We start from the raw sequence: 57,671 nt of genomic DNA on the forward strand, positions 1-57,671 counted from the left end.
TAATTATAATATTTTATACATTTAATAGGTCAAGCCAATCTAAAAATGACAATATGAAATTAGAATTTATTATCTTGATCTTTATTATTTTTAATATAAAGATTAGTGCCCAAGTTGGTATTTCCAAAACCGCGGGCTTCCAGCCAGACGTTCGAGCTCAATTGCACGTAAAGCAAGATGATTACGCCACCAGATTACCAAGAGCCAATACCACCTCAGTATTGCCTGCTTCATTAACTGGTACAACGGGAGATGGGACTCAAAGTTCCATTATCTTTAACCGTGAAACAGGAAGTGTTGTTCAGAATGACGGAACAAGTTGGAAGATTTCAGATCCTATTGTAACCACCATGAAGAATAACAAAATGGCCCGTTTTATAAGAAATGGTACTGTAACTACTACTTGTGATCCCTGTGTGCTGTTACCATTCCCCAATTGTATTATAGGATCTAATCAGCAATGCGCAGCAGTAGATGTACCATTTACTACAGGAATACCTGCTCTGAATGAAATATCAACTGATGTAGATTTACTAAGTACCACAAGTAATGTGATTAATTTTAAAACAAGAGGTTTATATAAAATATCATTTAAAAGTGGTACTCTTAACGTGGGGACACCTACATGTATAGGTGCATCAACCAACCTGTATTCCAGATTGAACTTAGAAATCAGTTCTGATAATGGTACATCTTGGAAGCCTGTTAATAATACAGTAAGTAATACCACAGGCGGATTACTTTCATTGGGTTCAATACCTATTGGATCTATAGACGTAGGTCAGTCGCTTGCATTTACCTATGTAGGTGTTTTTAATGCTAATGACAGAGCTAGATTAAGATTTTATGGTAACCAGGCAATGCTGGTAGGTGGTTGTCTGGGAAGTAATATGTTTTTTTCGATGAACACTACAGGAAACTCTATATCGGATATTATTGTTGAAAAAATAAATATGCAATAAGATGAAAAAGGTTACACTTATTATAGCACTTTTTAGCCAATACTTTCTACAGGCGCAGGTAGGTATTGGTGGTGATATTTATAGCACAAAAAATATAGTAAAAGTTCTGGACGGAACTAAAGGAGTAATACTTCCTTATTCTAATAGCTTTACTTCATTTCCACAATATAACGCTGGAGTGACAGATGTATTTAATGACTATCCTAACCTTATAGGAGGGCTTATCTACAATAAGACAGATGATCAATATTACAAATATGACGGCTATGCCTGGAATCCTGCAAGACAGATCCAGGGGATATACCAGCCTAAAGGATCAAGACTGGGAATCTCTTCAGGGATTTCAATTCCTTGTATTGCTTTCGGTTTAGGAATATGTCTTTCAACAGGGTCTGCCGTTTATTTAGCTCCGGATAATAAAAGCGAAGTTCTTGTTGATAATCTTACATTAAAGAATGCAAGTAATGTAACAATAAAACAGGCTGGAGTCTATGATGTAGGAGCTGCTTTAGGGTTTACTGGTGGATCGCTTGGAGCCCAGATTGGAGTTACAGAGTTTAAACTGACATTACAGGTTAGGTATGTACCTACAGGAAATTGGGAAACTATCGTTACCAAGTCAAACTATTCACTCATATTTGTTATTGATACTAATGGAAATAAAACATGCAGTTTTGCCCAGACGCTTTCATTGCCGGTAGGTGCTGAATTAAGGGTTATTCCTACAATCAGAACTATTGGTGGATCAGGAGGGTCTCTATCTGCTTATGGGACAGATGCCAACTCAATCAACTCTTACCTTGCAGCACGTTTAATTAAAGCTTATTAAGATGAAAAAATATTTATTCGGACTGTCTTTATTGGCGATCAATATTTACAGTGCACAGGTGAATTTCACCAATATCTCTAATCCCGATTCTAACGCGAATGGAAATGACAGGGTAATGATGTATGTTACCAATACCAGTGAAGCAACTGGTGTAAAAGGTCTTGGACTTCCAGCTGTAAATGCAGCAACAGATCTTCCATATACAGGAGCAAGTGCTCCGGCAACCAGGATAGAGGAATTAAGAGGAATGCTCTTGTTTGTTAAAGCTACAGGACAGGTAATGGTTTTTGACGGTCTCGTATGGAGCAAGGCTTTTGAAATAGAATCTGATAATATCTCAAGATTCCGGTTAAATTCTGTATCAACTACCAATGGTACAGCTTTACTACCGATAAATAATACCATCGATAAACCCAATTTTCTTGCCGATCCTTTAAAGCTTAAAACAAACGTTCCTACAACAGGAGCAAACCTGAATAGACTGTACATTAGGCAAACAGGATTATATCGAGTTAATCTCAATCTTAATTTTACAGGTCCTGCCGGATCATTTAGTAACAGATTAGGAGCCAGTTTATACCTGAATGATGTCAAAAGATTTCAATTGCTTGAAGATACAGTTAATTTTGATGGTACCAACCGGAAGATTAGTTTGGATATTTCAGTGTATGCGGTTCAGGGACAGTATATTACTTTAGAGTCCATTACGGAAGTAAGTGGTACAACCAATTATACAGTTACCAATGACAGTTATGTAACAGTAGAGAAGGTGTTATAAGATAAAACGAATCTTAATATTTCAATGAAAAGTCACATTTACATTAGTAAGCGTGGCTTTTTTTATTCCCTATCAATAATTTCGGCGTTTGCTGAATCTTTTATAGCTTTGCTGAAATTTTTTGAGACAATGGAAATGCACAAAGATTTTTTTATATATCAGGCGCAAACCACAAAATTTGCAGCAGGTTTTGAAGTTGAAAAAGCGGTAGGAAACTATATTTATGGTACAGATGGGAAAAAATATCTTGATTTTGTAGCGGGAGTATCAGCCAATACTCTGGGACATTCACATCCAAAAGTTGTGAATGCCATCAAGGAACAGGCAGATAAATACCTTCACGTAATGGTATACGGAGAATATGCGCAGGAAAAACCAATTGCATTATGTAAGTTACTGGCGGAGGCTACTCCAGAGCCTTTGGAGGTGACATATCTTGTAAATAGTGGTGCTGAAGCCATTGATGGGAGTTTGAAGCTTGCTAAAAGATATACCGGGAGAGAAGAAATTGTTTCCTTTAAAAATTCTTACCATGGAAATACTCATGGAGCACTAAGTGTTTCAGGAAATGAAAATCATAAAAGGGAATTCCGTCCATTGTTGCCAATGGTGTCTTTTATCGAATTCAATAATGAAAGCGAATTTGAAAAGATCACAGAAAAAACGGCTTGTGTTATTCTGGAAACCATTCAAGGAGCTGCCGGATTCCTGGTTCCTGATAATAACTATCTGATTAGACTGAAAAAAAGATGTGAAGAAGTAGGTGCACTTTTGATTCTGGATGAAATTCAACCTGGATTTGGAAGAACAGGAAAACTGTTTTCATTTGAGCATTTCGGAATCGTTCCTGATATTTTGGTCATGGGGAAAGGAATGGGAGGTGGAGTTCCTGTAGGAGCTTTTATGAGTTCCAGAAAAATTATGGAAACCCTGTCTCATTCTCCAAAACTGGGACACGTGACGACTTTTGGAGGAAATCCACTGATTGCAGCAGCCAGCTATGCCACCTTGAAAGAAGTTCTGGAAAGTGGTCTGATGGAAGAAATTGAAGAAAAAGAAAATCTCTTCAGGGAGCTTTTGGTACATCCGAAGATTAAAAATATTAATGGTAAAGGATTGATGCTTGCCGTTAACCTTGGGGAACCTGAATATACTTTAAATGTTGCTAAAAAATGTATGGAAAACGGGCTTATTGTTTTCTGGCAGTTGTACAGAAATGAATATTTGAGAATATCTCCACCGTTAACCATTTCAAAAGAAGAGATCAGAGAAGGCTGTGAAATTATTTTACAGATTCTGGATGAAGAATAAGACTCTTTTTATAAAACTTTGAACATATAGAAAAAATCTTTACTTTCGCGGCGTAAAAAAATAACCATGAAAAAAATTATTTTATTCACTGGGATAGGACTTGCTGCTATCCTGGGAATTCAGGCCTGCGGGAGCTCAGATGATTCTATTACTGAAAATCGTACCACAACAGTAGCACAGGACAAAGAAAATATCAAGAAAACAATTAACGGTTTTTATGATAAGCTGAATGTATTGGATGATGGCGATCTGTCCAAATATATATTGTACACCATGTTCAATAATACTGCTCAGGAGTACGATGATAGCCACCTAAATAATGTTATCGAAAGTTTCGAAAACCAATATGGAGAAGTTCTGATCAATAACAAGCTGCAGTTTGCTACAAAACTGGGTGAATATACTTTTAATAATGCTACAGGGCAATGGGCTAAGACAGGAAATTCTACAGGAGTTGTTCTTAAATTTCCATCAGTTAAGAATCAGGCAGCTGTTGACGGAGAATTAACACTTACTTCCTATACTGATGTTCAGACAAGCTACAATTCTGAAACAATCTGGCTTCCGAAAACTTTTGATCTTACATTAAAGAAAAGTAATAATACAGTTTTTAGCATGAACTTATCAAATGTAACTTTTGATAACAGTACTAACTTCAGTATGCCGATCAGTGCCAATATCAAGATCTTTGCTTCCCCTTGGACACAGACGATTACATGGCAGAGAAATTCAAGTAAAGAATTCCAGTTCAAATATAATGCTACTACACCTCAGGGAGCAAACAGTGAAGTTATTGCCAATGTTACATTAAAACATGCGGACTATGCTAATATATCTTCTAAAGATGATTTTAAAGCAATCACAGCATCTGTAACAGAAGGGAATCTTAAAATTAACTGCAGCATGAATGTAGAAGCATTAGCTGCCATTAATGATCCAACAGATAGCCAGATTAATGCAAACTCTAAAGCTGTAGTATCCTATTCCGGACAAAAGGTTGGGGAGATCATTTATAAAACAGTAAATGGAAAAGGAGAATTCTTTATTGTATATGCTGATGGAACTACTGAAAATACAGATGTGTATATTGGTGATTTTGAGCAGAAGATCAAAGCTATATTCGCAAATTATATAAAATAACATAACTAAAAAAGATACACATCTCAAAGGCTTATAAGTCTTTGAGATGTTTTTATTATGAAACGTATTATTACAGCATTTTTCTTTCTTTTCTTTTCATGCCTGTGCCTGGCCCAGACTCAGAAAGATACTTTATTTACGATCCCGAAACATCAGATAGGTATTGGGATTAATAAGTTTATTAAATCCATTTTTGCATCCGATGATAATGCAATGGTGATCAATTACCGGTATTCTCCGAAAGGGAAATGGTCTTATAGAACAGGATTTGATTATAAGAAGGATGATAGTGAAGGAGGGTTTACACAGTTTGCCATGAAGCTTGGGGTTGACAGAAACCTTAAAAGATACCGTAACTGGAACTTTTATTATGGGGCAGATGCTTTTATGAGATATTCTAATTACAAGAATATTAATAAACCCCAGTATGATAACGGAATAGGGGCCTTTATAGGCGTTCAGTACTTCATTTCTCCGCATTTTTCCATTTCTACAGAACCTATGTTTTATTATAAATACATTTATATTGTAGACCGCGATACTTTCCAAAAGGATAAGAAGACCGGGTGGAGTGAAACAGGATTCGGAAAAGTAGGTTTTGTAGAATTAAATTTTCACTTTTAAACAAACTAAAAATAACTCGAAACAGTTGATATAAATCTCTCAGAATTGAGAGATTTTTTTTATGCTTAACATGGTAATTTTAACGGTTTATATGCAATAGAATAGGTATTTATAATCTCTGATAAATATCATGCAGATTCTTTAAAAAAGTAACTGCAATTTTGTGTAATAAAAAAATTAATTTATATATTGCGGGACGATAAAAACAAAGATTATATGGCGAAACATAAAGTCCATTACGAATTTCCAATGCACTGTTTATCAGAGATTTTATACGAGTATCTGGCTACTGCGGAGGGATTGTCTGAATGGTTTGCGGATGAGGTAACAGAGAAAGGCGATGATTTCTTTTTTAGCTGGGGTGGAGGACCTGCAGAGAAGGCCACTTTGATCAGATATAAGCCTGAAGGTTTCGTACGTTTCAGATGGGAAGAAGATGAGGGAACTAAAAACTTCTTTGAAATGACTATCACAATAGATGATATTACAGAAGATCTTGCACTGAATATTACAGATTTTTGTGAAGAAGGTGACGAAGAGGAAAACGCAATGTATTGGGAAAATCTTATTGAGAATCTCAGAATAAAATTAGGTGCTGCGTAATGCAGAGCTTTATTAAATGATAAAACTGATGAACGATTTATCGTTCATTATTTTTTTGTAAATAAATCACATCAAAAATTGGAAAATCAATATTTTACATCAGACGCATTAAATGTAAAGAACAGAGCCTTTCTTTGGGGCGACGCAGTGAAGGTTTCTTTCTTTGTAAGAAACGGCGGATTGATCATGGATGAAGAATGTTACTTCTTCCTGATGGCTTCCATGAGAAAGATGAGAATGAATATTCCTTTAACCTATACACTGGAGTTTTTCCAGTTACTATTCCAAAAGGATATCATAGACGGTAAAGGAATCAAAAACGGAATTATCAATTTTCAGGTATTCAGAAATCAGGATGCTGTGATATTGGCAAAATCTTCAATTTCTTACTTTTATGAAGTTGAAGAAATGGATGATGTACTGGCTGTTCACCAAAGACCTTTGGACCTGGATCTGATCAAGGAAATTAATGTAAATAATAATCTCTTAAGTAACATTAGAGTACATTGTCCGGAAAATATCTATGGTGAAATTTATGCTCAGGAAAATGACCTTGATGACGTAATCCTTTTGAACCCTAATAAAAGAATTGCCCGTACCACGTCCGGAAACCTTTTATTCATGGAAGGTAATATTATTAAAGTTCCAAAGCAGACAGAAGGTGCTTACATTTCTCCTTTGATGGAAAATTTTGTTACTTTCTTACATAAAAATAATCTGGCTGATATTCAGGAACACGAAATTATTGCTTTTGAATCTCAGAAAGCAGAAGAGATTTTGATGATTTCTGATGAGAAAGGCATATTTTCTGTAGGTAAAATAAGAAATAAGACCTTTGAAATTTCCCGATTCACAGAATTGGTAGAAAGCTGGAAAAAGAGTTTTAATTCATAAAAATTGACAAACCCGGTAAACAACAAGTTATAAAGTCCTTTACCGGGTTTTATTCTGAGTAAATCAGAAATTGTTTTTTTTTATTTAGTTTCCGTTGATAATGTCAACGAATTTCTGTGCAATTTCCTTTTGTCCTTTTTCACTGGTGACATAATTCCTGTCTGTGGAATTATTGATGAATCCAAGTTCTACCAATACCGTAGGAGCTTTGGTTTCTCTCAAAATATGAAGATTACGCTCTTCAATTTTACGGACATCAAATTTTTTATAAATTTTTCCCGCCAGTTTCTTTGAGTCTTCAGCATTCTGAACATATATTTCAGTACCATGCTTTGAGGTTTCTTTCTGAGAAGAGGTATTGACATGGAGTGAAAATACCATTTCAGGATTCAGTTTATTGATCTGATCAGTTCTTTCGGAAAGGCTGGGGTAAGTATCTTCATCTCTTACTAAAATGACCTCGTATAGCTCTTGCTTTCCGCTAAGTTTTTGAATTTCTTTCGCAATACTTAGTGTGATATCTTTTTCATTGAAGCTGCCATACACCGCGCCATAATCATCTCCGCCATGACCGGCATCTATGACAATGTATTTCTTGCTGAGAGGAGTGAATGATAAAAAGACAGTCGAAAAGATTGATAAAGCAAGTAATGGAATACCTTTCATTTCAGTAATTTTGGTTTTTCAAAGAACGGGAAAACTTTCTTTAAAATTGGTTAACAAAATCCTAAAATTTGTTAATTATTTTATTGATCTGAAAAGGATATAGTTAATTTAATGAGATATCTTCAGGAGAGTTGGCCCAAAGTAAAAATTCACCCCCAAGATTCTGCATGATTGATTTCCATAATGTCTGGTCATTTGGAAGGGTATAATCAAGGTTATAAACATCTACCACAGTCCACATCTTTCTCTGAACTTCACTGTCCAGCTGGTTAGGAGCCCATCCGGAATATCCGGAAAAGATTTTTATATTGTGAATATCCAGTTCATTGGCTAATACAGCATTGATGATGCGCTCGATATCTTCGGTAAGGTAGTATTCATCGTTGATATCAGTATAGATTTCAGTTACTTTTTCATCACTCTTTACAATAAAGAATACCTTGTCATTTTCCACAGGGCCACCATCGTATACCTCGATCTTAAAATCAAAGAAATCTTTGAATTTACTGCTCATCTGACTATTCTTTTTATTCAGTATCAAACCAAAAGCTCCGCTTTCGTTATGTTCAATAACCAATACTACCGATCTGGAAAAAATATCGCCGGAAATGTCAGGTGTCGAGATTAATATTTTACCTTTGTATGAGTGATTCATACTCAAATTTAATAAAAAATATTTATGGAAAACCTGCACGACAAAAGAAAAGTGTATGACAAATCCCAACTTATTGAAAGTGAGATAAAACAAAATCCAATTGAGCAGTTTAGAGACTGGTTTTTGGAGGCAACTGAAAGTCCTGAGATCTCAGAAGTCAATGCTATGGCGGTTTCTACGGTAGAGGAAGACGGTTGTCCAAGAACAAGAATGGTATTGCTGAAGGCTTATACTCACGAAGGATTTATTTTCTATACCAATTATAACAGTAAAAAAGGGAAAGCAATAGAGCACAATCATAAAGCCTGTCTGCATTTTTTCTGGCCTAATCTGGAGAGGCAGATCATCATCAAAGCCAATCTTGAGAAAGTGGCAGAAAATCTAAGTGAGGGTTATTTTCATTCAAGGCCCAAAGGAAGTCAGTTGGGTGCTGTGGTTTCTCCTCAAAGTCAGGAAATTCCGAACAGAGAGTTTTTAGAAGAAAAATTAAAGGATCTGGAAAAAGAATACGAAAACACTGAAGTTCCAAGACCCGCTCATTGGGGGGGGTATCTTGCAAAGCCTTACGAAATTGAATTCTGGCAGGGAAGACCTAATCGCCTTCACGATAGAATTGTATATCAGCTGGACGGGCTGGACTGGAAGGTTTCTCGATTGGCTCCATAGGTAAGTATGAAAAGCGAAAAAGAGTAGGTAGAGGGTTTGTTACACCTATTTTCAGTAAATTATAAAAAGGATTTAAAACCATCCATAGAAGCGGGCTTTAGTCCGCTTATTTATTATATATATTCTAAAGGCTTTGGCCAAGACTAAATAATCTTAATACCTTCATTCTTCTTTATGGTTCCTTCTATCTTAATCACTCAATTTTTGAATATAATTCTCAGTTTAGGAATTCGAAGCCATAATTAATAATCCATCCAATGTCAGTAATATTGAGTATAAAAAAGACCGCTTCGGAGAAGCGGTCTTGAATTTTCGTAATCTGAATGATTATTTTTTCTTAGCACCAGAAACTGCATTTGATAAATCAGCTCCAGCCTTGAACTTAGCAACTTTTTTAGCAGCAATTTTGATTGGTTTTTTAGTTGCAGGGTTGATCCCTTGTCTAGCTGCTCTCTCAGCTACTGAGAAAGTACCGAAACCTACTAAAGAAACTTTTCCGTCTTTTTTCTTTAAAGTAGAAGTTACGTTACCAATGAAAGATTCTAAAGCAGCCTTTGCTGCAACTTTAGTGATACCTGCATCTTTTGCGATTGCGTCGATTAATTCAGACTTGTTCATAATTTTTAATATTAAAGTTAGTTCGTAATTATAGCAAATATAATACTATTTTCTAATTGTGCAATTTTTTTATAAAAACTTACATAATTTTTTTACTTTTCAGTGAAAACAGTTAAAATATGATAATTCGTGTTTTAACGAAAAATCTACGTTACGGGTTACTAAAATCATGCCAAATGCTTATGTTTATTGACTTTAGCAAAAAGTTAATATTATTTCCTGTATTTATTAAATCCTAAATTGCGTATAAAGTATTGATGTTTTTAAGAATATAATTGACAATAATATAAGTAATGGTCTCTTTTTTTGTGTTTTATAAAATTAAACCCCGTTGTTTATGGGAGTTTTTTAATGGTAGTGTACGTCTGTTTTATTAATTTTTATTAATAAATTTGCAGCATGTTAATAGAAGTTTTTAAGTCCAAGATCCATAGGGTAAGAGTGACAGCCTCAGACCTTAATTATATAGGAAGTATAACGATAGACGAAGATCTTATAGAAGCTGCCGGCCTGGTAGTGGGAGAAAGGGTCTATATCGTTAATGTGAACAACGGTGAGCGTTTTGATACGTATGTTATCAAAGGGAAAAGAAAATCCGGAGAAGTATGTCTGAATGGGCCTGCTGCAAGAAAAGTACAGAAGGATGATATCATCATCGTTATTGCTTATGCACAGATGACTCCTGAAGAAGCAAAAGATTTCCAGCCGAAGATCGTTTTCCCGGATGAAAAAACAAACCTTCTTACATAATTCATGGAGAAAACATCAAAAAATCCTTTAAAATCAGTACTTACAATAGTAATATCGCTTGCTTTTGCAGGCTTTTTTTTATGGCTTGCTTTAAAAGGGCTTGATTTTAAAGTGATTCAGCAATCATTAGCTAAGGCCAATTATCTTTGGGTATTGTTTGCCTCTGTATTTGGTCTTCTTGCTTATTGGTTCAGGGCAATCCGTTGGAATCTGATGCTGGAGCCGATGGGGCATAGTATTTCCAATTCCAATTCGCTTTGGTCTATTTCATTTGGATATTTAATGAACCTTACTATTCCCAGAAGTGGAGAACTGGCAAGAGCTACCGCACTATATGGAGTAGAAAAAGTTCCTGTGGACAAATCCTTTGGAACGATCATCCTGGAAAGGGTAGTGGATCTTATATGTATGCTTGGTTTTTTAGGGCTGACATTATTATTTAAATATGACGCAATTCTGTCATTTTATGAAAACTCAGGAGTACATATTAATCCAAATAAGATACTGCTTGTTCTTTCTGTATTAATCGGAGGTACAGTTGTGTTTTTTGCCTTTAAAAAGAGACTGGCGAATGTTCCGTTTCTGGGTAAGATCGTTAATTTTATTGACGGTATTTTTCAGGGACTGATGACCATTTTTAAATTAAAACAAAAAGGAAAGTTTGTTTTATATACTCTGGGAATCTGGATCTCCTATTATTTCGCCGCTTACCTGGTATGTTTTGCATTGCCCGAAACTTCAGCGTTTACCTTTGCAGACGGTTTCTTTATTATTGTTGTGGGAACAATGGGAATGATTATTCCTGCCAGTGGTGGGATCGGAGCCTATAATCTGGCTATGAAATATGGTTTTATGGCTCTTTTTATCTCAGTAGGGAAGAGTGCAGATCTTGGAGGTGAAATGGGACTTACCTATTCCTTTATTTCTTTGCCGCTTCAGATTGTGATCATGCTTGTAATGGGACTTATTTCTATTCCTATGCTGGCAAAAGCCAGAAATAAAGCAGCTTCAGAGAAGGAGTTTTAAAAAATAATTCAATAATTATACGATATAAAGGTTCAGTTTTTTAATTGAACCTTTTTTGTTGCCGTTAATTTAATCGGGAAAATTAGACTTAATTGCTTTATATCCATTATTTTTAGTAAATAAATTTGGTCAATTCGTAAATCAAATCTATCTTAATGGAAAAAATAATTCATAATATAAAATACTATGGCAATTAATCTACAGAAAGGACAGAAGATCGAGATCGGGCTGACAAAAATGACGATAGGACTTGGTTGGGATCCTAATGAAGGGACAGGCTATGACTTCGATCTTGATGCATCCGCAATCATGATTGATTCTGACAGAAAATTAGTAAGCGAGGAATATTTTGTTTTTTATAATAATCTGACTTCGCCGGATGGAGCTCTTACCCACACCGGAGATGATCCAAGCGGAAAAAACAGTGATGGAGATGATGATGAGGCTATTGTTATTGACCTTGATAAAGTAGATTCAAGAGTAGAAGAGATCCTCTTTGTTGTTACTATTGAAGATTTTGAAAGAAGAAAACAGAACTTCGGACAGGTAAGAAATTCATACATCAGAGTGGTAGACAACAGCTCCAATCAGGAGATTGCAAAATATGAGCTGGATGAAGACTTCTCTATTGAAACGGGTGTTGAATTCGGAAGACTGTATAAGAGAAACGGAAGCTGGAAATTCGAAGCTTCAGGAATAGGATACAGAGCAGATCTTGGATTCTTCCTTGAAAAATATTATAAGGGACAGATCATCAAATAAACATTAAATACACAAAACGATAGCTATGGCAATTAATTTACAGAAAGGTCAAACGATTGATTTAAGAAAAAACGACCGTGGAGAAAGTGTTTATGACCTTTCAAAGGTAACGATCGGTTTAGGATGGGATGTAAGGAAGCAAGGAGGATTCTTTGGAAAACTTTTTAATAAAGAAGCGGAATATGATCTTGATGCAGTAGCATTTCTTTTAGATGGTAACGGAAAGGTTGCTAATCTGGGGAGAACGGTTCAGACGAATGACGGAAGACAAATGGGAATGTATCAGGGAGACGTGATCTTCTTTAATTCTATGCAGCATCCAAGCGGAAATGTATGGTTGACAGGAGATAACAGAACCGGTGCCGGAGATGGGGATGATGAGCAGATCATTGTGAAGTTGGACCAGCTGGATCAAAGTTACCAAAAAATTGTATTTCTGGTTACCATTTATCAGGGAAGAACCAATAACCAGCATTTCGGAATGATTGAAAATGCATTTATCCGTGCTGTGGATGCTACAGGGAAAGAAATTACGAAATACAGCCTTTCCGGAGATTCGAGTATGAACGGAATGTGTGCGATGGTTTTTGCTGAAGCATACCGTCATAATGGAGACTGGAAGTTCCGTGCCGTGGGAGAACCTCACAATACGGATAACTTTATTGATATTCTGAGACAGCAGTATTCGTATTCAAACTAGATTGTAAATTTCTATTCAACATAAAAGCCGGCTGGGAAGTCTTCGACTTCCTCCGCCGGCTTCAGAATTAATAACCGCCTTATGAACAGAAGATTATTAGCCTATTTTTTACTGGATACTTCCGGTTCCATGAATGGAGAGCCTATCCAGGCACTGAATAACGGTTTCAACGGCCTTATCAGTATGCTCCGCACAGATCCGCAAGCGATGGACAGCCTTCATTTAAGTGTTATTACCTTTGATAGAGAGGTTAAAAATATCATTCCCTTAACTGCTTTATCCAATTTTTATCCCATGGAGATTACCTGTCCGGATAGTGGGCCAACGCATACAGGAGCAGCTTTAGAAATGGTTGCAGAACTTGTTCAGAAGGATCTGGTAAAAGGATCTGGTGATGAAAAAGGAGACTGGCAGCCGTTACTTTTTATATTTACGGATGGAAAACCTTCTGACATTCAGAAATACAGACAGATGATTCCTGTACTTAGAGGGCTGGAATTTGGAGCCATTGTAGGATGTGCAGCTGGTCCTAAAGCGGATGAACAGTATCTTAAGGAGCTTACAGATCATGTTGTAAAGCTGGATACTACAGATGCCATAACGCTCTCTTCCTTTTTCAGATGGGTGAGTTCTTCTATTACTCAGAGCGGACATTCGCAGAATACAACAGATCACATAACATTGCCTCCGCCACCATCGGAGCTTACTATTATTATTTAAAAAATTGTCTTTACAGGTATGAGAAGGCTACCCATTTATTTTTTGATCGATGTCTCCGAATCTATGATAGGAGACCCGATTGAACAGGTGCAGGAAGGAATTTCCAATATCGTCAGGGAACTGAAGAAGGATCCGTATTCATTGGAAACGGTTTATATTTCAGTGGTAGGCTTTGCCGGAGAGGCTGAAGTGATTACACCGCTTCAGGATATAATCAGTTTTTATCCACCCAAAATTCCGATTGGAAGCGGAACTTCATTATCCCAGGGTTTAATAAAAATCATGGATTGTATTGATAAGGAGGTTATAAAAACGACGTATGACCGTAAAGGAGACTGGAAACCTATTGTTTTTCTGTTTACAGACGGTGTTCCTACGGATGATGCTACCAAGGCCATCGAAAGATGGAAGAGTAAGTATAACGGAAAGGCTAATACCATTGCGGTTTCCATAGGAGAGAATACCAATTATAAACTTCTGGGCTCGCTGGCAGATAATGTTTTACTGTTCAATAATACAGATGAAAATTCCTATAAAGAATTTTTCAAATGGGTAACTGATTCTATTAAAACTACAAGCCAAAGTGTTACTGAGGCAAAGAAAGAGGGAATTAACCTGTCTAAAATAGACTCTGTCATCCTTGAAAAGGTAGATCCACAGATGGAACAGCGTTTTCCGGATAATAATTTTGTGGTTCTGAATGGCAAATGTTCAGAGACGGATAAACTCTATCTGATGAAATTTAAAAAAACATTCGGGGAATCAAGTATTCCAGGGATGTCAACCAGATATTATAAACTGGAAGGAGCCTACAAAATTGATGAAAAATCTTATTACAGGCTGTCTTCTGCCCAAAGGAGTAATCTGAAAATTTCAATAGAAGAACTTCAGGGGGGAACTTCCTGTCCTCAATGTGCTAATCCTATTGCTCTGGCAACTTGCTCATGTGGTGGAATTCATTGCCTGCAGGGAGAAGGGTATAATAAATGTCCTTGGTGCGGAACTTCCGATTATTACGGATATTCCGGAGGAGGATTTGATATCAACAGAACTTTAGGTTAAATTATTTAGGCCATGAAAATACCTTCATTTTATTTTGGGATTGGGAAAAAACCTATGGAAAAAGGAATTATCTATAAAGAAAAAGAAGAATTTAAAGAAGTTCACTGGGTATTAAAAAATGCTAATGTAGGAAAGTTTTATGAATTCAGTTTTGAAATAGAAGATTTTCCGAATATAAAGATTAAAACCATCACGAATTTAGAAGTAACCGGGCTTATGTTTGAAAATAACAGGATTTCAGGAACTCCGATGGCCAATAATCTTTATCATCTGGATATTGAATTTTTCCATATTGAGGATAAAGAGAATACTGAGATTAAAAGAGTTCAGCTACTGGTTAATATTGATCCCAAAGACTTATGGAAAAATATTCCTGCTGACAAGGAAGCTGATTTTTATAAAGAAGATGAGGCTTCATTTCAGGGAAGATTTTCAGATAAAAAAATTGTTGTGGTTTCTAAAAGAGGCCGTTCTCATGCCCATGAAGGGAAATTCAGAGAGGATGATTTTGCTGTGAATGAGCTTCCTTCAGACTGGAATATTGTTTCCGTTTCTGATGGTGCCGGCTCTGCTACCATGGCAAGAGAAGGTTCAAGGCTGGCAACAATTTCTGTCAATGAGTTTTTCAGTTCTCCGGAAGTTTTAAATGAAATTGAAAATAATATCGAGATCATTTATACCTCAGATAATTCAGAAAAAGAGCAGGATGGAGCCAAAGAACATGTAATAAGACGTCTTTATGAAGGTGTTTTATATGTACATCATGCTTTGGAGAAAACAGCTTCTGAAAATAATCTTTCCATTAATGATCTGCATACCACTCTTATTTTTGCTTTGGTTAAGAAGTTCAGTTTTGGATATGTTATTTTGAATTTTGGAGTAGGAGACTGTCCCATCAGTCTTGTCAATACTGATTTTTCAGAGATAAAGCTTTTAAATACCATGGATGTCGGTGAGTTCAGTGGGGGTACCCGTTTTATGACCATGAAGGAAATTTTCAACGATCATATTGTTTCCCGTTTCAGGATAAGCTGTGTGGAGGATTTTTCATATCTGGTACTTATGACAGACGGGATTTATGATCCTAAATTCCTTACCGAAAATAAGCTGGAAGATACAGAAAGCTGGAAAACATTTTTTAACGATCTTAATGGGGTTAACGATGATCTTGCTAAAGTAAACTTTATCAATGATACCGAAATTGCACAACAACTTCTCCACTGGACTGATTTCTGGAGCCGCGGAAACCATGACGACCGTACACTGGCCATAATTTATTAAATTCAATATGAAAAAGACCATCAGGGTTGTCTCCATTCTGGATGCAGCCAAATCCTATGAATATGTAGATGAAAAACCGATTCAGGGAGGAGTAAAAGATGTTTACTTTTCGCCGGACAGAGAATATGTAGTTGCATTTTACAGAAATCCACTGGATGAGGGGCAGAAAGAAAGAATTATGAGAATTGTTTCTACCTATCTGCAAAACATTCAGAACGGTAATTCTGCAGAATACTTTTTAAACGAAATATTCAGATGGCCATATGATATTGTGGAAAAAGACAGGCTTACAGGAATTGTTGTTCCTGTTTATCATCAAAAATTCTTTTTTGCTAAAGGGTATGTAGGTTCTGATACTATTCAGAGTGAAGATAAAGTCGGAAAGTGGTTTACGGCTCCGATGTTCAGAAACCCACAGTATCCATTAAGGCTTGATCAGTCTGAATTAGGGGATTGGCTGAGTTATTTTCAGATTGCTATTAACATCAGTAGGGGAGTGAAAAAACTTCATCAGATGGGACTGGCACATTCAGACCTTTCCTATAATAATATTCTGGTAGATCCGGTGACGAAATCTGCATGTATTATTGATATTGATGGCCTTGTTGTTCCCAAATTATTTCCACCGGAAGTCATTGGAACAGCTGATTTTATAGCGCCTGAAGTTTTAAAAACCCAACATCTTAGCCTTAAGGACCCCAATAGGTACCTGCCCAATCAAAAAACTGATCTTCATGCTCTTGCAGTGCTGATCTATATGTACCTGTTGAGAAGACACCCTCTCCGTGGTGGGAAGATCTGGGATCTGGATTCTGAAAAGGATGAAATGATCTCTATGGGTGAAAAAGCCCTGTTTGTGGAACATCCTAATGATCCTTCCAATCATGTAAGAACTGACCATCTTAGAAAATGGGATGCCTTTTGGGGTGATCCGCAAAAAATTCCCTATACTATAACAGGTCCGTACCTTGCGGATTTATTCAGAAAAACTTTTATTGAGGGATTACATGATCCAATCAGACGTCCCACTGCTAATGAATGGGAAACTGCTTTACTGAAAACAGTAGACCTGATACAGCCTTGCCGGAATTCCGACTGTACGGAGAAATGGTATGTCTTTGATAATACCAGCAATCCGAAATGCCCTTTCTGTGGAACTCCACACCAGGGAACGCTTCCGGTTCTGGATCTGTATTTTAAGTTTGATGATGAGGTTTGGAAACCTGAAAACCACAGATTGATGGTATATCACAACCAATATTTATTTAAATGGCATGTGTCCAGAAAGGTGATCAGAAATGAAAACCTCACCATGCAGGACAAAATGCCTGTAGGATATTTTACCTTTCATCAGGGAAAATGGGTATTGGTAAATCAAAGTTTACCAGGAATGAAGGATATTACAGAACAGAAAGAAATTCTGCCTGGATCTATGGTAGAACTCACTGATGGAAAAAAAATACTGTTGTCTGCAGAAGAGGGAGGAAGGCTGATTTATGTGACAATGGCGAATCATTAGATAGAGATAGGTTGGAAGCTGGAAGAGTGAAGTTGGAAGTATAGCAGTAAAAAAAATAGAATGAAAGTATTTAAATTCAATAGAAATGTACTTTAGCCTGATTTTTTATATTCTATCCAAATCCAATGGCTTTAACCAAAACTTATATTGTTTTATACTTTCGCTGATTAAGCAGACTTTTACTTAAACATTTGCTTAATCAACGAGGGTAAAATATTTTTACACATTATATGCACAATCATCTGTGAAAATCCGTGCAATCTGTGGGAAATAAGATTAATCATAAAAGCCATAAAAGTTTTTAGCGATTAAGTGATTTCTAGTTAGATGCTTTCTACATAAGAAGTACAGAAAAATTTTGAAAATCTTTGATTTTCTTTTTCGCAATCATCAATATCCTGTGATCAAAAAAACTGCCCAATCTGCCTAATCAATGAGAGGTTATTTTTGTGATTATTCGTGTTTAATCCGGTGTAAACTCCATGAAGAAAGAATATTCATCTTCACTTACTGTTTTGAATCCCATGCTTAAATAAAGGTTTTGAGCCTTATTGGTTTTTAAAACACTTAAAGAAGCTGTTTTTCCAGTTGCAGAAGCTTCCTCCAGAATATCATTCAGGATCATTCTTCCTAGTCCTTTGCCTTGTTGGCTGGGATCAATCTGAAGCTGTAGGATATCGATATTTGTATTTTTTCGGTCTATTTTTAAAAGCCCAATGGGTTGATGATCCAGAAAAATAATATTTGCTTTATCAAACTGATCAAGAATCCGGTTGAGAGTCGTTTCGCGGTCTGTAGGAAGATTGGATTCTGCATAATGCGGAACCATGGTTTTCGTCCTTAGATCAAGAAGATAATCAATATCGTTTTCTGTTGCTTTTTGGTAGGTAAGTGAAGTTTTCATAGTTTTTTTTGAATTCGAATTTCAGGCCATATTTCCCCTGTTGAGAGAAAAGAATTAATAAATATCTACAATAATAACCCTTGGATTTTTTTGTAGATCAATCATTGATCTTATTTTGATGGCTTGTTTTAAGAAGGTACAGGCATGATAAACGGCCTGGATAAAATCTTGTCTGTCATCAGGAAAAAATACATTTATAAGAAATTTCATCTGATCTTCAATTGCTTCAGATAAAAGTAAGTTTTGCTGGTTTTCTAATCGTATTGTTTCAATGATGCTTTCTTCCTCTCCTGTTAACACATCATCATAATCATATAATTTACTTTCAATAATTCTTTTGGTCATCAGAATCAGAAAATCATTGAAGTGTAAAAAATCTTCGGATTGTATATTGGCACTGAAATACTTTCCCCTTATTCTGGCAATAGGAAAATAATCAACATAATTTTCATAGAGATAAGCATAAGCTTTGCCCGCATTAAGTGTATCAAGCTCATAGAGTCGAGTGATTCCTAAATAATCGTACAGGGTTTTAAGATATTCTTCTCTTGCTTCTAAAGAATCATGGGCGAATAGCGGATATATTTGACTTCTAAAGAAATGGATGATTTCATAAAAGTCATTGGGAGGCATCATATTAATATCATTTCTGATATATTCCAGAATCCTGTTGAAGGTTATGCTACCATTTTCTTTCTCTTCAATATAATTTTTAAATGTAATGGTATGATAGATTCTATGCTGTAGGTCCTCATAAAGATTCCTTGAAGCTTTTATACCGTCAAACATATAGATCGAAATATTTCTTTTCATATACAAGTTTGTTGTACTATTAATTCCTGACTTTAATGATAAATAAACCTGTTTGCTGACAGTTGTTTTATTTAATCAAATGTAATCTTTCTTTGCTGAAGATAGGCTTCATTAATATTTTCTTTTTCAAGATGATCCGGATACATTGTGATTTTTATAAACTCTTCATCCTGGTAAAGACCTCCTAAAAATAACTCATTTCCTATTATTTTAACCTGAATGGTAAGGGCATTGATAAGAATTTCTTCATTCTTTAAGGTTCGGATGTTAAAAATAAAAAGCCTTTGGTAATGAGTGTCCTTATACTTAATGATCAGATAGTTTTCATGAAAATACAAAATACCATCCCGAAATGTTGGTTGTCCCAGAGTATTGATGGGTGGTTTCCAGGTAATGACTTTCTTTTCTCTTAGTCTGATATGAACCTTTTCTTTTCCTGCTTCATTACATTGCCACCATGCAATAATTCCTTCATTATTGATAGCTGTCTGATGTGGGGATACCGAATTTTCCGTACCTGAAGGATCTGTCCATACAATTTTGTGCTCACTGAGCTCCGTTTTAATGTTGTCAGTGAACAATTCTTCATCAATCAGGGTAAGGATTTCAGCCTGCGTCATTTTTTTGTTTCTTGGGGCGAAGATATTGATTTAATTGGATTTGGAAATAAAAGTTGACCTTAAGCAGGAAAGGAATACCGGAAATTGTATAGTATTCCGGCTTCCAATCCATATTTTTAAGCCAGTTCAAAAAAACTTCTTCTGCCGATCTTTATTTTAGTTTCTTTTACAAGTTCAATTTCTTCATCTGGTTCTATCATTTTAACTGTGTTGATCTGAACTCCGCCACTTTGTATCAGTCTTCGGACGGCAGATTTGCTGAGGTCATTTTTTAACTGATGACAAAGCTCAAGGACAGTCGTTTTATGCTGAATATGAGTTAACGTATTGATAGGAACAGGTTCAAAACTTTTCTCTTCAAAATTCTTATTCTGAAACTGGTTATTGAAGAACAATTCAGCGTTTTCGGCAGATTCATCATCATGGTATTGACTGATAATATTTTTGGCAACCCGTTTTTTGATGTTCATTGGGTTTTCCCCATTTTCCATTTTTAATTTCAAGTTGGTCTTCTCTTCCATTGAAAAATCGGTGGTAAGATCAAGAAATTCTTCAATGAGAGCATCCGGAATAGACATGGTTTTTCCAAACATTTCATTCGGTTCATCAGTCAGGCCGATGATATTGTTTAAAGACTTGCTCATTTTTTCCTTTCCGTCAAGACCTTTCAATAAAGGCATGCACATTACGATTTGGGCTGGCATCTGATGAACTTCCTGCAGTTGTCTTCCCATTGTACAGTTGAAAAGCTGATCTGTTCCACCCATTTCAATGTCACATTCAATTTTTACAGAATCAAACCCCTGTAGAATGGGGTATACCAGTTCATGCATGGCAATAGGTGTATTTTCTGTAAACCTTTTGTTAAAGTCATTTCTGTGCATCAGCTGTGCAACTGTTACTTTTGATAACAGCTGAATAACCTCTGAAAAATTTAATGCATCAAGCCAGTCAGAATTGAAAACAATCTTTGTTTTTTCAACATCAATAATTTTAGATAACTGGTTGATATAAGTTTGTGCATTATGCTGAACATCTTCAGCGCTTAAAGGTTTTCTTGCCTTATTTTTTCCGGTTGGATCACCAATTCTAGCTGTAAAACTACCAACCACAATAATAATCTGGTGACCCATATCCTGGAACTGCTTCAGTTTTTTTAGAACAACGGCATGCCCGAGATGCAAATCAGGAGCAGTAGGATCAAAGCCCAGTTTAATGGAAAGTTTTCTGTTTTCTTCTTTTGCCTGTTTTAATTTCTCTTCCAATCCGTTTTCCGGGAGGATGATAGAGACATTTTCTTGTAATGTATTGATCATGTTGAAATATTTTAAATGAAAAAAGCCCGGACAGTACTGTCCGGGCTCTATATGTTAATTAGATTATTTAATTTAGATTACAGATATAGAAAGTCTTCCCGAACGATAGCTCGGAGTGTAATATTCACTGAAGAATGGAAGACGTAATATGCTGTTTAAGTGTTTCACTTTACAAATATAATATTTTTACCGGAATAATTATTTAGTTTAGCCGTTCTAAAAGTTGTTTGCGATAAGTTGTGCCGATAGGAATAACAGTGTCATTCATTAAATAAAGCCTGTTCCCGGTAATTTTTTTTATTTGATCTAATGCTACTATATAAGATTTATGGATACGGATGAATTTTAAAATATCCAGCTTTTGCTCAATCTCATTGGTTGTTATTGGAGATAAAAGAAAATGTCCATCGGTAAATACTTTTACATAATTTCCCCAGCTTTGTATATATTCAATCTTATCAGTAGTAATCCGTATATAATCTCCATCAACTTTTAAAGTTAACCATTCAATGGGAGAAAGTGGTTGCTCTTGGGTAGGAAGGAAACCAATTGGTTTGAATCTGGAAATAGCTTTGTCTATCGCGGATAAAAAATTGGATAGAGAGATTGGTTTGATCAGATAGTCTACCACTTGATATTTATAGCTTTCAAGGGCAAATTCACTATATGCAGTTGTAAGGATTACTAATGGCGGATGATTCATGGCAGCCAGCATTTCCATCCCTGTAAGACCCGGCATATTGATATCCAAAAATATCAGATCTATAGGATTTTTGTATAAGTAATCCATGGCGTCTTTTGCATTAAAAAAACTACCACAAAGGTTCAGACTTTGTAATCCGTTCAGGTGATGTTCAATAACAAGATGGGCTCCGTCTTCATCATCTACAATAATACAGTTTAGAGGATTCATGAGATTCATAAGGCATTTAATTGAATAGTTAAAATGGTTCTGTATTCTGAATCTAGCTGATAGATTTCAAAAGTATAATGTTCAGAGTATAAAAGGTCCAGACGTTTACGGATATTGCTGAGCCCCATTCCCAGTGATTCTTTTTTTATAGGTGTTTCCGGGAGAGAATTTGAAATATCAACCTTGAACTCATTGGCGTTAACTTCAAAATGAAGTTTGACAAACCATTCGTTAAGGGAGCCTGCACTATGTTTAAAGGCATTTTCAACCAGTGTTATTAATAGCAAAGGTGCTATTTGATAATGGGAAATAGATTCTTTATCATTGGGGAGATTCAGTGTTATTTTACAGCGCTTACCACTTCTTTCTTTTTCTATATTAACGTAAGTTTTAATGTATTCCAGTTCTTCTTTTATGCTTACAGCAGCATTGTTTCCCTTTTCAAGAGGATAACGCATGAGATTGGAAAGTTGAAGAATTAATTCCGGAATTCTTTCTGGATGAGTTAAACTAACCCCATACAGATTGTTAAACATATTAAAAAAGAAATGGGGATTTAATTGATAGTGAAGAAGCTTAGTATTCATTTCATTAAGAAGTAGCTGATCTCGGGTTCTTTTTTCCAATGCTTGATAATATTGCCTGATCAAAGCCAGAAAAATGATGAAAATACTGCTGATAACACAGGTTGATACATAGTATATAATGAACTTGATTGTTTTCCGTTCGCCATGATGATAAGTTTGATTAGGCCAATATCTGTTCAGGCCTGAGAATACCAATACTAAAAGCAATAGATAAACAATAGTTATGGACCCAAACTGAACATATTTTTTATTGATAAGTGACGGTAACGCGATATATTGATATAGCTGGGCCTGCAAATAAACGACGATAAAAAATAGGACAGGACTAAAGAAATATCCGAAAGTATTTGAAGCAATCCATTGATGAAGAACTGTCAGGAATAATACTGTCACAAAGAAAACGACCTCGAAGGATATTTTTTCTATGGGCCAGTTTGCATTTTTTTTCATCATTTTTTATTTACAAAGCTCTTCATTTTACTCATGATTGTCAAAAATAGATGACAAACTAAGTTGATCATGGAAATAGAAATGTTGATCATTTATATTTTACCTGCAAAAGGTAAGCCGCTATGTTTGTGTTATTAAAATATAAACTGATGAATTACCAACCAAAATATAATGCAGCTTTTCTGTTCATATTCACATTTATTTTTTCAGGGTTTTGTATGGCGCAATCAAACTGGAGTGTTAAAGGAACTGTAACGGATGGTATTTCCGGTTCGGCATTGCACCGTTCCACTATTACAGCTTTGAAGGCAAAAGATTCTACTTTAGTCAAATTTACCAGGGCTTCCGAAAACGGAAATTTTAATATGTCCGGAAATCAAAGTGAAAAAATATTTTTTTTGATCACCTATCATGATTATGCTGACCATGTGTTGTCATTTAGCCCGGATCAGACAAAAAATGATATTGATTTTGGTGCAATAAAACTGTTCCGGAAAGAAAAGTTGCTTGAAGAGGTTATTTTAAAAGGAAAGACAGCAGCAGTAAGGATAAAAAAAGATACCACAGAATTTAATGCATCATCCTATATCATTAAACCTAATGCTAAGGTAGAAGATTTACTGAAGCAGCTGCCGGGAATACAGGTTGACCAGGAGGGTAAGATTACGGCACAGGGGAAAAGAGTAAATAAAGTACTGGTGGATGGTGAAGAATTCTTTGGAGATGATCCTACGCTGGTTACTAAAAATATTAGGGGAGATATGGTCTCTAAAGTTCAGCTATACGACAAAAAAAGTGATCAGGCTGCCTTTACGGGAATTGATGATGGAGTGAAAGAGAAAACCATTAATATAAAATTGAAGGAAGATGCTAAAAACGGATATTTCGGGCAAGCCGATGTGGGTGGAGGTACAAGAAACTTTTACAATATTAAAGGAATGATCAATTATTTTAAAAGAAAGCAAAAACTTTCTGCCTATGGAATTTTTGGGAATACCGGAAAAATAAGTCTCGGATGGGAAGATAATCAAAAGTATGGATCAGCAGATGATATTCAATTCGATGAAGCAGGACGGGGATCTATGACTACAGATGATGAAAACGGACTTGATGCACAATCCGGACAATATAATGGGGAAGGGATTCCTATAGTGAAATCGGGAGGAATACATTATGATACCAAGTGGAATAATAATAAAGAAGCAGTTAATGTTAATTATAAGAATGGATCTATTTCAGTTGACGGTTCTAAAAATACATTAAATCAAAATAACCTGTTAGCAGGAATTATTTCCTCAAATTCGGACCAGTCTTTTTCCAACAGTACATCCAGACAAAAGTTGGATATCAGTTATCAGATAAAGCCGGATTCCACTTCTAGTGTAAAGGTATCTGTCGCCGGAAATCATAAAAGAATCAGTAATGAGCAATTCTTCAGCGGGAAAAGTTTTTCTCAGGAGCGATTGCTAAATACAAGTTTGAGGACAATAACAAACAAAGGCTATGATCAGTCTTTGAATGCAAATGTATTTCTGACAAAAAAACTAAAAAAAGCAGGAAGAACATTATCTGCCAATCTTAAACAAAATTTGGGAGATTCTAAAACAGACGGATATTTACGAACTCATAACGAATTTTTAGGAATTAATGGTAGTCCAGATAACGTACAGGTCATTGATCAATTTAAAACCAATTCAATTAAAAGTTCTGAATTTATAGGTAACCTAGCCTATACGGAACCTTTAACGGGTTCATTAAGTCTTGTATTGAGCTATGCTTATGGAATAAATAAGAACAGGGCAGACAGAAAGACGTTTAATCTTTCTGCCGATGGTAATTATACTATTCCCGATGAGAAGTATAGCAATAATTATACGCTGACTCAGCGTATGAACGTTGGAGGTGCAATTTTTAATCTAAAGAAAGATAAAGCAACGATTAATTTCGGAACAAAAATAATCAGTATGGATCTTGACCAGTCTGACTGGGTTCAGCAATCTTCCTTTAAAAGAAATTTTACCAACTGGAATCCACAAGCTAATCTGTCATATGAGGTTGGACCTCAGAAACAGCTTGAAGTGGGTTACTCAGGAAACACTATAAGACCAACTTTTGATCAGCTTCAACCTGTAAGGGTTAATAATGATCCGTTGAATATTATAACCGGCAACCCATTATTGAAACCTTCTTTCAATCAAGAAATAAAAGCAAGCTATAATGCTTACCGAACATTGAACGAACAAAGCATTTATCTGGGAGCAAATTTTGGGATAACTTCAAGTCCTGTCATCAACAGTATTGAAATAGATGATGTAGGGAAAAGTATCTACAGGTGGGTAAATCTGGAGGACAATAAAACACATAGTTATAGTTTGAGAGCCAGTTATCAGCAAAAATTAAAATTTATTGGAATGACAGGAGGACTGTATTTTAATTCCAGCGGAAATACTTATTACAGTTACGTCAATAATGTACTTAATAAAATGCAGTCTAATACCTATTTAGGAAACTTTATGCTATCAAGCTATGATCATACCTCTTATCAGGGTTCTATAAGTTTCGGACCTACTTATACAACGAATGAATCTTCTCTGCAGAAAGAGGCGAATAATAATGGTTGGGGGTTAAACGGAAATACTAATATAGTTGTGCAGCTACCTGGGAAAATTGAGCTGAGTTCAGATGCCCGTTATGAGTATAAAGCAAAAACAGCATCATTTAATACCAGTTTCAGCATGTTGATCTTAAATGCTCAGATCAGTAGAAAATTTCTGAAGTCAGAGAGTTTAAAACTTAGCTTATCAGCGAATGATCTTTTGAATCAAAATACCGGTTTTACCAGAAATATCAATGGGAATATGTTAAGCCAAACCAGCTTTACCACAATAAAAAGGTACTTTATGCTTTCGCTTATCTGGGATTTTAATAAAATGGGTGGAGATCAAAACCTTTAAAAACTGTTTTTATGAAAAAAAATAATATTACAAAGATTTGTATTCTGTTAATAATCAGTATACAATCATATTATGCACAGGAAACAAAATTTATAACCGAAGGAATAATAGAATATGAACGGAGCAATAATATGTACGCATTAATTCAAAGAGGAATCACGAATGATGATGTTGTTTCAAACATGCGTTTTGAAGAGTATAAAAAGACTTTTCCTCAATTTAAACGCACGAAAAGTACATTGCAGTTTTCAGAAAAAAAGAGTCTGTTCACTCCGATAAAAAATGATTCGGCTTCAGATATTTTTTTTGAAAATAATCCAGCTGTTAATCAAATAAATACAACCTACACAGATTATGATAATCACAAGCAAATTACAGAAAAACAAGTGTTTGAAGACAGATTTCTGATACAGGACTCTATTCAGTCTGTAAAATGGAAAATAACTGATGAATTCAGAGAAATTGCGGGATTCAACTGCCGGAGAGCTAACGGATTGATCATGGATTCTATCTATGTAGTCGCTTTTTATACAGATCAGATACCGGTATCTGGTGGCCCCGAATCTTTCAACGGTTTACCAGGAATGATTCTCGGAGTAGCTTTGCCGCACGAAAACGTTACATGGTTTGCAAAGAAGATTAATGATATTAGAATTGAGCCCGGGAAGCTTACGCCTCCAAATAAAGGGAAAATTATAAACAGGAAAGACCTGAAGCAAACTGTTACTGATATTTTTAAAAGTTTTGGAAGCAGTTTTCAATCATCTTCCTGGCCCTTCGAATTATGATGATAGGGCTTGATCAATTACGTTTGTCATTAAAATCCATAAGTTGATCATTCATATTTTTATTGCAAAATCCAGGTATCTATGTTTGTATCATAAATTATGATCAAAAAAACACAAATGAAAAATAATATAAAAATACAATTAGGGTTCCTATTCTTATTTCTTATTGCTCTGTTTTCTTTTTCTGGTAAAAGCAAGACCGGAAAACTGACACAACAGCTGGATGCAGTTTGTGAAAGAAATAATTTTAACGGTAGTGTTGCTGTTTTTGATGGCACTGTTCAAGTGTATAGAAAAAATAAAGGGTTTTCTGATTTCAGTAATAAAACCAAAATTAATAAAAACACCATGTTTGCGATTGGTTCCATAAGCAAGCAGTTTACAGCTGTTCTTATTTTACTTCAGATGGAGCAGAACAGATTGAATTTAGATGATAAAGTTTCAGAATATGTAAAGGAATTTCAAACAAAAGAATATGAAAATATTACAATCCGGCAGCTTTTAAATCATACTTCAGGGCTTAACACTTTGGGAGGGAAACTTATGTTTAAAAGTGGTACAGGGTTTTATTATTCTAATGATGGGTATAACACTTTAGGGAGGATTATCGAAAAAACTTCAGGAAAATCATATAATGAAAATCTGTTGAAGGTATTCAAAAAAGCAGGTATGGCTAATTCTTCAACCGGAAGCTCATTCAATGGAGGGGATTTTGGATTAGTATATGTAGGCAGCTTGAATCGTTATGAAAAAGTACGGAATATGCCTGAGAGACTGAATAGCTCTAAAGTTGGGATTCCTGCCGGAGGAATCCTCTCAACTGTTGATGATTTATTGAATTGGAACCAGGCTCTTTATGGAGGGAGAATTATAAAGCCTAAGACTCTTGAACTTCTCACTACACAAAGTTCTGTAAGAGAACATTCTGTTTTTGGTAAAACAGGATATGGCCTTGGAATCATGCGGAATACGCAGGCTCCTGTTGCTTATTTCCATAGTGGTTATGTAAAGGGGGCTCCATCTTTGCTTGTTTATTATCCCAAAACAAAAATATCAGTTATCATCTTATCTAATATTGCAGACGAATCAAAACAACAGGAAGTTATTTTCAGGCCACATATTGAAATAAAGGAAATTACTGATGGAGGATAAGTAAGGTATTTATCTTTAAAAGATTTCTCTTACCAGGATCTTGTTATTTAAGTAATGTAAAGAATTGTTGCAGTTGTCCAATATTTAAACCATTAAGATGTAGTGTAAGTGATTATAACAAGATTTGTTTTTTTAGAAAAAACTTAACCATTTACGTATCTTAATGGTCTAAAATAATGGTTCAAAACAATTTTACTTGCAATTTCTTAAGCTAATTCTGTGCCAGAAACTGTTAAAATGAATTTATATGTTTTTTATCATGCTATAAGCTCTTTTCCATCTTATAATTGACGAGATCAACTCCTTTTACACTCACAATTTGTTCCTGAATAATCTTAAAATTCATCCTTTCAAAAAAAGGTTTTGCTGTTTTGCTGACATCGGCAGTCAGGAACTTTTGATTTTGCTGTAAGGCTTCTTTTTCAATCAGTCTGTAAAGCTTCGAAGCAATTCCCTGATGTTGATAATCTTTATGAACAAACAGAAGGTCAATATAATTTCCCTGGTCAAGAGTACAAAAGCCTGCCATTTTATTTTCAGACTCCGCAATTAAAATATATTGCTTACTGATCACCTTTTCCCATCTTTCCTGATTGTCAGCACCGGATTTCCAGGCCTCAAGCTGATCTGTATTGTAATCTTTATTACATACTGTTGTAATGGTGTCTTTAAAAAGCTGAAGCATTTCCGGAAGATCATACTGATTTCCTTCCCTGAGGATGATCTTCAGGTTATCGGATGTATTGTTGTTCATAGAGTGTTTGCTGTTCCTTATTGAGTAAAGGGTAGAAGAGATTCATCAGTAAGAGTGTGTACGACTGAATAGCTGCTTTTTTATTAAGCTTTGAAATCAGTCTGTTGTGGGTAAGCCAGTTATCTGCAATAATGAAGATCTGCTCTGTAAGACTGTTCATGATAAAGTCCGGAATATCTTTTTTAAAAATATTATTCTTTTGAAGATCAGAAAAAATCAATTGAAATTCTTCTCTTCTGCTGAAATTGATCCCTTCATATTTTGCCTCAACCTCCGGTATTTTTTTTAATACATCTACAAGGTTGATAAAGATAAACCGGTAATGATAAAATATTTCGCAGGTAGAAAAAGTCAGTAGGTAAAGATCTTCCAGAGTTTTGTTCTCTTTTTTCTTTATTTTATTCAGTAATTCATCCATTTTAAGGATAAGTTCTGTAAAAAGGATCTTAATAATATCTTCCGAATGTTTGAAATGATAATGCAAATTTCCAGGGCTTATGGAAAGATCAGCCGCAATATGCCTTGTGGTAATATTGTTGTAACCCTTTTCATTAAAGAGTTCCAGTGCTTTGGCCAAAATTTTTTCCTTGGTACTCATCTTTCAAATATAAGAATAATCAGAATGTGAAAAATCATATTTTCAAAATTAGAACATTTGTTCTAATTTGAATATATTTGCAATATCAAATCTTATTACAATGGAAGGAAAACAAAAGTTTGATTATGAGACTGCCGGAAACCGTGAAAAGAAAAATGAAACCGATATTCAGGATATTATGGCAAAAGTCCTGCAGGTGATCATTGGATTCATTATGGCAGTGCTTCACATGTAATGAAAACACAGATTTCGTATTGGTTTTTGTTGGGACTGGCAGCCTGGGCAGTCATGATCCTGCTAAGAAAGAATGGTATTTTTATTCCTGTTATCAATAATCATTTCACTGATTTTATTACCGTTCCGATGTACTGCTATCTGATAGAATATATCATGAATTCTCTGTTGGGTTTTCATTGGAAACCGGATTTTAAGTTTATTCTCACTTCACTTCTATATCTGTCTTTTTTGTTTGAAGTTCTTTGTCCGAAAATATCACCTTTATTTACCGGAGATATTTTGGATGTGCTGGCTTATTTTCTTGGAGGAATGGTGTACTGCTTTTTCAAGATCAGATCATTTTCTGCCTTAAAAAAAGAGGCCGACTAAATTGGATCAATAAATTTGACGCAAAGTTTATTTAAAATACGCCTTATTTTTAAGTTAGCTAAGATGGAATCGATTTACAATCGATTTGGATGAAGCCGATGGATAAACCTTCTTTATCTTAAAAGTATGAAGTAAGAAAATAAAAACATTTGCGGAAAGAGAAATTATAACCTACTTCAAAAAGAGTAAAAGATTAATCATTTTTCGTTTAATTTTTATATCTGATCCATATTTGTCACATAAAAAGACCGGCAGAACCTTATTGTAAAAGCACTGCCGGCCGGGGTTATTGTTTTTATCCTGTTTTTGTTTTTTTGTGCTAAAGGAAAAGCGGGTTTTAATTGTTGCCGCCATTTGCTCTGTTGGAGTCTTCAAATTTCACCTGTTTTGTAGCCCCTTTTACATTATTATTCCCGAATTTATAAGTAAGGGAAAGGTGAACATTTCTTGTGATTCCCTTGTATTGATAATCAATATTATAGTCCGGATAATATTCTATTCCTTTTTCACGGTTGGTATTCAAAACATCATTCAAATACAGGTTAACTAGAAGTTTTTTATCCATGAATGCTAATTTTAGCCCTGTATATAATGAGGCATTGGTATAGTAATAGGTATTTCCATCCCTGTTCGGAAGGCTTCCCCATAATCCCAGTAAGAAAGTCACTGTTTTATCTTTATTGAGGAAGAAACTATTGTCTATATTTACATTGGCACTGTATCCCGGAGGAACAGGAAGAATGGAAGGATCATAAGATTTTGCTTTGGTATAATATCCATTCAGAAAAATAGTAGATTCCAGCCATTTCAGTTTGTTGTAGTTATAACTGATATTGACTCCGGTCTGATTTTCATTATAGAAATTCTTGGCGATGGTATATCTGTAATTTTCATCAATCATCTGAATTCTGTCCCAGCTGTCTTTGTTGTAACTGTGATATAATGTAATGTTGAGATTGTTATTCAAAACATACCCGAATTCAAAATTATCTGAAAATGATGGCAATAAATAAGGGTTTCCGGTAGTGTATTCAAAGTTGGAAGTGAAATATTTAAACGGATTCAGGTTTCCAAAATAGGGACGTGAAATTCTTCTTGAATAGCTTAATGAAAATGAATTATTCTCATTAGGCTTGTAGCTTAAATATGCGGTTGGGAAGAATTTACCATATTTTATTTGTGTTGAAATATTATCATTCATAGAAACACCTTCCAATGTTGTGTATTCATAGCGAAGACCTGCCTTTGCATCCCATTGATCATTGATTTTAAAGTTGGTGGACACATAAGCTGCATAGTTTTCTTCGTTATAAAGGAATGTATTGGTTCTACCTGCGTTAAGCTGATTTTGTCCGTTGATAATATCAAAAAAATTAAACTCAGAATCATTTTTGATCTTCGTATACTTAAGCCCGGATTCTGTTTTTATCTTCCCAAATGTTTTTTCCAGATCAGCCTGTCCCGAGTAAATTCTGTATTTACTGATAGGATTAGCCATGGTATAGATCTCTTGTGGAGTATAGGTATTGGAGAAATTTCTTGCGTTGGAATTATTAAGCATTACATTGGCTGTTATATTCAGTTTCCCTCCAGCACTGTCTATTTTTGTCTCATAAAATGCCGTTGCATTATGAACATCTCTGTTATTTCTGTTTCTAAAGTCGGAAGAAATATTGATCAGATCTTTTCCATTGAATCTTACAGATTCACTTTTACCTATTTCCAAAGGGTTGCTGTGTGAATAGTTATAATTGATTCCAATAAGATTTTTATCATTGATCTTATATTCTGCTTTTATATTTCCACTTTTGTATTTGTAATTATTAAGATTGTCACCATCCTTGTTCCAGAAATTGTTATTGCTGATGGCTGACATATTATTGTAAGTATTATACTGCCAGTAATTATCACCAGCAGATAAATTGGTGCTTAGTGAAAGTTTTTCACCCTGATAATTAAAAGTAGCACCTCCTCTTGAAGAAACAGTAGGTTTGCCCCAAAAATAATTTCCTGAAGTCTGAATAGATCCGTTCCAGCCCAGATTGGCATTTTTCTTAAGAATAATATTAATCAATCCACTTTTTCCTTCTGCATCATATTTTGCCGGAGGTGTGGTAATCACTTCTATTTTAAGAATATCATCAGAACGGATTGTCTTCAGATAATTGATAAGTTCCTGCCCGTTCAGGTTCAGCAGCCGGTCATTAATCATCACCGCTACATTACTTTTTCCGGCAATGCTTATTGCTTCATCACTGGTTTTTACCATCGGTGTTTTAGCCAGAGCTTCTATAGCATCAATACCCTGGGAAGCTACAGAATTCTCCACATTGAAGACCAGTCGGTCTACTTTTCTCTCGAATAATTTTTTCTTTGCGGTAATGGTTACGCCTTCTACTTTCTGTACCACAGGTTCCTCCTTAATCTGAATATCCCTTTTGGTATTTCCTTTTACCGCAATTTTCTCATTGTTGGTTTTTACCCCGTCTTTTATAATCTCAAGTATATAATTTCCATCCTCTTTTAAAGGAATTCTGAACAATCCTTTGTCATCTGTAATAGCAGAAAATTTAGCCTCATTTTTTGTGATAAGCACTTCAGTTTCTGCTACTGGTTTATTTTCTTTATCTGTAACAACCCCTTCTACACTTTGTGCCCATGCGAAAGAAGATGAAATAAGACTTAAAAGAAGAATAATTTTCCGGTTCATATTTAGCTTTTAGTATAAGACAATTATTTTAATGAGAATATTACATCGGTTTGTGAAAAATGTTTTTTATTTAAAAAATATTCGCTATTCTTTTGGTTATTTTTGTACCGGACATAAATTTGACTTTGATGCACGACAAGCTTTTACAATACCTCCGTTCCAATCATGATTTTTCTCAAAAAGAGATTGAAAGAGTTCAGCAGTATTTTGAGCCTGTATCTTTTTCAAAAAATACTGTGATAGAAGAAGTTGGTAAGATCCCCAATTATCTTTATTATATTGTTTCAGGATACCTCAGATTGTTTTATGTGGATGAAAACGGAAATGAAGTGACGACACATATCAACTGCCCACCAGGTTTTTTTACTTCTTATTCTCATTTTATCAGCGGAACAGTCTCGGATCATAATGTGGAATGTATTACCGCATGTGAACTTCTAAGGATTACAAAGGCAAATCTTGATTATTTGGTCAATGAAAGTCAGACGATGAAAGACTTCAGTATTTCCGTATTTCAACACTCCATTGCTTATAATGAAAATCGTTCCAGAGAATTGTCTGCACTCAATGCGGAACAACGATATCTTAAACTTCTGAAGGACTACCCTGAAATTATTAAGCATGTGCCTGTTCAATATATCGCTTCATTTTTGGGAATGAAACCGGAGAGTTTGAGCAGAATCAGAAGAAAAATAATTAACTAACAAAAGTCAAGCAGTTCCGGAAGCAAGAGACTGAACTTTGCTGCATTAAAATTAATGTAATGACAAAGAACAATCTAAGCCTCGTTTCAGGAGCTAATGGACATCTGGGAAATAATTTAGTCAGATTTTTATTAAAACAAGGCATTCCGGTGCGCGCAACAGTGCGGAATATCCATAATACAAAACCTTTTGAAGGACTGAACTGTGAATTGGTACAAGCCGATATTACTGATAAGGCATCTTTTGTAAAAGCACTTCAGGGAGTAGAAACGTTTTATGCAGTAGGAGCATCCTTTAAGTTATGGGCTAAAGATCCAAAGAAAGAAATCTACGATGTCAATATCCAAGGAACCCAAAATACCATTGAAGCAGCGGCTGAAGCCGGAGTGAAAAGAATCGTTTACGTAAGCTCTATCGCAGCTCTTGATTATACCCAATTGCCAGCAAAGGAAAGCAACGGGTACAATCCGGATCGGAGAGATATGTATTATAACTCCAAGAATGATGGTGAAAAGCTTGCTTTTGAATGGGCCGCAAAATTGGGGATAGAGCTTGTTTCTATTATGCCATCAGCAATGATTGGCAGTGATGCCTTTTTGCCTTTAAATGTTTCCTATGGTATTCTGAAGCTTATTCTGAACAAAAAAATTCCTGTAGATACAAAAATTACCCTGAATTGGATCGATGTAAAAGATGTTGCAGAAGGATGCTATCTGGCAGCCCAAAAAGGACGGCCAGGCGAGCGTTATATTCTGGCGAATGAAAAATGTATGTCCATTACAGATACAACGGTTCTGGCCAATACTTTTTACCCTGATTTAAAATTGAAAGTTCCAAATTCTGTTCCAAGAAGCATTCTTTTTACCATTGCAGCAATGATGGAGTTCTCTGCAAAGCTGAGCAGAAAAGCTCCGGTACTGACGAGAAAAGATATTTCAATGTTTTCCGGATTGCAGCAGGATTTTGATATTTCAAAAGCCAGAAATGAACTGGGTTTTAATCCCAAAAGCCCTGAAAAAGCTGTACAGGAAGCTCTTGATTATTTAATACAACACCCTGAACTTTTGAAAGAGACATAAAAATCTCTTTTTTATTGGATTACAACTGAATAATAGATCCTTTATAAAATTTAGTAAGGTCATAAAGGTCATTAAAGTAACGTTGAAGATGTATACTGCTTTTTTCATCAATATTGTTAAGCCCTGAATGACTTTCTGCCAAAGCATATAAAGATTTGTAATCCGGTTTCAGATAATCCGAAAGAATATTTTCTTTGCCCTGTTCCCGGTTGATCATTTCAGTAAGGAATATTCCATAGATCATGAATTGGTTGAAATTCTGAGCATTGACGATATAATTCAGATTTTCCTGAGAAAGTTTTTCATAATCAGAAAGTAATTGCAGATAGCTTTCAGTATGTACAGGTGACTGAATTTCATAAAAAAGATCGATCCCATGAATGAACAGCTGAGTTCTTATTTCTTCATGATCTGAAGGATAAGCTTTACTGAACCATAAGAATATATTTAAAAGTTCTTCCCGGGTAAGTTCTTCCACAGAATCTTTTACCTTATCCTTGATGATCTCAAGACTTGCTTTTCCATCAGGCTGGAGGAAGCTCAGAAAATTTTCTTCTTCACGGCAAAGTTTATTGTACAAATTGATTTTAGCAATATTTGGATTGGTTTTGATGAAATAAAGTTCTTCTGTCATAACGAATTACCAAATATTTTTAGAGAAATGGTAATTAAAGATACAAAATAAGCAGAAACATACTCTGAAAAATGTTATGTGATGAATGGAATGCGTTTTGAGGATGGAAGCAGGAAGATGGAGGCTGGAAGTTTTAAACCACATAGAAATCTATATGGTTCATATTTAAGACAGAAGCAATAATTATTTGGGGAAATACTTAGAAAATAATTCGTTTAGTATAACTCAATGTTTCAATAGTGGAACGTTTTGCTTTTACATACTTAGTAACTTCCGTCTCCCAGTCTCCATCTTCCTTACTTAATTGTTTCATGCAGCGCAATCCTGTTTCCCTCTGAATCTTCAAACTCAGCCACTGCAAAACCATATTTTTCATCTGTTCTTTTGGGATAAAGAATTTTTCCTGCATGTTGAAGAACTTTTTCCAATGTAGCCTCTATATTTTCTGTTTTGAAATAAATGATAACCCCGTCTTTTGTGGGTTTATAAACATCACCTTTAGCCAGCGCACCGGTAATACCACTATTCTTTTCTTCAAAAGGGAAAAGAGCCATTTCGTACTGATCAATGATTTCCTTTTCAAAGCTGAAATTGAAGACCGCAGAATAGAATCTTTCTGCACGTTCAAGATCATGAACAGGAATTTCAAAATAAACAACAGGGTTGGATGAGTTCATGGGAATTGGTTTATTTTTTAAATGAAGGAAGCTGTTTTATTTCAGACTTAAAAATGAGGGTTGCAATTATTGATCTGAGCAGCGATCTGGTAATGGAAAGCGGGTGTTCCGGGAATTCATGGTCATACTTTTCCAGTTCAGACTTATTCATTAAAGTTCCCTGTCTGAAATCAGGATCATAAGGATCTTCAAACCAGTTTTTCATGCTTTCTTCATCAATCTCTACCTCTCCGGATTGGTGTAATCTGTCAAGAATAAGCGCATCTCTCATCCCGGTAATGCCAATTTCATCAGTCTGAATTTTTATTACATAGCTGCAGTCTTCAAAAGGAATAGTGATGGAGGCAATATAAGCCATTCCGGTTTCCTGCTGAGGAGTCTTAATAATTGTTTTTACGCAAGGGATATTGTGAATATGAATAATATCTGTTTCAATACTGCCACCATTGGAGGAAGCTGCAATATTTCTGTAAAATCTTTTCAGATAATCGAGATCTTTTGCTGTAGGGAGGTCAGGTTCTCTATCAAAATAGTGAAGGACAATCAGGGCAGACTGTTGGGGATTTACCCATCTGATAGCATCATGGTCCTCAGATACTTTTTCCCATCCCTGATCGGGAATAGTTATAGAATGGAGATTGACCTTAATTTTTTTTTTCTTTCTGAAAAACTTGAACATGGCTGATCTTTTAATTTAAAGATCGTATTATTTTGACAATTAAAAGAATTTCAGGAACAGAATTTTAATGAAATAGATAGAATTTCTCTATAATAAAAAAAATAGAGTGACTTCTCTATTTTTTATGTAGCTTTGTTAAAATTTTCAGGTTGAAAAAAGAAAAAGTACGTGACAGAATTATCAGAGTGGCTTCAGATCTATTCTATAAACAAGGGTATAATTCTACCGGGATTAATCAGATTATTGCTGAAGCCGATATTGCCATTGGATCATTGTATAATCATTTTGCATCCAAAAATGACCTTCTTCAGGCTTATTTAATCAAAGAAGAACAGAATTGGTTTGAAGGGTTGGAAAAGAGCATAACGTCTATTTCAGATCCGAAAGAAAAAATAGAAGCAATCATTGATTACCGTAAAAAGCTGCAACAATCTTCAAAATTTTCAGGCTGTCATTTCATCAAAATAGTTTCAGAAACAGGAGATGGGAATGCTGCAGTATCCGGTTTTGCAAAAAATCATAAAGAAAAACAGAAAATAGTAATCAGTGATATTGTGAAGGAATATAATGAATTGTATCAGTTGTCAGACCCCGATTTAATCACTGAGAATATATTTTTACTGATAGAAGGAGCAGTAGTAACCTCCACAATCACCAGAAAAAATGATTCTTTTGATCAGATCAAAAAAATCATTCAGGGTTTATTACCCTAATTTTTTTATGAATTTAAAAATAGATATATCTATCTAAAAATGAAAAGTAAGTATTTGAAATTGTTTGTTATATTGTTTGGTCAATTGTTGACTATTATGGATATTTTTATAATAAATGTGTCCATACCATCCATTCAGCGCGATATCAATGCTTCCAACGGAGAAATGCAGTTGATGATTGCAGCCTACCTTATCGGTTTTGCCTCTTTTCTCATTACAGGCGGCCGGTTAGGAGATGTATACGGAAGAAAAAAGATTTTCATTATAGGATTAACCTTTTTCATGATCAGTTCCATAACCTGTGGAATTTCACAAGGTGTGATCCAGCTGATGATTTCAAGACTTGTTCAGGGAGTAAGTGCCGCATTGATGGCTCCGCAGGTCCTTTCCATGATCCAGATTTTATTTCCAGCTCATGAAGAACGTACAAAGGCAATGGGCATGTATGGAATTACCATTGGCATCGGGACAATTCTCGGCCAGTTTCTGGGCGGCTATTTTTCATCATTAATGGCTTTTGATGAACCATGGCGGCTTATTTTTCTGATTAATATTCCTATATGTATTGTCGCTATTTTCTTCAGTGTAAGACATTTGGACGAGTCCAGAACCAGTATAAAAGAATCCTTTGATTATTGGGGAGTGTTTCTATTGTCGATAGGGCTTTTCAGTATGACATACACACTTACCGTTTCTGAAAAGGAAATTTTTAGTGTTCAGAATGTATTGCTCATGACTACTGCTGTGGGAATTTTAATCTACTTTATCAAAAATCAGAAAGATAAGCTGAAAAACAAGAAACCTTACCTGATTGATTTTGAACTGTTCCGTTACAAAAATTTCAAGCTGGGTATTATAGCTGTTTCTTTCTTTTTTATTATGCTGGATTCTTATTTCTATATCTTGTCCTTATTCTTTCAGGATGGATTAATGATTAGTCCGATGAGAGCAGGAGAAGTTATCGTTTTTCAGGGGCTGGGGTTTATCCTGGCTGCAGCTTTTTCAGTGAAACTGATCCTTAAATATGGGAAAAAAGCCCTGATGGCAGGACTTGGTTTTATCATTCTGATTTTGATTTTTCAGATTGTTTTTTTCAAAGGTTCTACTGGATTTTATCAACTATACCTGTTATTATTTCTGCATGGAGTAGGAGTGGGCTCTGTAATTCCCTCTCTGGCAAATATCGCTCTTTCTGGGATGCCTGAAAAACTGACAGGAAACGCGTCCGGAGTTTACAATACCTTTCAGCAGATTGCAGCCATCATAGGAATTGTGGCAGTAGGAAGCGTCTTCTATTATTTTTTAGGAGAAAAACCTTTAATAGAACACTATCATAAAGCTTTTACAATAGCCATTTTGATTAATATCCTTTGCCTGATTATTGTATTGGTCAGTATTTTTAAAGTTCCTGATGATGTTTTACCCAAAAGCAAAAATAACTATTGAACTGTTCATCCAACAAAATGGTGAATCACTTTTTCTTAATGTGGTTTGATTTAAGTTTAATGTTTCTTTGCTGAGGCTTTTATTTCAGCTAATGTTATTTTGGCAATATCCCGGGTAATCTCGGTTGGAGAATGGCAGTCACAATTGCTGAGTCCTATTATATACATATCTTCTTCAGGAATATAAACACCCATGCTTTTGAACCCAAATACACTTCCACCGTGCTCACGGTCCGGAGTTCCGTTGATTTCCTTCAAATGCCATCCATATCCGTATGTAAATTCTTCTCCATTGTTAAGCTTATATTTTTGAAAAGCTTTTTGAGTTTCCTGAGAATTTAATAGGGTATTTTGGTTTAAAGCCTGCTGCCATTTCAATAGATCATCAGCCGTAGACATGAGCGAACCTGAAGAAAAAGGAACACTGAAACTGATAATGGTTTTATTTACAAACCCATGTTCTTTTTTATGATAGCCATAGGCTCTTTGTGGGATTATTTTCCGGTCCGAAGCATAATAGGAATGAGTCATCCCTATTTTGTCGAAGATATTTTTCCTGATGAAATTTTCATAGGTATCACCTGAAACGAGTTCTATGATATAGCCAAGAACAACATATCCTGAATTATTATAATCAAATTTTTCGCCGGGTGCAAAATCAACAGGTTCATTTTTGAAAAAATCAACCATGGCTTTAGGTTCCATTTCTTTTTGGGCAATGGAAGATAAAGATTTCATTTTTGTAAAATCTTTGATTCCTGAAGTATGGGTAAGAAGATGATGAACCGTAATTTTATCACCGTTCGGATAGTCTTTGATATATTTTGATATTGGATCATTTACTTTAAGTTTCCCCTGTTGCTCAAGTATTAAAATGGATACTGAAGTAAACTGTTTGGTCATAGAACCGATTTGGAAAACATTTTCAGGAGTCATATTGACATCAAGTTCCAGATTGGCTTTTCCGAAGGATTTGCGGTAAAGAGTCTTTCCTTTCTGAGTGACCGTAAATACACCGCCAGGTTCATTTTGATTTCCAAATCCGGTAAGAATGAGACTGTCTATTTTCTTTTCGTATTTTTTTGTAGGCAATTGTGCACTTATAGTACCACAGATCAGTAGAGAGATCAAAAAGGTTATTGTTTTTTGAGTAATCATATTATGTAATTTGTTATACAAAGATATAAAATATTTTAATTACTATGTTATGCAATATACTTAATGGTGTTTAAAATAATCTGAGTTCAGGGTAAGAAGATTAAGATGGAAAAGGCTGGAAGCTGGAAGAGAGAGGCAGGAAGTTAACAGATGGACTGAATATTTCTTCGGATTACCATAAAACCTGACAGATTCGTCCCAGAAAATAAATAAAATCCTGTTATAGTTGTTTTCTTAGGCATCAATAGCTTCCTTTATTCAGGTTAAATGATGTTTTTATTTTATAACCAGATAACGATATTTTATTTCTCTACAGAGATCAGTAACATCATAGGTCTGCGGAGCTCATCTTTCATTTCCGGAATTTCTTTCAGCATTTCCGGACTTGGTCCCGGTTCAATAATTTCTCTTATTTTGAAACCGTGTTTCAATAAAGTATTCAGATAAGAAGTTAAAGTTCTGTGATACTTGGTAACGTTTTCCCCTAAGAATGTAGTATTTCTTTTTCCTTCCATAAAATATCTGTCAACCGGCCAGCAGGTTTTTTCTCCATCTTTATCGTAAACCCAGTCCTGTCCTCCTTCAGCAGTAAAAACAGGATGTTCCACGGAGAATACAAAATGTCCACCTAAAGTCAGCCATTGATAAATATTTTGAGCGATGATGTCAAAAGATTCTACATAATGCAGTGTTAATGAGCTTAGGATAATATCAAACTGTTCTGCTGGATAATCAATATCTTCCAGGGCTTTTCTTTCATATAGAATTCCTTCCAGATTATTGATTTCCTGTGCTCTGGCCAGCATTTTTTCAGAAAGATCAATACCAATTACAGATTTTGCTCCATTTTCTATGGCATACCGGCAATGCCATCCGAATCCACAGCCAAGATCAAGTATGTTTTTTCCTTTAAAATCAGGGAGCATATTTTTCAGGGCATGCCATTCTCCGGCTCCTTCCAGTCCCAATTGGGAACGGAGCATTTCTTCATACTGGTCAAAAAAAGACGGGTTGTCGTATTTATTTTCTTTCATGGCAGGAACATTTAAAGTTTTAAAACCGGAATTAATGAACAATAAATTTACGAATATTAGCTGGAATAGTTTTAAAGCGCTGTTTCAAAATTTGTCAAAGAAAAATCCTTTACAAAATAAAGGATTGAATGTTATAGATGTAAATGATTTTATCTTCTGCCCTCACGAACTGCTCGGATTAAATCTTCATTTCGTTGATTAGCTCTTTCATTATTTAAAGACATCACTGCCCAAATAGCTGCAGGAAGCCATCCAATTAAGGTAATCTGTAAAATAAAACAGATAATTCCGGTAATAACTTTTCCTCTAACAATAAAAGATAGAAAGGGAAGCACGATAGCTAAAAACATAATTAAAATTTTAAGGTTATTATATAGTTTTATTTGTCAAATGTATTGAATTTGAGTTTAATGGAGAAAATAGAGTCCGCTAATCTTCCATATGCTCATTCCATAATTTTTCAGCGTAATCCCTGAAAACTTTTGGTCCCTGTTGAAAAGCTTTATCAAAAGTATAAGATCCCCCTTCATATACAGGTTTCCCATGATCTTCCATTCCTGTTCGAATTTTTGTTTCTCCGCGCATGGCAAATTTTTGTTTTCCTTCATACATGATGACCTTTAAATCTGAAGGACTTACATCTCCTTTACAGGCAATTTCATACATCATCCAGATTTCAGCAATACCGTTTTTATCAAGATCTGTTACACTTAAAGAATTTTTCTTAAATGCAGCATCAATATCTACCATACAGTCTTTGATAAAATCATTAACCTTCCAGATTTGTTGGTTATTTTCCAAAGAATAACACTGGGCGAATACTTCAGCATCACCACCATCATTTTCATGTTGAAAATTTTCATTGATGTAAACTCCTGTTTCAGACGTAACAACAATATATTCTCCGGTTGTATCCTTCCAACGGAACCCTTCTTTGAAATTTCCTTTATATTGTAATGATTGAGGTACCTGAGCAGAATCAATTTTTGTAGTGATCAAAGAATCTGTTTTTTCCACCTGATTAACTTCCGGTGATTGAGCTTCTGATAGAGTGTCTTTCTTTTCTTCTTTACAGTTTAAAAAGAATAGAAACGGGAGGCAATAGAGTAGATGCGTTTTTTTCATAGATTATTTTGATCTGATAACAGGGCTCGAACCTGTGTCCTCCCGGGTGAAGAGCCGGGTGTTCTGCCACTGAACTATATCAGAAATCAGGATAGGTGCAGGGCTCGAACCTGCGTCAACCCGGTTAAAGAGCCAGGTGTTCTGCCACTGAACTAACCTATCCTTTTTATTTTTGTTTTCAGAGTTTTCCTGAAAAATACTTGTTCTGTCTTAAGACTTTAGCCAGGAAAGGATTGGAAACGGTTACTCCATGGACCAGTTCCGGGGTGGGCTTAAATTCGCTTACCCCATGAATTCTAGGAGCCATCCAACCTGATTTTTCAGGATCAATACCTGCTTCCTGACAGGCCTTGATGATCATTTCCTTGTTACAGAAAGCTCTTTCCTGAAAAACTTCCCAAGGCAAAGGTACTACATTCCAAACTTCTGTATTGGGATCTATTTTTCCTCCGCTGGATAAATGCCATGCAATAACATCTGCAGCCATCAGACGCATCACCTTCCCAAAACAGATATCTTCAAGAATAGATTCCAATCCCAGTGCATAGATGAGGTTCATCCAGTTATCTCTGGCTTTATTCCAGGCTCCTGCAGTATTGTTCCAGGTAGTGGAATCATTGCCTTTCTTTACTGCCATTGTTTTCCTGTAAATATCGTTTTCATTCCAGAGTTCTTCAAGAAAATCTGAAATTTCTTCAAGAATCTTTGTCCATTTGCCTAAGAGGTTCCCCTTTTGTTCATCATTCAGATGTTCTAAAACTTTAGCATCAGAATAAATATAGGAAATCGCTTCCCAATGGGTATTGTCTGACGTTTCCAAACATCTGTTGAACAGCATTTCACATATTTCATCAAATGGTCTTTCCTGACTTTGATTGGTAAAAGTACTTCTTAGGTTACTTCTGGCATTGAAGTAAGCGATAAAGCAGGCTGTATTCAGATCTTTACTGAAATGATCAAAACTGATGGTGTGGGAAAGTCCGTGCTTGGCTATTTTCTGAAGTTCAATTTTCTTTGATTCATGAATGAATTTCTGAAGTCTTATTTCAATTCGCTTTAAAAGCCTCCACTTCTTATTGTAATTCCTTTTGGAAATGTCTAACCCGGCCAGTTTTCTCAGATCTTTATTAAGCCTGTCATTTTTGAAATTATTTTGTCCAAAATCTTTGTGGATCAATGGGGAAACCTCATTTAGAAAAGTTTCAATCCCGGTTACACTGTGATAACCTGTGTTTTCTTTTTCATTAATCTTAAAGATTTCGATGGCCTTTTTGATCTGTTTTTCTGCACCAATGGCTGTGCCAAAAGTTTCAAGCATTGAAGTATATCCATAGATGCTGTTTTTCAGAGAGCGGTTGGCTGCTTTACTCAAAGTAGCAAGTTCATGAATCTTCAGATGATTTCTCATTAGCTCAACGATCATTTCCGCTACATCTTCGGGACGGCGGCGCTGATCTAAGGTTTGATAAAGTTGTTCAATGATGATCATGTTTACTAAAGGTTATAGTTAATACCAAATATTATACAGAGTAAGAATTTGAAAGAAATATATAGATGAAATTTTACAAGCTTAAAAATATTTTATTTTTTTACTCCAATTGTTTTTACTGCGTGATCCATTTCTGTATCAGTGAGTTCTACTCCAAAACTCTCAATAGCAAGTTTGCTAACTGTTTTTTTTCGTTCAATTATAATATCTTTATTAATTCTAGCTGGCTGGATATAACGTTTGGTACAAATATATTTAGCTATTCCTTCCTTCTGTAAAAGAGGTGCAATAAATTTATCAATGATTGTTAATAGAATTCGTTGTATTTTCAAAAGATCAACAATCTCATTTTCTGTAATTACACCTATGTCATAATTTGTGAAATCTAATTCAGTAACTGCATCCTTCCAAAATAAATTCAAATTCTCTCCTTCGTCATTAATTAAGTCAGAAAATCCTGATGTTAATACTTCTAGTAAATGTGTAATATAATTTCTCCTTAATCGATAATATTTTATAGTGTCAAAAACTTCCTGCTGAGGGGTACCATGTCCTAATTTAGAAATTAATAATTGTAGCTGTTCTTCGATTGGAGTATTTTGTTTTTCAGAACGAGTAAGCGATACTGTATTTATATAACTAATGATTTCCATAACATCTTCCATATAAGCATGAAAAAACTCATAAGAAAATGAAAAATATGAACCAAAATTTATTAATTGATTTTGTTCCTGAAAAGAAGGTAATTTTTTTAGGGTTACATTTATTTTTTTGGAATATGAATTATGTGGAAATAGATCAGGTGTAAATAATTCATTGTCTTCTGGAGTAAAATTACTTAGCTTATCATTTAATTCTTGTTTGTTAAATAGATAAAAACATAAATGATCATTTAGATCGGAAAGCTTTCTTAGATACTTTTGTTGTAATGGTGTTTTCATAGATTATTAGTTTGTAATTTTTGAGAATCAATATGAGTAAGAGCAGCTTTTAATGATCCATTAAAAGCTGCTTCCAGTTTATGTATTTATTCTGTTATCATTTAAAAAAGATATTATCCAAAAGCTCTTAATGAGATTGTGGGTCAAAATAGGCTTTAAAAGTAAGAGGGTTCTCCACTTTATCTTCAGCTTCTTCCAGATATTCTAAATATTCTGACTGATGTTTTTCCATATAAACCATAACAATAGCAAGGTTTACAAAAAGATTTTTATCCTCAGAGCCTAAGTTTAAAGCTATTTTTAAATAATCCAAAGCCTTCTCATTTTCTCCCATATCAGAATAAATTGCACCAATGTTGATGAGCGCAGAAGTGTTCTCAGGTTCAATAAGCAGAATTTCATCTAATTCTTTGACTAAAAGATCGTTTAAAGTATCCCAATGATCTTCATTTTCCCATCTTTTTGCCTGGAGTTTTTTAACGTTTTCGAGTCTTTGTGGTATGCTATTCATTTGTTTTTGAGATATATCTGAATGTTTTTCCTATCCAAAAGCTCTTTTCAACAAACTCTCCACTTTTGGCTCGCTTCCTCTGAATGCTTTATACAGTTCCATAGGATCTTTTGTTCCTCCGGAAGAAAGAAGTACTTTGTATTTTGCTGCAATCTCCGGGTTGAAGATTCCATTTTCTTTAAAATACTGGAATGCATCAGCATCCAATACTTCAGCCCATTTGTAAGAGTAATATCCTGCGGAATATCCACCCTGGAAGATATGGGAAAAACTTGGACTCATCGCGGTTTCAGGATTGGTAGGATAAAGTGCTGTCGCTTTTGTATATTGATCTTCAAACTCTTTTACACTTTCATTCTCAAGCTCTGCAACTTTTGTATGATAGTTCATATCCAGTAAACCAAAACCTAATTGTCTTAAGGTCTGATAGCCTTCCATAAAGTTTTTAGACTGTTCAATTTTTTCAATTTTTTCGTCAGGAAGAACTTCTCCGGTTTTATAATGCTTTGCAAAGGTTTTCAGGAACTCAGGCTCATAACAGAAGTTTTCTAAAAACTGAGACGGAAGTTCCACAAAGTCCCATTTTACTGAAGTTCCTGATAGTGTTGGATATTGAGTATCTGCCATTACTCCGTGAAGGGCGTGACCAAATTCGTGGAATAAAGTTGTTACTTCCTGGAAGGTTAATAAGCTAGGAGTATCTTTCGTTGGTTTGCTGAAATTACAAACAACAGAGATATGTGGACGTGAGTTTTCTCCGTTCTGCTTGTACTGATTTTTATAGCTCGTCATCCATGCTCCGGCTCTTTTCCCTTTTCTTGGGAAATAATCTACATATAATAAAGATTTATAGGTTCCGTTTTCCTTTACTTCATATACTTTTACATCTTCATGATATTTCGGAATATCATTTCTTTCTTCGAAAGTTAAGCCGAACAGTTTTCCAGCTAGACCGAAAACAGCATCCTGAACCTGGTTTAACGGGAAATAAGGTTTAAGTTCCTCATCATTAAGATCATATTTTGCTTTACGAAGTTTTTCAGCATAAAAAGTGTGATCGTAGCTTTGCATATCTTCAATTCCATCATTCTTTGCCAGAGATTTTAATTCTTCAATTTCTTTATTGGCATAGGGTTTAGCCTTCGTTAAAAGTTCATTTAAAAAGTCAATAACTTTTACCGGAGATTTTGCCATTCTTTCTTCCAATACAAAATCTGCATAATCTTTATAGCCTAAAAGCTCAGCTTTCTGTTGTTTTAGCTGAAGAAGTTCTTTGATAAGGTTTTGGTTGTCATATTCTCCGCCATCAAAAGATTTTTTACCATTAGCCAATGCCAGTTCTTTTCTAAGTTCGCGGTTTTCTGCGTAGGTCATGAACGGGATATAGCTTGGATATTGTAGGGTAACCACCCATCCTTCAAGATTTCTTTCTTTAGCTTCCTCTGCAAATTGCTCAACAATCGCTTCAGGAATTCCTGCTAATTGTTCTTTATCTGTAATATGTTTGAAATAAGCATTCGTAGAAGCGAGTACATTTTGTCCGAATTGCAGGGATTTTATAGATAGATCCATACTGATCTTCTTTAATTTTTCTTTGTCTTCCTCATTCAGTAGGGCGCCACTTCTTACAAAACCTTTGTAGGTTTCATTCAAAAGCATTTTCTGCTCCTCATTTAGGTTATATTTTTCCTTTTCATCATAAACTTTTCTGATTTTGTTGAAAAGGGCTTCATTTTGAGATATTTTGGAAGAATATTCCGTTAAAATCGGAGAAACTTCCTGAGCGATCTGTTGGATTTCGTCACTGGTTTCTGCAGAATTTAAATTGAAAAAGATATTAGAAACCACATCCAGTTGCTCACCGGAATAAGCCAGTGCCTCAATGACATTTCCGAAAGTAGGTACTTCAGGATTGTCAACAATGGCATTGATCTCTTCTTCAGATTTTTGAATTAATTCCTTAAAAGCAGGAAGATAATCTTCATTTTTAATGTCACCAAACGGTGCTGAGTGATATGGTGTGTTAAATTTTTCTGTTAAAATATTCATTTTTCGATTTTTAGTTAAACGTAAATGTAAGGATTCATCGGAGAATCCCGGTTGAAAGGCTCAAAAATAATGCCTGAAAGCCAAGGTATGACAAAAATGCCTTATCTTTAAATAATCTTGTCCTATGCAAAGAGGGGATGGTGTCAGAATATTTAATTTTGAAAACAGATGAGAGATTCATTTTGAAATAAATAACCTTAAATATATAGACTATGAAAACACTCTTAAAATTGATCGGAATTATCATTCTGTTGTTTATTGCATATGCTGTCATTGCCATGTTGGCTTTCAGTAAAGATTATCACTATGAAAAATCTATTGTCATTAATGCTCCCAAAGAAAAAGTTTGGCAGTATGCAGGATCTTTAAAAGGATATAATATGTGGGATCCTTTCTCGAAAGAAATAAAAAATGTAAAGATCACTTATTCCGGAGAGGGTAATAAAATGGGAGATTCTTATCACTGGAAAGGAGATGACAGTGAAGGGGAACAATCTATTATAGAAACAGTACCCAATGAAAAATTGGCGACTCAGCTTCATTTCATAAAACCTTTTGAAGGAAATGCTAAAAGTAATATTGTATTGGCTCCTGAAGGGAATGGGACAAAAGTAACCTGGATGATAGATAATGAACTGAATGCGATGATGAAAATCATGAAACCTATGATGGATGGCAATATGGATAAAATGTTCGGACAGGGCCTGGATGACCTGAAGAAATTATCAGAAAAATAAATAAGAAGCCTTGTAAATATTTTACAGGGCTTTTTTATTGAACAGGAGCTTCTCCATATTTGTTTTTTCCCGTATCTCCTTCGTTGATAAGCATCAGAAAACCATAAAAAGGAATTAACTGATACCAGCCGCTTTCACCCATATCGTGACATCTTTTGGTTCCCTGAGCCAACAGAAAAAGCAGTCCTGGAATAAGTACAAAGATTGAAACAGTTAATAATAAAGGAGGAACGATTCCCTTACAAAATTTAAGTGTTGTGGTAATTCCAAAATCAATCAATAAAGTGAGTGCATATTCTTTATTTGAAATTCTTCCTTCAAAAGCGAAAGGATTTTTAAACATGATTCTATTTTAGTTTTTATACTTTCAAAAGTATAAATTATTTTTAAAAAATATTATCTTTATATAAAGAAACGATTTCTATGGAGAAGATTGTATTTGAAAAAAGTGATATCAGAGATTTTGTCAAAAACACGATAACAGAAAAAATTGAAAAACTTAAAAATTTCATCGAATTTACTCTGGAGGCCAGCCGTGACATCAAAAAAACACCGAAGTATGACAGTATGCGGGAAGAAATGCAGGAGGAGATCTACCAGATGCAACGACAGCTAGGTGCTTTAAATGATCTCAGACTAAACATGGGAAAGGTTTTAAACAGTGCAACGGAACGTGTTCAGTTGGGCTCTTTAGTAATCACGAATAAAGCCCGTTTTTATATTTCAGTTTCATTAGGCGAATTTTTCTTTGAAGGCGACAGGTTTTATGCCATTTCTCCTGAAAGTCCCATGGCCAAAAAAATAATGGGAATGAAAGCCGGAGATGAGTTTACATTAAACAAAATTCACCAGAAGATAGTGGAAGTGTTGTAGGCTTTTATGGTCCATAGTGAATTTTGCTTCGCGAGTGAATAGTAAATCACGGCTGTACATAAAAATTGACAGGCGCTGTGAATTGACTATTCAGCATTGACTTTTACAATTTCCCAGCCAACAATAAAACTCTCTCTCAAAACCTCATACCCCGAATCCCAAATCAAAAACTCATTCTATTCTCCCGGAAATTAACTTACATGTTGTATTTTTGCTTCTATGAACAAAGCAGAAGTTTTAAAAGAAATCATAGAGCAAAGAAGAAGTATTTTTCCGAAAGATTATACTGATGCAGAAATTTCTCAGGAGGTTATTGATGAAATTTTACATTCAGCAACTTTGGCTCCCAATCATAAGCGTACTAAGCCTTGGCGTTTCAAAATATTCAAAGGAGAGGAAAAGGCAAAACTGGCTTCAGAGATGCAGGCTATCTATAAAACCACTCAACCTGAGCAGCTATTCCTTGAGAAAAAATATAATGATATAGGGTTTAAAATCAATAAAGCCAATGTAGTTGTTTCTATTGTAGTGAACTTTAGCGGAATGGTTCCCGAATGGGAAGAAATTGCTGCTACCTCTATGGCGGTACAAAATATGTATCTGAGTTGTACGGCTAATAACATCGGCTGTTACTGGAGTTCTCCTAAAATTGTTGACCATTTGAAAGAATCTTTGACGATAGAGGAAAATCAGAAATGTCTGGGACTTTTCTATATGGGAAGATTAGATTAATTGAATTTTTTATGGTTAAAAAATTATTTCTTGTCTTGTTTGGAGCAATGATATGTAAACCTGTTTCTGCCCAGATTCCTATATCTGTGCCTAATTTCAATACCTACCAATTTTCAGAAGGAAGCAAGCTAGGAATCAGGAATAGGGAAGGGGTATTGTTGAAAGCTGAATATGACCAGGTTTGGGAACAAGGTAAAGACCGTTACAGCCTTACAATATCTGGAAAGACTAACGTTTTTTATTTGGATAAAGTTATTTTGCCAACTGCGGTGGATGAAGTGAACTTTATATCAGATGATACCTTCGTATCGGTTGATAAGGGAGAAAAAACATTTACGTTCTTGATACTGATAACCAATATAAACTTGCCTTAAAAACAAAAAACAATCTTGTTGTGAACAATGGTTTTACGCTTGTTTTAAGTGACAGCTCAGGAAAGAAGACTTTTTATTTTAAGAATGGAGCATCTTTAACAGATAAATATTCTTATCCCAATATTTATAATAATGTGATAATGGCATCCATAGACCGTAAATGGGGATTGATAAAGGATGGAAGAGAAATAACAACGTTTATGTATGATTCTATAGACACTATCGGGCGCTTTTATAAACAGAGAAGTGGTCAAGGATATCTGTTGCGTTATAAAACAGCAAAATATTTTATTGTAGGACTCAATCAAAAGTTTGGAATCATAAATGTTGAAGGTAAGACTGTACTTCCTATTCAGTATGATGAGATTGTTCTGGATGAGGAAACCAATATCTATACCCTTCGTTTGAACAACAGGGAAGAGTCCTTTGACGGAAACAAATAAGAAAAGGTAGAAAATCTTACATTTTTAGATTGTTAGATTAGAATTTTTATTTATCTTTGCACTCTTAAATATTTAACTGGGACGAGTTCCCGTAAAATTCAAACATTATGTCAGTAAAAATCAGATTACAAAGACACGGTAAAAAAGGAAAACCTTTTTTCCACATCGTGGTTGCAGATTCTAGAGCTAGAAGAGATGGTAGATTCATCGAAAAACTAGGAACTTATAACCCAATTACTAACCCAGCAACTATCGAGTTGAACGTTGATTCTGCTGTACAGTGGTTAAACAACGGTGCTCAGCCTACTGATACTGCTAGAGCTATTTTATCTTACAAAGGTGCTCTTTACAAAAAACACTTACAAGGTGGTGTTGCTAAAGGAGCTTTTGATCAAGCTGAAGCTGAAAAAAGATTTAATACTTGGTTAGAAACTAAAGAATCTAAAGTGCAAGGTAAAGTTGACGGTTTAGCAACTGCTAAATCTGATGCTAAAAAAGCTGCTTTAGAAGCTGAAGTAAAAGTAAATGAAGCTAGAATCGCTGCTGCTGCACAAGCTGATGCTGATGCTAAAGCTGCTTTAGAAGCTGCAAATGCACCTGCTGAAGAAGTTGCTACAGAAGGAGAAGCTGCTGCTGAAACTGAAGAAAACACTGAAGCTTAAGAACATTTCCGGTTATGCGTAAAGAAGATTGCTATTTGTTGGGGAAAATAACACGCAGACATGGACTTGCGGGCAACGTTATTCTTAAATTGGATACCGACCAGCCTGAGCTTTACAATAAATTGGAATCAATATTCGTTGAAATCAACGGATTATTGGTTCCATTTTTTATTGAAAAATCATCATGGAGCAAATTAGATGCTCTGAACCTTGCATTCAAAAACTCTTCTGAAGCAATGGTAGACCAGGTTTTAGGCAAAAGTGTTTACCTTCCTCTGGCTTCATTACCTAAACTTTCAGGAAAACAATTCTATTACCACGAAATCATTGGATTTGAAATTTTTGATGAAAATGATAACAACTGTGGGGTGATTAGATCTGTAAATGATCAGACGGCTCAGGTGTATTTCGTTACCAATCTGGACGGAAAAGAAGTGGTAATTCCTATGATCAAAGACTGGATTCTTGAAGTTGACAGAGACGAAAGAACAATCAAAATGGAACTTCCTGAAGGTCTTATTGATGTTTTTCTGGTTCCTTCTAAGAAAGACGAATAACTCTGTTTGTTGCTGTAACAGTCATTCCGTCTCATTTATTATTTTCTTTCTATCATTATTTTTTTGAAATTATTCATTACCCATCATTAAGGCAGGTAAAAGATATTCTTCTACTATTTTGTCAGCCTGTGAATGAGCGTAAGGCTTATTATATGCTGTGGCTGTAATGACCATTACGACTGGTATGTCTACAAATATAATAATCTTGTTTCCGCCATTTCCACTGCATTGATAAGCTTCCAGATTTTTGTTTCCCATTTTATAAATTTTCCTCCAAAACAAATATCCATAGCCTTCAAAATCTTTGTCGTCTGTAAAGTAGTTCGTAAAAGATTTCTTTATCCAATTCATATTTAAGATCGTTTTTCCATTCCAGATCCCATTATTTTTATATAATTGTCCGAATTTTGCAAAATCTAGGGCTCTCATCCGCAGACCACCTGCTAAAGAAGGTTTTTGCTGAGGAGTAAACTGCCATTTGTAGTTTTTGATTCCAAGAGGCTGAAATAATTTTTGATCAGCATACTCTTTCAGTCCTTTGGGAAGCGACTTATCTAAAATATCACCTGTTACCACAACTCCAGCGGTAAAATAATTCCAGTTTTTCCCGATTTTATTTTCAGTCATAGGTAAGTTCAGGGTAAATTTTACCCAATTATCGGTAGGGTACATATTTTCTTCGTTTCCTGGAGATTCAGAGTCCTGATCATTCCCCTCAAAACCGGAGCTCATCGTTAACAGGCTTTTGATGGTAACACTATCTTTTCGGGATGAGTAATTTTCAAATGATTTTAAATCATAGAATTCCTTCAGATTTTGATATTCGTTTTTAATAAAACCTTCTTGGATGGCGATTCCCATCAATGCAGAAGCAAATGTTTTTCCAACCGAACGTGTATCCTGCAAAGAGTCTCTTCCGGACCCATTGAAATATTCTTCCAGAAGAAGCTTTCCGTTTTTAATAACAACAATGCTTGTAATATTTTTGAATCTTTCTTCTGCAATTTTTTTATTCAGATTTCTGATCGTTTCAGTATTCAATTTTTCCTTGGAGATTTTCCATTCGTGGTTAGGTTGAATAAGTTGAACAGCTGTCTGTTGCTCTGAAATATTTTTTTGAGGAACATTAAGATTGATTTGCCGTTCTGCAATAATAGGTCCTGTAATTATATTTCCTGTATGCAGATAAGGACGAATTTCAATTTTTAAAGCGTGATTTCCGTCTGTCAGTGCATCAATTCCATCGTGTCCCCTATAAAAGCGCATCCATAAATATCTTCCCCATGAATCTTCATTCTTACTGCTGAGAAGAGGAATTCTTAATGTGGTTTTCATCTTTTTATTTTCTGGAGTTCCGGCACCTGCATTGAGATTTTCTGTGTAGATCGGTTTTCCATCAACATAGAATGAAAATTGAAAATTTCCTTTTTTAAGAAGTTCTTCTACGGTCCAATTGGGTTCAAGCTGATGAAGATAGTTGATCAGTGAATTGTCAAAAAAAGCATGAATCCCAAGGTCACCATTTTCCTGAAACGTTGAAGAAGTAATAAAATCTGAATCTTTCAGATTTTCAAGGGCAACAGTTTTGTTAAGGAAAACAATTTTTCCGGAATATTTTTTCAGAATCGGATTCTCAATTTTTTCAGGATTGACTATATTTTTATTTTGTCCCTGGTAAAGATAGAAGATGAAAATAAAGATCAATAATAGAGCTGGTCTCATAGCAAGAAGTATTTGAACAAAAATAATAAACTTCTTTACAGTAAAATAGAATGAAATTAACATTGCTATTTTATCATCATGTATTCTAATTGAACAGCTTTCTAAATTCTCCGGGTGACTGATTTGTTTTTTGTTTAAACAGCTTACTGAAAGACTGTGGATGCTCAAAACCGAGTTCATATGCAATTTCACTCACGGATAAACTTGTGGTGCTTAAACGTTCTTTGGCAGAATCAATTAATTTATTCTGAATGTGCTGCTGTGTATTTTGCTGCGTATGAAGACGAAGTAAGGTTCCCAGGTAATTGGGTGAAATATTCATCTGCTCAGCTATACATTTTACAGAGGGAATTCCATTTTCTATAAGGTTTCCGCTTTCAAAATATCCGGAGAGAATTTCTTCAAATTTATGGAGCAATTCATGGCTTGATTTTTTTCGGGTAAAAAACTGACGCTCATAAAAACGGTCAGAATAAATCAGCAGTAATTCAAGCTGTGCAATAATCAGTTCCTGTGTAAATTTATCAATGTTCGACTGATATTCACGTTCAATATTTTTAAAAATTTCAACAATTATTTTTTCTTCTTTATCTGAAAGAAAAAGGGCTTCTTTTACCTGGTAGCTGAAGAAATCGTAAGATTTTATTTTTTTTGTTAATGATGTATTCCAAAGAAAATCAGGGTGAATAAGCAATAAAAATCCAGTGGGTTCTACCTGGATATCCTGCCTGATTTCCAGACTTAAAAACTGCTGTGGCGAAACAAAACACAATACTCCCGAATCAAAATCATATTGTTGCTGCCCATAATTGAATTTAGGATTGACATTTTTCTTCAACCCAATTGAATAAAAATTCTGAATCCATTTCAATTCTTCATCTTCCACAATATAATGTACTTTACTGTAATCTATCAGACTGATCAGAGGATGCTCAGGACTGGGGAGACTACAGAAAGCATGAAAATCTGTAATAGAATTAAAACGGACAGGTTGTTTCATCATAGCTAATTTAATTGTTTTTGTAAAAGTATAACGTATTGTTTCAGAAAGATATCAACCCCGCTCAGAACGAACGGAGTTGATCGATATCCTGATGTTACTAAATTGCTGTTGAAACAGTCAGGTTTTCCCATTTTTCAGCATCTTTCTTTAAGATATCAATTTTGTTATTGAGAAATTCCATCGTTCCTACACCCAATAATAAATGAACAGGGGGATTTTTCTCTTTACTGATCTGGATGAGCACATCAGCTGCTTTTCTGGGGTCATTGGGCTGGTTTCCATTAATTTCATTAAGATGAGCCTGCTCGGAAAGCCTTGCAGCTTCATAAGCCTGAATAGGATTAGCCGGAGTTTTCACAGAGTCTTTCGTTAAAAAATCTGTACGGAAATAACCAGGATAAACAACTGTAGCATGAATTCCAAAATCTTTTACTTCTTCAGCCAGAGCCTCTGTAAATCCCGCAACAGCAAATTTTGTTGAGCAGTAAATTCCCCATCCTGGAAAATTAGCAGAATATCCACCAACAGAAGAAATATTGAAGATGTTTCCTGATCTTTGCTCACGGAGATAGGGCATGGCATTTCTGATCACATTTAAGGTTCCGAAAACATTCACAGCATAATTTTTTCTTGCTTCTTCATCAGTAAGTTCCTCCAAAGTTCCGATTTGTCCGTAGCCGGCATTGTTGACAACTACATCAATTCTGCCGAAATGTTCCACGGTTTTGGCAATCGCGGATTTTATATCATCGTTATCTGTAATGTTGACGCTGAGCGGAAGAAAGTTTTCTGAAGTTTCTCCAATGGTAGAAATGAGGGATTCAACGGTACGGCTGGTAGCAGCAACCTGAAATCCTTCGGATAATAATTTTTTTACCAATTCGAATCCTAAGCCTTTTGAAGCCCCTGTCACGAACCATACTTTTTTTGTTTCCATTTTTAAATAATTTTTTGTTTAAATGATGGTACAAAGATGAAAACTTACCCAAATGAAAATGTAGCCGAATCGGAGAATGATGTATCCAAATCGTGAATGGTAATTTTATTTGGAAAGATTTCAGCGGATTTTCAGGAGATTCCTGTATTTCAATGGTGTGATCCCTATATTTTCTTTGAAACACCGGATGAAATGACTTTGATCTGCAAAACCGCAGTTTAGAGCAATATCCGTCAAAGAAGATGACGAATTGAGAAGTTTTATCGATTTTTCAATCTTTAGTTTCCGGAGGTATTCTCCCAGATTACAATGGAAATATTTATGAAAATCTCTGCTTAAATGAACAGGATGGATGTTCAACGTTTTAGAAAGCTCAGCCAGATTTAGGGTTTCCGCAACGTTTTCATGTAAGATCTCATTAATCTGACCTACCCACAATGGTTTTCTGTCTTTGATTTCCCTCTCATGGGTTAATTGACTGAAAAGATGCAGCAGTAACTGATTTACAGCCAGTTCGAAAGATGTAGTATTGGTTTTTGTTTCTTTAAAGATCTGATGTATCAATAATTTGAAGGCAGGATTTTTTATATTGAAACTTCCTTCAACTTTGTTTTTCTGAATGTCAAACCGTTCCAACCAATTTTGAGTGATTTCGATGTGGAAGCCTCTGGTAAAAATATCCGGTTTAATATTATAGTGTGGATCTTCCCAGTGATGATACAATAATGTTCCGGCTGAGCATCCGTATGTTTCTTTTTTGTTTCCCTCTGTCATACTGCCCTGAAGGAGAAAAGTAAAGTAAGCATTTTCATGATAATGCCAGTCTACATAAGGATGGGTATATTCCGTATCAGTGATAATTAATCCTTCTAAATTGATCATTTGATTGGTTTCCCCAAAATATTCGCCGTTACAAAGACTGTTCATGATAGATTTTGTTTTAACCGGTCAATTTGTTCATACATTTTATTAAAGAATATTTTCCTTTCTCTGTTTCCGGATTCATTCAAAGATTTTGAGTTTTTAATCTGATGCTCAAAATAGCTCAGTGAATCTTCACAGGTTATTTTATCATTGGTCATCATATATCCAAACATACTGAATGGGATAAAAAAGGAACATTGCTGTTCATTCTTAAATAAAATACTATTATTCAAAATTACTAAATCATTGACATATATCTGGAAATTAGTTTTTTCCAAAGTTTTATTTTCCAATCGTTCGAGTAATCTTCTTAAATCATCAAGGATCAGGTCAGCATCATTTTTTTTCAACAATCCCATTTCATAATAAAACGAAATTTGCCTCAAAGCGCTCATAATCGTAGTGTCATTCCATATTTCAGTTACATTTTGTTTGCCATAAAGGTCTTTCAGCATTTCATTTTTTACAGAATGATATTCCATATTAAACTCGTGAAAAGGACTTAAAAACTTATCCTGATTCAGTAAATTCATCCATACATAAAACTTAAACCGGGACAAAACAGAATCCGAAATGGTATAGAAAAACGGAATATCCTTAGCTGAATAATAGACTTTGGAGTTGGTAATATCCTGAAAAACGTTTAGAATTTTAAGAGAGTTTTCAAAGTAATTCAAAAGATCATCAGTTGTTTTTACAGGTTGTGTTCTTTGAACGACCAATTGATTTTCTGTACCCAGAAACTGATCCAATGATATTTGATAATATCTGGCAAGCTCAAGCGCTTCCTCAAAGCTGAATTTTGCCTTTAGTGAAGTCCTTCTATGGGCTGCATCATAGCTTATATTAAGAATATTGGCAATCTCATCATTCAAAGATTTATCACCAATTTTTCTTCGGATTTCTTTTAGTAAAGCTTCCTGATGCATGACTTGTGATTTTCACAAATGTAATATTTTTTTATTTTCTTATACCTACTATTGAGGGGAATATGTAGATAATTTCAAATAAACTAAACTTTCATAAACCTTTGGTTAATCCCGGATGCCTGGAAAGGCACTTTGAGTACCATGGAGTATTTAATAATGCCGTAGCTGTTTTTTCTTCAGTAATTTTATACAAAACATTTTTGCTGTAATGGTAATCGGCATATTCGCTAACCGGTTTACCATTTACTTTTGCTGGGATACCTGCTATTTTCGCCATTATGCCTGTTGTATTTTTTAAAACGTTGAAATAGTTGTTGATTTGGTTAACCCACAGATCAATTATCATTTGTCTGAGGTTTCCGTATTTATCCAGTAAATTAAATTCGCACGCCGAGCTTCTTTCAAATGCCGCAGTTTCAATATACCACAAGTTTACCGAATGGTCAAACCCGATGGCCCATGACCTTCTTCCTGCTAAAAAATGACGTTGGTTAACATCAATGATATTGTTCACGATCTCAAAGGCCTTTGCCTTATCTATTATACCCAGAGAAGATGCTATTTTGGTTAAATTTGAAAACAAATCAGATTCCTGTTTTTCAATCCATTCCCGTTTTAAAGTAGTAGCGAAAAGACTCAGGGAATCTGATGCTTTTTCTATGGCCACCCAGTCTGTATGGATTACTGCTGTTAAAAAATCCAATTGGGGAAGATCAGGGAATACTTTAATAGTTCCCCCCATTTGAAATGCAATGGTTTCTTTTGAGTTAAATTTATATTTTCCTGTAGTTGCCTTTGCAACATTTGAT

At 35.0% G+C, this 57,671-nt stretch carries 63 protein-coding genes and 2 tRNA genes (1 of these 65 running past the window's edge); 33 read left to right on the top strand and 32 right to left on the bottom strand.

From position 1 onward, the window contains the following. The first annotated feature begins 53 nt into the window (after positions 1-53). The 8 genes from WH267_RS12245 to WH267_RS12280 all read left to right on the top strand — a co-directional run bounded on the left by WH267_RS12245 (position 54) and on the right by WH267_RS12280 (position 7,141). Positions 54-962 carry a hypothetical protein gene (locus WH267_RS12245; RefSeq protein WP_340008550.1) on the top strand — a complete coding sequence of 303 codons (909 nt, stop codon included), beginning with the start codon at positions 54-56 and terminating at the stop codon, positions 960-962. 1 nt (position 963) lies between these two features. After that, positions 964-1,791: a hypothetical protein gene (locus WH267_RS12250; protein ID WP_340008552.1), complete on the top strand. Its 828-nt coding sequence runs from the start codon at positions 964-966 to the stop codon at positions 1,789-1,791. A gap of 1 nt (position 1,792) precedes the next feature. Then, entirely contained in the window at positions 1,793-2,569 is a 777-nt protein-coding gene (locus WH267_RS12255) for a hypothetical protein (RefSeq protein ID WP_123317997.1), read from the top strand. Positions 2,570-2,704: 135 nt separating this feature from the next. Further along, a complete protein-coding gene (locus WH267_RS12260) occupies positions 2,705-3,880 on the top strand; it encodes an aspartate aminotransferase family protein (RefSeq protein ID WP_340008778.1) in 1,176 nt (391 codons plus the stop codon). 66 nt (positions 3,881-3,946) lie between these two features. Further along, positions 3,947-5,020, top strand: coding sequence for a hypothetical protein (locus tag WH267_RS12265; protein WP_340008556.1), 1,074 nt, complete (start codon positions 3,947-3,949; stop codon positions 5,018-5,020). Positions 5,021-5,077: 57 nt separating this feature from the next. Next, positions 5,078-5,644 (top strand): hypothetical protein, encoded by a 567-nt coding sequence (locus WH267_RS12270; protein ID WP_115970087.1) that lies wholly within the window; start codon positions 5,078-5,080, stop codon positions 5,642-5,644. Between the two features lie 216 nt (positions 5,645-5,860). Further along, entirely contained in the window at positions 5,861-6,247 is a 387-nt protein-coding gene (locus tag WH267_RS12275) for an START-like domain-containing protein (RefSeq protein ID WP_034696870.1), read from the top strand. Positions 6,248-6,325: 78 nt separating this feature from the next. Beyond that, complete coding sequence (locus WH267_RS12280) at positions 6,326-7,141, top strand: aminotransferase class IV (RefSeq protein WP_340008560.1); 816 nt, start codon at positions 6,326-6,328, stop codon at positions 7,139-7,141. Between the two features lie 84 nt (positions 7,142-7,225). Here the strand turns inward: WH267_RS12280 and WH267_RS12285 are convergent, their stop codons facing one another. Both WH267_RS12285 and WH267_RS12290 read right to left on the bottom strand, forming a co-directional pair. After that, positions 7,226-7,807, bottom strand: coding sequence for an N-acetylmuramoyl-L-alanine amidase family protein (locus tag WH267_RS12285; RefSeq protein ID WP_340008562.1), 582 nt, complete (start codon positions 7,805-7,807; stop codon positions 7,226-7,228). Positions 7,808-7,910: 103 nt separating this feature from the next. Then, on the bottom strand, positions 7,911-8,462 hold the full coding sequence (locus WH267_RS12290; protein ID WP_115970090.1) for a YqgE/AlgH family protein: 552 nt from the start codon (positions 8,460-8,462) through the stop codon (positions 7,911-7,913). A gap of 24 nt (positions 8,463-8,486) precedes the next feature. Here WH267_RS12290 and pdxH point away from each other — a divergent pair, with 24 nt between their 5' ends. Next, complete coding sequence (gene pdxH, locus WH267_RS12295; protein WP_340008565.1) at positions 8,487-9,128, top strand: pyridoxamine 5'-phosphate oxidase; 642 nt, start codon at positions 8,487-8,489, stop codon at positions 9,126-9,128. 327 nt (positions 9,129-9,455) lie between these two features. Here pdxH and WH267_RS12300 read toward each other — a convergent pair whose 3' ends face one another. Continuing rightward, on the bottom strand, positions 9,456-9,746 hold the full coding sequence (locus tag WH267_RS12300) for an HU family DNA-binding protein (RefSeq protein WP_027379880.1): 291 nt from the start codon (positions 9,744-9,746) through the stop codon (positions 9,456-9,458). A gap of 399 nt (positions 9,747-10,145) precedes the next feature. Here WH267_RS12300 and panD point away from each other — a divergent pair, with 399 nt between their 5' ends. The 8 genes from panD to WH267_RS12340 all read left to right on the top strand — a co-directional run bounded on the left by panD (position 10,146) and on the right by WH267_RS12340 (position 17,566). After that, entirely contained in the window at positions 10,146-10,496 is a 351-nt protein-coding gene (panD, locus tag WH267_RS12305) for an aspartate 1-decarboxylase (protein WP_047386679.1), read from the top strand. Positions 10,497-10,499: 3 nt separating this feature from the next. Beyond that, complete coding sequence (locus tag WH267_RS12310; RefSeq protein WP_115970092.1) at positions 10,500-11,522, top strand: lysylphosphatidylglycerol synthase transmembrane domain-containing protein; 1,023 nt, start codon at positions 10,500-10,502, stop codon at positions 11,520-11,522. Between the two features lie 186 nt (positions 11,523-11,708). Next, on the top strand, positions 11,709-12,284 hold the full coding sequence (locus WH267_RS12315) for a TerD family protein (RefSeq protein WP_115970093.1): 576 nt from the start codon (positions 11,709-11,711) through the stop codon (positions 12,282-12,284). Between the two features lie 25 nt (positions 12,285-12,309). Then, a complete protein-coding gene (locus WH267_RS12320) occupies positions 12,310-12,984 on the top strand; it encodes a TerD family protein (protein WP_115970094.1) in 675 nt (224 codons plus the stop codon). Positions 12,985-13,065: 81 nt separating this feature from the next. Continuing rightward, a complete protein-coding gene (locus WH267_RS12325; RefSeq protein ID WP_115970095.1) occupies positions 13,066-13,704 on the top strand; it encodes a vWA domain-containing protein in 639 nt (212 codons plus the stop codon). An 18-nt stretch (positions 13,705-13,722) separates the two neighbouring features. Then, a complete protein-coding gene (locus WH267_RS12330; protein WP_340008571.1) occupies positions 13,723-14,766 on the top strand; it encodes a TerY-C metal binding domain-containing protein in 1,044 nt (347 codons plus the stop codon). 12 nt (positions 14,767-14,778) lie between these two features. Then, positions 14,779-16,047 carry a PP2C family serine/threonine-protein phosphatase gene (locus WH267_RS12335; RefSeq protein WP_340008573.1) on the top strand — a complete coding sequence of 423 codons (1,269 nt, stop codon included), beginning with the start codon at positions 14,779-14,781 and terminating at the stop codon, positions 16,045-16,047. 7 nt (positions 16,048-16,054) lie between these two features. After that, positions 16,055-17,566, top strand: coding sequence for a helix-hairpin-helix domain-containing protein (locus WH267_RS12340; RefSeq protein ID WP_340008575.1), 1,512 nt, complete (start codon positions 16,055-16,057; stop codon positions 17,564-17,566). 463 nt (positions 17,567-18,029) lie between these two features. Here WH267_RS12340 and WH267_RS12345 read toward each other — a convergent pair whose 3' ends face one another. The 6 genes from WH267_RS12345 to WH267_RS12370 all read right to left on the bottom strand — a co-directional run bounded on the left by WH267_RS12345 (position 18,030) and on the right by WH267_RS12370 (position 23,172). Beyond that, positions 18,030-18,470 (bottom strand): GNAT family N-acetyltransferase, encoded by a 441-nt coding sequence (locus WH267_RS12345; protein ID WP_340008577.1) that lies wholly within the window; start codon positions 18,468-18,470, stop codon positions 18,030-18,032. A gap of 54 nt (positions 18,471-18,524) precedes the next feature. After that, complete coding sequence (locus tag WH267_RS12350) at positions 18,525-19,283, bottom strand: hypothetical protein (protein WP_340008579.1); 759 nt, start codon at positions 19,281-19,283, stop codon at positions 18,525-18,527. Positions 19,284-19,354: 71 nt separating this feature from the next. Continuing rightward, entirely contained in the window at positions 19,355-19,903 is a 549-nt protein-coding gene (locus WH267_RS12355) for a hypothetical protein (RefSeq protein WP_340008581.1), read from the bottom strand. A gap of 116 nt (positions 19,904-20,019) precedes the next feature. Beyond that, complete coding sequence (gene tyrS / locus WH267_RS12360) at positions 20,020-21,219, bottom strand: tyrosine--tRNA ligase (RefSeq protein ID WP_340008583.1); 1,200 nt, start codon at positions 21,217-21,219, stop codon at positions 20,020-20,022. Positions 21,220-21,421: 202 nt separating this feature from the next. Further along, entirely contained in the window at positions 21,422-22,132 is a 711-nt protein-coding gene (locus WH267_RS12365) for a LytR/AlgR family response regulator transcription factor (RefSeq protein WP_115970229.1), read from the bottom strand. Between the two features lie 5 nt (positions 22,133-22,137). Beyond that, positions 22,138-23,172 (bottom strand): sensor histidine kinase, encoded by a 1,035-nt coding sequence (locus WH267_RS12370; protein ID WP_340008587.1) that lies wholly within the window; start codon positions 23,170-23,172, stop codon positions 22,138-22,140. A 146-nt stretch (positions 23,173-23,318) separates the two neighbouring features. Between WH267_RS12370 and WH267_RS12375 the strand changes: the two genes are divergently transcribed. The 3 genes from WH267_RS12375 to WH267_RS12385 all read left to right on the top strand — a co-directional run bounded on the left by WH267_RS12375 (position 23,319) and on the right by WH267_RS12385 (position 28,063). Continuing rightward, positions 23,319-26,123 (top strand): outer membrane beta-barrel family protein, encoded by a 2,805-nt coding sequence (locus WH267_RS12375; protein WP_340008589.1) that lies wholly within the window; start codon positions 23,319-23,321, stop codon positions 26,121-26,123. Between the two features lie 11 nt (positions 26,124-26,134). Beyond that, on the top strand, positions 26,135-26,911 hold the full coding sequence (locus WH267_RS12380) for a GLPGLI family protein (RefSeq protein WP_340008591.1): 777 nt from the start codon (positions 26,135-26,137) through the stop codon (positions 26,909-26,911). Positions 26,912-27,028: 117 nt separating this feature from the next. Continuing rightward, the gene (locus WH267_RS12385) at positions 27,029-28,063 is read left to right on the top strand and encodes a serine hydrolase domain-containing protein (RefSeq protein ID WP_340008593.1); all 1,035 of its coding nucleotides are present in this window, start codon (positions 27,029-27,031) and stop codon (positions 28,061-28,063) included. Positions 28,064-28,325: 262 nt separating this feature from the next. On the opposite strand, the gene WH267_RS12390 is transcribed toward WH267_RS12385, so the two are convergent. Together WH267_RS12390 and WH267_RS12395 are read right to left on the bottom strand one after the other, a co-directional pair. After that, complete coding sequence (locus WH267_RS12390) at positions 28,326-28,817, bottom strand: GNAT family N-acetyltransferase (protein WP_115970107.1); 492 nt, start codon at positions 28,815-28,817, stop codon at positions 28,326-28,328. Then, positions 28,795-29,415: a TetR/AcrR family transcriptional regulator gene (locus tag WH267_RS12395; RefSeq protein ID WP_115970108.1), complete on the bottom strand. Its 621-nt coding sequence runs from the start codon at positions 29,413-29,415 to the stop codon at positions 28,795-28,797. Before WH267_RS12395 ends, WH267_RS12390 begins: the two co-directional genes overlap by 23 nt. 100 nt (positions 29,416-29,515) lie before the next feature. Between WH267_RS12395 and WH267_RS12400 the strand changes: the two genes are divergently transcribed. Both WH267_RS12400 and WH267_RS12405 read left to right on the top strand, forming a co-directional pair. Beyond that, positions 29,516-29,650: a hypothetical protein gene (locus tag WH267_RS12400; protein ID WP_259080637.1), complete on the top strand. Its 135-nt coding sequence runs from the start codon at positions 29,516-29,518 to the stop codon at positions 29,648-29,650. Beyond that, positions 29,650-30,021: a hypothetical protein gene (locus WH267_RS12405; RefSeq protein WP_340008598.1), complete on the top strand. Its 372-nt coding sequence runs from the start codon at positions 29,650-29,652 to the stop codon at positions 30,019-30,021. Before WH267_RS12400 ends, WH267_RS12405 begins: the two co-directional genes overlap by 1 nt. 337 nt (positions 30,022-30,358) lie before the next feature. On the opposite strand, the gene WH267_RS12410 is transcribed toward WH267_RS12405, so the two are convergent. Then, positions 30,359-32,731 carry a TonB-dependent receptor domain-containing protein gene (locus tag WH267_RS12410; protein WP_340008599.1) on the bottom strand — a complete coding sequence of 791 codons (2,373 nt, stop codon included), beginning with the start codon at positions 32,729-32,731 and terminating at the stop codon, positions 30,359-30,361. Positions 32,732-32,859: 128 nt separating this feature from the next. On the opposite strand from WH267_RS12410, the gene WH267_RS12415 reads away from it, so the two are divergent. Further along, complete coding sequence (locus WH267_RS12415; protein ID WP_115970111.1) at positions 32,860-33,435, top strand: Crp/Fnr family transcriptional regulator; 576 nt, start codon at positions 32,860-32,862, stop codon at positions 33,433-33,435. 59 nt (positions 33,436-33,494) lie between these two features. Further along, the gene (locus WH267_RS12420; protein ID WP_340008602.1) at positions 33,495-34,514 is read left to right on the top strand and encodes an NAD-dependent epimerase/dehydratase family protein; all 1,020 of its coding nucleotides are present in this window, start codon (positions 33,495-33,497) and stop codon (positions 34,512-34,514) included. A gap of 19 nt (positions 34,515-34,533) precedes the next feature. Here WH267_RS12420 and WH267_RS12425 read toward each other — a convergent pair whose 3' ends face one another. From WH267_RS12425 to WH267_RS12435, 3 genes are all read right to left on the bottom strand, one after another. After that, complete coding sequence (locus WH267_RS12425) at positions 34,534-35,148, bottom strand: hypothetical protein (RefSeq protein ID WP_115970113.1); 615 nt, start codon at positions 35,146-35,148, stop codon at positions 34,534-34,536. A 296-nt stretch (positions 35,149-35,444) separates the two neighbouring features. Further along, entirely contained in the window at positions 35,445-35,825 is a 381-nt protein-coding gene (locus WH267_RS12430; RefSeq protein ID WP_340008604.1) for a VOC family protein, read from the bottom strand. A 10-nt stretch (positions 35,826-35,835) separates the two neighbouring features. Then, entirely contained in the window at positions 35,836-36,504 is a 669-nt protein-coding gene (locus tag WH267_RS12435; protein ID WP_340008606.1) for a hypothetical protein, read from the bottom strand. A 149-nt stretch (positions 36,505-36,653) separates the two neighbouring features. Here WH267_RS12435 and WH267_RS12440 point away from each other — a divergent pair, with 149 nt between their 5' ends. Both WH267_RS12440 and WH267_RS12445 read left to right on the top strand, forming a co-directional pair. Next, positions 36,654-37,217 (top strand): TetR/AcrR family transcriptional regulator, encoded by a 564-nt coding sequence (locus WH267_RS12440; protein WP_340008608.1) that lies wholly within the window; start codon positions 36,654-36,656, stop codon positions 37,215-37,217. Positions 37,218-37,256: 39 nt separating this feature from the next. Next, positions 37,257-38,663 (top strand): MFS transporter, encoded by a 1,407-nt coding sequence (locus WH267_RS12445; protein ID WP_340008611.1) that lies wholly within the window; start codon positions 37,257-37,259, stop codon positions 38,661-38,663. A 56-nt stretch (positions 38,664-38,719) separates the two neighbouring features. On the opposite strand, the gene WH267_RS12450 is transcribed toward WH267_RS12445, so the two are convergent. From WH267_RS12450 to WH267_RS12495, 10 genes are all read right to left on the bottom strand, one after another. Then, positions 38,720-39,820 carry a serine hydrolase domain-containing protein gene (locus WH267_RS12450; protein WP_340008613.1) on the bottom strand — a complete coding sequence of 367 codons (1,101 nt, stop codon included), beginning with the start codon at positions 39,818-39,820 and terminating at the stop codon, positions 38,720-38,722. A gap of 302 nt (positions 39,821-40,122) precedes the next feature. Next, entirely contained in the window at positions 40,123-40,854 is a 732-nt protein-coding gene (locus WH267_RS12455; RefSeq protein ID WP_340008615.1) for a class I SAM-dependent methyltransferase, read from the bottom strand. Positions 40,855-41,003: 149 nt separating this feature from the next. Continuing rightward, complete coding sequence (locus WH267_RS12460; protein ID WP_228438571.1) at positions 41,004-41,204, bottom strand: YqaE/Pmp3 family membrane protein; 201 nt, start codon at positions 41,202-41,204, stop codon at positions 41,004-41,006. 79 nt (positions 41,205-41,283) lie between these two features. Then, positions 41,284-41,979, bottom strand: a complete 696-nt coding sequence (locus WH267_RS12465; RefSeq protein ID WP_340008617.1) for a M949_RS01915 family surface polysaccharide biosynthesis protein — start codon at positions 41,977-41,979, stop codon at positions 41,284-41,286. Positions 41,980-41,990: 11 nt separating this feature from the next. After that, positions 41,991-42,063 (bottom strand) — tRNA-Lys (locus WH267_RS12470). 4 nt (positions 42,064-42,067) lie between these two features. Then, positions 42,068-42,142, bottom strand: a tRNA-Lys gene (locus WH267_RS12475). A 15-nt stretch (positions 42,143-42,157) separates the two neighbouring features. After that, positions 42,158-43,468 (bottom strand): hypothetical protein, encoded by a 1,311-nt coding sequence (locus WH267_RS12480; RefSeq protein ID WP_340008619.1) that lies wholly within the window; start codon positions 43,466-43,468, stop codon positions 42,158-42,160. Between the two features lie 92 nt (positions 43,469-43,560). After that, on the bottom strand, positions 43,561-44,409 hold the full coding sequence (locus tag WH267_RS12485) for a hypothetical protein (RefSeq protein WP_340008621.1): 849 nt from the start codon (positions 44,407-44,409) through the stop codon (positions 43,561-43,563). Positions 44,410-44,536: 127 nt separating this feature from the next. Further along, positions 44,537-44,920, bottom strand: coding sequence for a tetratricopeptide repeat protein (locus WH267_RS12490; protein WP_340008623.1), 384 nt, complete (start codon positions 44,918-44,920; stop codon positions 44,537-44,539). Between the two features lie 30 nt (positions 44,921-44,950). Beyond that, positions 44,951-46,969: a M3 family metallopeptidase gene (locus WH267_RS12495; RefSeq protein ID WP_340008625.1), complete on the bottom strand. Its 2,019-nt coding sequence runs from the start codon at positions 46,967-46,969 to the stop codon at positions 44,951-44,953. Positions 46,970-47,181: 212 nt separating this feature from the next. Between WH267_RS12495 and WH267_RS12500 the strand changes: the two genes are divergently transcribed. Then, positions 47,182-47,706 carry an SRPBCC family protein gene (locus WH267_RS12500; RefSeq protein WP_340008627.1) on the top strand — a complete coding sequence of 175 codons (525 nt, stop codon included), beginning with the start codon at positions 47,182-47,184 and terminating at the stop codon, positions 47,704-47,706. A 34-nt stretch (positions 47,707-47,740) separates the two neighbouring features. On the opposite strand, the gene WH267_RS12505 is transcribed toward WH267_RS12500, so the two are convergent. Then, a complete protein-coding gene (locus WH267_RS12505) occupies positions 47,741-48,049 on the bottom strand; it encodes a DUF805 domain-containing protein (RefSeq protein WP_115970128.1) in 309 nt (102 codons plus the stop codon). A gap of 80 nt (positions 48,050-48,129) precedes the next feature. Here WH267_RS12505 and WH267_RS12510 point away from each other — a divergent pair, with 80 nt between their 5' ends. From WH267_RS12510 to rimM, 6 genes are all read left to right on the top strand, one after another. After that, positions 48,130-48,579 (top strand): hypothetical protein, encoded by a 450-nt coding sequence (locus WH267_RS12510; protein WP_340008630.1) that lies wholly within the window; start codon positions 48,130-48,132, stop codon positions 48,577-48,579. A gap of 219 nt (positions 48,580-48,798) precedes the next feature. Next, entirely contained in the window at positions 48,799-49,311 is a 513-nt protein-coding gene (locus WH267_RS12515) for a nitroreductase family protein (protein WP_115970130.1), read from the top strand. A gap of 11 nt (positions 49,312-49,322) precedes the next feature. After that, positions 49,323-49,685 carry a hypothetical protein gene (locus WH267_RS12520; RefSeq protein WP_340008633.1) on the top strand — a complete coding sequence of 121 codons (363 nt, stop codon included), beginning with the start codon at positions 49,323-49,325 and terminating at the stop codon, positions 49,683-49,685. A gap of 20 nt (positions 49,686-49,705) precedes the next feature. Continuing rightward, positions 49,706-50,128 carry a WG repeat-containing protein gene (locus WH267_RS12525; protein WP_340008635.1) on the top strand — a complete coding sequence of 141 codons (423 nt, stop codon included), beginning with the start codon at positions 49,706-49,708 and terminating at the stop codon, positions 50,126-50,128. Between the two features lie 107 nt (positions 50,129-50,235). Continuing rightward, positions 50,236-50,790: a 30S ribosomal protein S16 gene (locus WH267_RS12530; RefSeq protein ID WP_115970132.1), complete on the top strand. Its 555-nt coding sequence runs from the start codon at positions 50,236-50,238 to the stop codon at positions 50,788-50,790. A 14-nt stretch (positions 50,791-50,804) separates the two neighbouring features. Further along, positions 50,805-51,347 carry a ribosome maturation factor RimM gene (gene rimM, locus WH267_RS12535; protein ID WP_115970133.1) on the top strand — a complete coding sequence of 181 codons (543 nt, stop codon included), beginning with the start codon at positions 50,805-50,807 and terminating at the stop codon, positions 51,345-51,347. 69 nt (positions 51,348-51,416) lie between these two features. On the opposite strand, the gene WH267_RS12540 is transcribed toward rimM, so the two are convergent. From WH267_RS12540 to WH267_RS12565, 6 genes are all read right to left on the bottom strand, one after another. Beyond that, the gene (locus WH267_RS12540) at positions 51,417-53,069 is read right to left on the bottom strand and encodes a serine hydrolase domain-containing protein (RefSeq protein ID WP_340008639.1); all 1,653 of its coding nucleotides are present in this window, start codon (positions 53,067-53,069) and stop codon (positions 51,417-51,419) included. An 85-nt stretch (positions 53,070-53,154) separates the two neighbouring features. Further along, positions 53,155-54,069 carry a helix-turn-helix domain-containing protein gene (locus WH267_RS12545; protein WP_115970231.1) on the bottom strand — a complete coding sequence of 305 codons (915 nt, stop codon included), beginning with the start codon at positions 54,067-54,069 and terminating at the stop codon, positions 53,155-53,157. Between the two features lie 100 nt (positions 54,070-54,169). Next, positions 54,170-55,009 (bottom strand): SDR family NAD(P)-dependent oxidoreductase, encoded by an 840-nt coding sequence (locus WH267_RS12550; RefSeq protein WP_340008640.1) that lies wholly within the window; start codon positions 55,007-55,009, stop codon positions 54,170-54,172. 120 nt (positions 55,010-55,129) lie between these two features. Next, on the bottom strand, positions 55,130-55,936 hold the full coding sequence (locus WH267_RS12555; RefSeq protein WP_340008642.1) for a helix-turn-helix domain-containing protein: 807 nt from the start codon (positions 55,934-55,936) through the stop codon (positions 55,130-55,132). Further along, the gene (locus WH267_RS12560; protein ID WP_340008644.1) at positions 55,933-56,862 is read right to left on the bottom strand and encodes an XRE family transcriptional regulator; all 930 of its coding nucleotides are present in this window, start codon (positions 56,860-56,862) and stop codon (positions 55,933-55,935) included. The genes WH267_RS12555 and WH267_RS12560 overlap by 4 nt, the downstream gene beginning before the upstream one ends. 91 nt (positions 56,863-56,953) lie before the next feature. Then, positions 56,954-57,671, bottom strand: partial view of a hypothetical protein gene (locus WH267_RS12565; protein ID WP_340008646.1) — the 3' portion only. 278 nt of this gene lie beyond the right edge of the window; the window shows 718 of its 996 coding nt (coding positions 279-996); the start codon falls outside the window, past its right edge — the gene reads right to left on this strand; it ends in the stop codon at positions 56,954-56,956.

Origin of the sequence: Chryseobacterium sp. MYb328 (genome assembly GCF_037572595.1) — a bacterium.
Taxonomy (GTDB): Bacteria; Bacteroidota; Bacteroidia; order Flavobacteriales; family Weeksellaceae; genus Chryseobacterium; species Chryseobacterium pennae.

Coding starts and splice junctions, on each gene's coding strand:
- pdxH (WP_340008565.1), top strand. CDS start 8,487: ATGGAAAACCTGCACGACAAAAGAAAAGTGTATGACAAATCCCAACTT.
- WH267_RS12275 (WP_034696870.1), top strand. CDS start 5,861: ATGGCGAAACATAAAGTCCATTACGAATTTCCAATGCACTGTTTATCA.
- WH267_RS12435 (WP_340008606.1), bottom strand. CDS start 36,504: ATGTTCAAGTTTTTCAGAAAGAAAAAAAAAATTAAGGTCAATCTCCAT.
- WH267_RS12530 (WP_115970132.1), top strand. CDS start 50,236: ATGTCAGTAAAAATCAGATTACAAAGACACGGTAAAAAAGGAAAACCT.
- WH267_RS12380 (WP_340008591.1), top strand. CDS start 26,135: ATGAAAAAAAATAATATTACAAAGATTTGTATTCTGTTAATAATCAGT.
- WH267_RS12325 (WP_115970095.1), top strand. CDS start 13,066: ATGAACAGAAGATTATTAGCCTATTTTTTACTGGATACTTCCGGTTCC.
- WH267_RS12455 (WP_340008615.1), bottom strand. CDS start 40,854: ATGAAAGAAAATAAATACGACAACCCGTCTTTTTTTGACCAGTATGAA.
- WH267_RS12560 (WP_340008644.1), bottom strand. CDS start 56,862: ATGCATCAGGAAGCTTTACTAAAAGAAATCCGAAGAAAAATTGGTGAT.
- WH267_RS12375 (WP_340008589.1), top strand. CDS start 23,319: ATGAATTACCAACCAAAATATAATGCAGCTTTTCTGTTCATATTCACA.
- WH267_RS12310 (WP_115970092.1), top strand. CDS start 10,500: ATGGAGAAAACATCAAAAAATCCTTTAAAATCAGTACTTACAATAGTA.
- tyrS (WP_340008583.1), bottom strand. CDS start 21,219: ATGATCAATACATTACAAGAAAATGTCTCTATCATCCTCCCGGAAAAC.
- WH267_RS12510 (WP_340008630.1), top strand. CDS start 48,130: ATGGAGAAGATTGTATTTGAAAAAAGTGATATCAGAGATTTTGTCAAA.
- WH267_RS12370 (WP_340008587.1), bottom strand. CDS start 23,172: ATGATGAAAAAAAATGCAAACTGGCCCATAGAAAAAATATCCTTCGAG.
- WH267_RS12335 (WP_340008573.1), top strand. CDS start 14,779: ATGAAAATACCTTCATTTTATTTTGGGATTGGGAAAAAACCTATGGAA.
- WH267_RS12400 (WP_259080637.1), top strand. CDS start 29,516: ATGGAAGGAAAACAAAAGTTTGATTATGAGACTGCCGGAAACCGTGAA.
- WH267_RS12330 (WP_340008571.1), top strand. CDS start 13,723: ATGAGAAGGCTACCCATTTATTTTTTGATCGATGTCTCCGAATCTATG.
- WH267_RS12450 (WP_340008613.1), bottom strand. CDS start 39,820: ATGATTACTCAAAAAACAATAACCTTTTTGATCTCTCTACTGATCTGT.
- WH267_RS12365 (WP_115970229.1), bottom strand. CDS start 22,132: ATGAATCCTCTAAACTGTATTATTGTAGATGATGAAGACGGAGCCCAT.
- WH267_RS12500 (WP_340008627.1), top strand. CDS start 47,182: ATGAAAACACTCTTAAAATTGATCGGAATTATCATTCTGTTGTTTATT.
- rimM (WP_115970133.1), top strand. CDS start 50,805: ATGCGTAAAGAAGATTGCTATTTGTTGGGGAAAATAACACGCAGACAT.
- WH267_RS12265 (WP_340008556.1), top strand. CDS start 3,947: ATGAAAAAAATTATTTTATTCACTGGGATAGGACTTGCTGCTATCCTG.
- WH267_RS12550 (WP_340008640.1), bottom strand. CDS start 55,009: ATGGAAACAAAAAAAGTATGGTTCGTGACAGGGGCTTCAAAAGGCTTA.
- WH267_RS12340 (WP_340008575.1), top strand. CDS start 16,055: ATGAAAAAGACCATCAGGGTTGTCTCCATTCTGGATGCAGCCAAATCC.
- WH267_RS12465 (WP_340008617.1), bottom strand. CDS start 41,979: ATGAAAAAAACGCATCTACTCTATTGCCTCCCGTTTCTATTCTTTTTA.
- WH267_RS12515 (WP_115970130.1), top strand. CDS start 48,799: ATGAACAAAGCAGAAGTTTTAAAAGAAATCATAGAGCAAAGAAGAAGT.
- WH267_RS12405 (WP_340008598.1), top strand. CDS start 29,650: ATGAAAACACAGATTTCGTATTGGTTTTTGTTGGGACTGGCAGCCTGG.
- WH267_RS12345 (WP_340008577.1), bottom strand. CDS start 18,470: ATGAAAACTTCACTTACCTACCAAAAAGCAACAGAAAACGATATTGAT.
- WH267_RS12480 (WP_340008619.1), bottom strand. CDS start 43,468: ATGATCATCATTGAACAACTTTATCAAACCTTAGATCAGCGCCGCCGT.
- WH267_RS12300 (WP_027379880.1), bottom strand. CDS start 9,746: ATGAACAAGTCTGAATTAATCGACGCAATCGCAAAAGATGCAGGTATC.
- WH267_RS12445 (WP_340008611.1), top strand. CDS start 37,257: ATGAAAAGTAAGTATTTGAAATTGTTTGTTATATTGTTTGGTCAATTG.
- WH267_RS12485 (WP_340008621.1), bottom strand. CDS start 44,409: ATGAAAACACCATTACAACAAAAGTATCTAAGAAAGCTTTCCGATCTA.
- WH267_RS12520 (WP_340008633.1), top strand. CDS start 49,323: ATGGTTAAAAAATTATTTCTTGTCTTGTTTGGAGCAATGATATGTAAA.
- WH267_RS12395 (WP_115970108.1), bottom strand. CDS start 29,415: ATGAGTACCAAGGAAAAAATTTTGGCCAAAGCACTGGAACTCTTTAAT.
- WH267_RS12460 (WP_228438571.1), bottom strand. CDS start 41,204: ATGTTTTTAGCTATCGTGCTTCCCTTTCTATCTTTTATTGTTAGAGGA.
- panD (WP_047386679.1), top strand. CDS start 10,146: ATGTTAATAGAAGTTTTTAAGTCCAAGATCCATAGGGTAAGAGTGACA.
- WH267_RS12390 (WP_115970107.1), bottom strand. CDS start 28,817: ATGAACAACAATACATCCGATAACCTGAAGATCATCCTCAGGGAAGGA.
- WH267_RS12350 (WP_340008579.1), bottom strand. CDS start 19,283: ATGAAAAGAAATATTTCGATCTATATGTTTGACGGTATAAAAGCTTCA.
- WH267_RS12430 (WP_340008604.1), bottom strand. CDS start 35,825: ATGAACTCATCCAACCCTGTTGTTTATTTTGAAATTCCTGTTCATGAT.
- WH267_RS12290 (WP_115970090.1), bottom strand. CDS start 8,462: ATGAATCACTCATACAAAGGTAAAATATTAATCTCGACACCTGACATT.
- WH267_RS12385 (WP_340008593.1), top strand. CDS start 27,029: ATGAAAAATAATATAAAAATACAATTAGGGTTCCTATTCTTATTTCTT.
- WH267_RS12260 (WP_340008778.1), top strand. CDS start 2,705: ATGCACAAAGATTTTTTTATATATCAGGCGCAAACCACAAAATTTGCA.
- WH267_RS12540 (WP_340008639.1), bottom strand. CDS start 53,069: ATGAGACCAGCTCTATTATTGATCTTTATTTTCATCTTCTATCTTTAC.
- WH267_RS12505 (WP_115970128.1), bottom strand. CDS start 48,049: ATGTTTAAAAATCCTTTCGCTTTTGAAGGAAGAATTTCAAATAAAGAA.
- WH267_RS12255 (WP_123317997.1), top strand. CDS start 1,793: ATGAAAAAATATTTATTCGGACTGTCTTTATTGGCGATCAATATTTAC.
- WH267_RS12270 (WP_115970087.1), top strand. CDS start 5,078: ATGAAACGTATTATTACAGCATTTTTCTTTCTTTTCTTTTCATGCCTG.
- WH267_RS12545 (WP_115970231.1), bottom strand. CDS start 54,069: ATGAAACAACCTGTCCGTTTTAATTCTATTACAGATTTTCATGCTTTC.
- WH267_RS12285 (WP_340008562.1), bottom strand. CDS start 7,807: ATGAAAGGTATTCCATTACTTGCTTTATCAATCTTTTCGACTGTCTTT.
- WH267_RS12315 (WP_115970093.1), top strand. CDS start 11,709: ATGGCAATTAATCTACAGAAAGGACAGAAGATCGAGATCGGGCTGACA.
- WH267_RS12355 (WP_340008581.1), bottom strand. CDS start 19,903: ATGACGCAGGCTGAAATCCTTACCCTGATTGATGAAGAATTGTTCACT.
- WH267_RS12490 (WP_340008623.1), bottom strand. CDS start 44,920: ATGAATAGCATACCACAAAGACTCGAAAACGTTAAAAAACTCCAGGCA.
- WH267_RS12320 (WP_115970094.1), top strand. CDS start 12,310: ATGGCAATTAATTTACAGAAAGGTCAAACGATTGATTTAAGAAAAAAC.
- WH267_RS12245 (WP_340008550.1), top strand. CDS start 54: ATGAAATTAGAATTTATTATCTTGATCTTTATTATTTTTAATATAAAG.
- WH267_RS12425 (WP_115970113.1), bottom strand. CDS start 35,148: ATGACAGAAGAACTTTATTTCATCAAAACCAATCCAAATATTGCTAAA.
- WH267_RS12495 (WP_340008625.1), bottom strand. CDS start 46,969: ATGAATATTTTAACAGAAAAATTTAACACACCATATCACTCAGCACCG.
- WH267_RS12420 (WP_340008602.1), top strand. CDS start 33,495: ATGACAAAGAACAATCTAAGCCTCGTTTCAGGAGCTAATGGACATCTG.
- WH267_RS12410 (WP_340008599.1), bottom strand. CDS start 32,731: ATGAACCGGAAAATTATTCTTCTTTTAAGTCTTATTTCATCTTCTTTC.
- WH267_RS12555 (WP_340008642.1), bottom strand. CDS start 55,936: ATGAACAGTCTTTGTAACGGCGAATATTTTGGGGAAACCAATCAAATG.
- WH267_RS12415 (WP_115970111.1), top strand. CDS start 32,860: ATGCACGACAAGCTTTTACAATACCTCCGTTCCAATCATGATTTTTCT.
- WH267_RS12250 (WP_340008552.1), top strand. CDS start 964: ATGAAAAAGGTTACACTTATTATAGCACTTTTTAGCCAATACTTTCTA.